Annotated in this window: 60 protein-coding genes (2 of these 60 running past the window's edge); 24 read left to right on the top strand and 36 right to left on the bottom strand. The window is 58.1% G+C overall.

The window, feature by feature from the left end; genetic code table 11:
* From ACR0KN_RS08340 to soxR, 3 genes are all read right to left on the bottom strand, one after another.
* A protein-coding gene (locus ACR0KN_RS08340) for a tetratricopeptide repeat protein (RefSeq protein WP_480652747.1) crosses the window boundary here: on the bottom strand, positions 1–659 show its 5' end (the start). Its footprint begins 1,054 nt before the window's first position; only the first 659 of its 1,713 coding nucleotides appear in the window; it begins with the start codon at positions 657–659; the stop codon falls past the left edge of the window.
* A gap of 104 nt (positions 660–763) precedes the next feature.
* On the bottom strand, positions 764–2,410 hold the full coding sequence (locus ACR0KN_RS08335; RefSeq protein WP_480652746.1) for an electron transfer flavoprotein-ubiquinone oxidoreductase: 1,647 nt from the start codon (positions 2,408–2,410) through the stop codon (positions 764–766).
* A 136-nt stretch (positions 2,411–2,546) separates the two neighbouring features.
* Entirely contained in the window at positions 2,547–3,002 is a 456-nt protein-coding gene (gene soxR / locus ACR0KN_RS08330) for a redox-sensitive transcriptional activator SoxR (RefSeq protein ID WP_010443641.1), read from the bottom strand.
* Positions 3,003–3,090: 88 nt separating this feature from the next.
* Between soxR and ACR0KN_RS08325 the strand changes: the two genes are divergently transcribed.
* The 3 genes from ACR0KN_RS08325 to ACR0KN_RS08315 all read left to right on the top strand — a co-directional run bounded on the left by ACR0KN_RS08325 (position 3,091) and on the right by ACR0KN_RS08315 (position 5,182).
* On the top strand, positions 3,091–3,471 hold the full coding sequence (locus ACR0KN_RS08325) for a VOC family protein (RefSeq protein WP_010443640.1): 381 nt from the start codon (positions 3,091–3,093) through the stop codon (positions 3,469–3,471).
* Between the two features lie 233 nt (positions 3,472–3,704).
* Complete coding sequence (gene greA / locus ACR0KN_RS08320) at positions 3,705–4,175, top strand: transcription elongation factor GreA (RefSeq protein ID WP_039540543.1); 471 nt, start codon at positions 3,705–3,707, stop codon at positions 4,173–4,175.
* Positions 4,176–4,189: 14 nt separating this feature from the next.
* A complete protein-coding gene (locus tag ACR0KN_RS08315; RefSeq protein ID WP_480652743.1) occupies positions 4,190–5,182 on the top strand; it encodes a hypothetical protein in 993 nt (330 codons plus the stop codon).
* Here the strand turns inward: ACR0KN_RS08315 and ACR0KN_RS08310 are convergent, their stop codons facing one another.
* The 4 genes from ACR0KN_RS08310 to ACR0KN_RS08295 are packed head-to-tail and all read right to left on the bottom strand — an operon-like array spanning position 5,183 to position 8,523.
* Entirely contained in the window at positions 5,183–6,448 is a 1,266-nt protein-coding gene (locus tag ACR0KN_RS08310) for a molybdopterin-binding protein (protein WP_480652741.1), read from the bottom strand.
* A complete protein-coding gene (mobB, locus tag ACR0KN_RS08305; protein ID WP_480652739.1) occupies positions 6,445–6,936 on the bottom strand; it encodes a molybdopterin-guanine dinucleotide biosynthesis protein B in 492 nt (163 codons plus the stop codon). The genes ACR0KN_RS08310 and mobB overlap by 4 nt, the downstream gene beginning before the upstream one ends.
* Entirely contained in the window at positions 6,933–7,589 is a 657-nt protein-coding gene (gene mobA / locus ACR0KN_RS08300) for a molybdenum cofactor guanylyltransferase MobA (RefSeq protein WP_480652737.1), read from the bottom strand. Before mobA ends, mobB begins: the two co-directional genes overlap by 4 nt.
* Positions 7,582–8,523 carry a formate dehydrogenase accessory sulfurtransferase FdhD gene (locus ACR0KN_RS08295; protein WP_480652735.1) on the bottom strand — a complete coding sequence of 314 codons (942 nt, stop codon included), beginning with the start codon at positions 8,521–8,523 and terminating at the stop codon, positions 7,582–7,584. Before ACR0KN_RS08295 ends, mobA begins: the two co-directional genes overlap by 8 nt.
* On the opposite strand from ACR0KN_RS08295, the gene ACR0KN_RS08290 reads away from it, so the two are divergent.
* The gene (locus tag ACR0KN_RS08290) at positions 8,522–9,232 is read left to right on the top strand and encodes an AzlC family ABC transporter permease (RefSeq protein WP_480652733.1); all 711 of its coding nucleotides are present in this window, start codon (positions 8,522–8,524) and stop codon (positions 9,230–9,232) included. The genes ACR0KN_RS08295 and ACR0KN_RS08290 overlap by 2 nt on opposite strands.
* Positions 9,229–9,561 (top strand): AzlD domain-containing protein, encoded by a 333-nt coding sequence (locus tag ACR0KN_RS08285; RefSeq protein ID WP_170772009.1) that lies wholly within the window; start codon positions 9,229–9,231, stop codon positions 9,559–9,561. Before ACR0KN_RS08290 ends, ACR0KN_RS08285 begins: the two co-directional genes overlap by 4 nt.
* Here ACR0KN_RS08285 and ACR0KN_RS08280 read toward each other — a convergent pair.
* The 7 genes from ACR0KN_RS08280 to ACR0KN_RS08250 form a co-directional block, all read right to left on the bottom strand.
* Positions 9,550–10,182 carry a hypothetical protein gene (locus ACR0KN_RS08280; RefSeq protein WP_010443631.1) on the bottom strand — a complete coding sequence of 211 codons (633 nt, stop codon included), beginning with the start codon at positions 10,180–10,182 and terminating at the stop codon, positions 9,550–9,552. The two genes, ACR0KN_RS08285 and ACR0KN_RS08280, sit on opposite strands and share 12 nt — an antisense overlap.
* Before the next feature lie 23 nt (positions 10,183–10,205).
* Positions 10,206–10,340: an aa3-type cytochrome c oxidase subunit IV gene (locus tag ACR0KN_RS08275; protein ID WP_010443630.1), complete on the bottom strand. Its 135-nt coding sequence runs from the start codon at positions 10,338–10,340 to the stop codon at positions 10,206–10,208.
* A gap of 68 nt (positions 10,341–10,408) precedes the next feature.
* On the bottom strand, positions 10,409–10,963 hold the full coding sequence (locus ACR0KN_RS08270) for a hypothetical protein (RefSeq protein WP_170772013.1): 555 nt from the start codon (positions 10,961–10,963) through the stop codon (positions 10,409–10,411).
* A complete protein-coding gene (locus ACR0KN_RS08265; RefSeq protein WP_480607429.1) occupies positions 10,950–12,788 on the bottom strand; it encodes a glycerophosphodiester phosphodiesterase in 1,839 nt (612 codons plus the stop codon). The genes ACR0KN_RS08270 and ACR0KN_RS08265 overlap by 14 nt, the downstream gene beginning before the upstream one ends.
* A 64-nt stretch (positions 12,789–12,852) precedes the next feature.
* Positions 12,853–13,302, bottom strand: a complete 450-nt coding sequence (locus tag ACR0KN_RS08260; RefSeq protein WP_170544721.1) for a DUF6173 family protein — start codon at positions 13,300–13,302, stop codon at positions 12,853–12,855.
* 4 nt (positions 13,303–13,306) lie between these two features.
* Positions 13,307–14,353 carry an MBL fold metallo-hydrolase gene (locus ACR0KN_RS08255; RefSeq protein ID WP_480652973.1) on the bottom strand — a complete coding sequence of 349 codons (1,047 nt, stop codon included), beginning with the start codon at positions 14,351–14,353 and terminating at the stop codon, positions 13,307–13,309.
* Complete coding sequence (locus ACR0KN_RS08250) at positions 14,353–16,056, bottom strand: acyl-CoA dehydrogenase family protein (protein ID WP_480652730.1); 1,704 nt, start codon at positions 16,054–16,056, stop codon at positions 14,353–14,355. Before ACR0KN_RS08250 ends, ACR0KN_RS08255 begins: the two co-directional genes overlap by 1 nt.
* Before the next feature lie 132 nt (positions 16,057–16,188).
* Between ACR0KN_RS08250 and ACR0KN_RS08245 the strand changes: the two genes are divergently transcribed.
* On the top strand, positions 16,189–17,136 hold the full coding sequence (locus ACR0KN_RS08245) for an L-threonylcarbamoyladenylate synthase (RefSeq protein ID WP_480652728.1): 948 nt from the start codon (positions 16,189–16,191) through the stop codon (positions 17,134–17,136).
* Here the strand turns inward: ACR0KN_RS08245 and ACR0KN_RS08240 are convergent.
* The gene (locus ACR0KN_RS08240; protein WP_170474645.1) at positions 17,133–17,687 is read right to left on the bottom strand and encodes a YqgE/AlgH family protein; all 555 of its coding nucleotides are present in this window, start codon (positions 17,685–17,687) and stop codon (positions 17,133–17,135) included. The genes ACR0KN_RS08245 and ACR0KN_RS08240 overlap by 4 nt on opposite strands.
* A gap of 148 nt (positions 17,688–17,835) precedes the next feature.
* On the opposite strand from ACR0KN_RS08240, the gene ACR0KN_RS08235 reads away from it, so the two are divergent.
* The gene (locus ACR0KN_RS08235) at positions 17,836–18,648 is read left to right on the top strand and encodes a protein-disulfide reductase DsbD domain-containing protein (RefSeq protein WP_170781271.1); all 813 of its coding nucleotides are present in this window, start codon (positions 17,836–17,838) and stop codon (positions 18,646–18,648) included.
* 4 nt (positions 18,649–18,652) lie between these two features.
* Positions 18,653–19,087, top strand: coding sequence for an NUDIX hydrolase (locus tag ACR0KN_RS08230; RefSeq protein WP_480652726.1), 435 nt, complete (start codon positions 18,653–18,655; stop codon positions 19,085–19,087).
* On the opposite strand, the gene ACR0KN_RS08225 is transcribed toward ACR0KN_RS08230, so the two are convergent.
* The 6 genes from ACR0KN_RS08225 to ACR0KN_RS08200 all read right to left on the bottom strand — a co-directional run bounded on the left by ACR0KN_RS08225 (position 19,067) and on the right by ACR0KN_RS08200 (position 26,563).
* On the bottom strand, positions 19,067–22,468 hold the full coding sequence (locus tag ACR0KN_RS08225) for an efflux RND transporter permease subunit (RefSeq protein WP_480652724.1): 3,402 nt from the start codon (positions 22,466–22,468) through the stop codon (positions 19,067–19,069). The genes ACR0KN_RS08230 and ACR0KN_RS08225 overlap by 21 nt on opposite strands.
* A 5-nt stretch (positions 22,469–22,473) precedes the next feature.
* Complete coding sequence (locus ACR0KN_RS08220; protein WP_480652722.1) at positions 22,474–23,931, bottom strand: efflux RND transporter periplasmic adaptor subunit; 1,458 nt, start codon at positions 23,929–23,931, stop codon at positions 22,474–22,476.
* Positions 23,932–24,036: 105 nt separating this feature from the next.
* Positions 24,037–24,579 carry a molybdenum cofactor biosynthesis protein B gene (moaB, locus tag ACR0KN_RS08215; RefSeq protein ID WP_010443618.1) on the bottom strand — a complete coding sequence of 181 codons (543 nt, stop codon included), beginning with the start codon at positions 24,577–24,579 and terminating at the stop codon, positions 24,037–24,039.
* Between the two features lie 6 nt (positions 24,580–24,585).
* Complete coding sequence (locus ACR0KN_RS08210; RefSeq protein ID WP_170781276.1) at positions 24,586–25,206, bottom strand: LysE family translocator; 621 nt, start codon at positions 25,204–25,206, stop codon at positions 24,586–24,588.
* A complete protein-coding gene (locus ACR0KN_RS08205) occupies positions 25,203–25,802 on the bottom strand; it encodes a metallophosphoesterase (RefSeq protein ID WP_170544743.1) in 600 nt (199 codons plus the stop codon). Before ACR0KN_RS08205 ends, ACR0KN_RS08210 begins: the two co-directional genes overlap by 4 nt.
* Positions 25,799–26,563 (bottom strand): uracil-DNA glycosylase, encoded by a 765-nt coding sequence (locus tag ACR0KN_RS08200; RefSeq protein WP_480652719.1) that lies wholly within the window; start codon positions 26,561–26,563, stop codon positions 25,799–25,801. The genes ACR0KN_RS08205 and ACR0KN_RS08200 overlap by 4 nt, the downstream gene beginning before the upstream one ends.
* A 160-nt stretch (positions 26,564–26,723) precedes the next feature.
* Here ACR0KN_RS08200 and ACR0KN_RS08195 point away from each other — a divergent pair, with 160 nt between their 5' ends.
* The 9 genes from ACR0KN_RS08195 (at position 26,724) to ACR0KN_RS08155 (ending at position 32,740) form a co-directional block, all read left to right on the top strand.
* A complete protein-coding gene (locus tag ACR0KN_RS08195) occupies positions 26,724–26,912 on the top strand; it encodes a hypothetical protein (RefSeq protein WP_480652717.1) in 189 nt (62 codons plus the stop codon).
* Positions 26,913–27,321: 409 nt separating this feature from the next.
* A complete protein-coding gene (locus ACR0KN_RS08190; RefSeq protein ID WP_480652715.1) occupies positions 27,322–28,257 on the top strand; it encodes an aspartate carbamoyltransferase catalytic subunit in 936 nt (311 codons plus the stop codon).
* The gene (locus ACR0KN_RS08185) at positions 28,254–28,772 is read left to right on the top strand and encodes a hypothetical protein (protein WP_480652713.1); all 519 of its coding nucleotides are present in this window, start codon (positions 28,254–28,256) and stop codon (positions 28,770–28,772) included. The genes ACR0KN_RS08190 and ACR0KN_RS08185 overlap by 4 nt, the downstream gene beginning before the upstream one ends.
* Positions 28,757–29,143, top strand: coding sequence for a hypothetical protein (locus ACR0KN_RS08180; RefSeq protein ID WP_480652711.1), 387 nt, complete (start codon positions 28,757–28,759; stop codon positions 29,141–29,143). Before ACR0KN_RS08185 ends, ACR0KN_RS08180 begins: the two co-directional genes overlap by 16 nt.
* Positions 29,140–30,420: a dihydroorotase gene (gene pyrC, locus ACR0KN_RS08175; protein WP_480652709.1), complete on the top strand. Its 1,281-nt coding sequence runs from the start codon at positions 29,140–29,142 to the stop codon at positions 30,418–30,420. Before ACR0KN_RS08180 ends, pyrC begins: the two co-directional genes overlap by 4 nt.
* A complete protein-coding gene (gene plsY, locus ACR0KN_RS08170) occupies positions 30,420–31,025 on the top strand; it encodes a glycerol-3-phosphate 1-O-acyltransferase PlsY (protein WP_480652707.1) in 606 nt (201 codons plus the stop codon). Before pyrC ends, plsY begins: the two co-directional genes overlap by 1 nt.
* Complete coding sequence (locus tag ACR0KN_RS08165; protein ID WP_170544754.1) at positions 31,022–31,297, top strand: hypothetical protein; 276 nt, start codon at positions 31,022–31,024, stop codon at positions 31,295–31,297. The genes plsY and ACR0KN_RS08165 overlap by 4 nt, the downstream gene beginning before the upstream one ends.
* Positions 31,298–31,469: 172 nt before the next feature.
* A complete protein-coding gene (locus ACR0KN_RS08160; protein ID WP_010443607.1) occupies positions 31,470–31,943 on the top strand; it encodes a YHS domain-containing (seleno)protein in 474 nt (157 codons plus the stop codon).
* A 263-nt stretch (positions 31,944–32,206) separates the two neighbouring features.
* The gene (locus tag ACR0KN_RS08155) at positions 32,207–32,740 is read left to right on the top strand and encodes an outer membrane protein (RefSeq protein WP_480652705.1); all 534 of its coding nucleotides are present in this window, start codon (positions 32,207–32,209) and stop codon (positions 32,738–32,740) included.
* Positions 32,741–32,781: 41 nt separating this feature from the next.
* Here the strand turns inward: ACR0KN_RS08155 and ACR0KN_RS08150 are convergent, their stop codons facing one another.
* Complete coding sequence (locus ACR0KN_RS08150) at positions 32,782–33,765, bottom strand: quinone oxidoreductase family protein (RefSeq protein WP_480652703.1); 984 nt, start codon at positions 33,763–33,765, stop codon at positions 32,782–32,784.
* A 215-nt stretch (positions 33,766–33,980) separates the two neighbouring features.
* On the opposite strand from ACR0KN_RS08150, the gene ACR0KN_RS08145 reads away from it, so the two are divergent.
* Positions 33,981–34,838 (top strand): DUF2189 domain-containing protein, encoded by an 858-nt coding sequence (locus ACR0KN_RS08145; protein WP_480652971.1) that lies wholly within the window; start codon positions 33,981–33,983, stop codon positions 34,836–34,838.
* 14 nt (positions 34,839–34,852) lie between these two features.
* Here ACR0KN_RS08145 and ACR0KN_RS08140 read toward each other — a convergent pair whose 3' ends face one another.
* Together ACR0KN_RS08140 and ACR0KN_RS08135 are read right to left on the bottom strand one after the other, a co-directional pair.
* Entirely contained in the window at positions 34,853–35,839 is a 987-nt protein-coding gene (locus tag ACR0KN_RS08140; protein WP_480652701.1) for an NAD(P)H-quinone oxidoreductase, read from the bottom strand.
* Positions 35,840–35,911: 72 nt separating this feature from the next.
* Entirely contained in the window at positions 35,912–36,604 is a 693-nt protein-coding gene (locus ACR0KN_RS08135; protein ID WP_480652699.1) for a COQ9 family protein, read from the bottom strand.
* Between the two features lie 112 nt (positions 36,605–36,716).
* Here ACR0KN_RS08135 and rpsU point away from each other — a divergent pair, with 112 nt between their 5' ends.
* On the top strand, positions 36,717–36,923 hold the full coding sequence (rpsU, locus tag ACR0KN_RS08130) for a 30S ribosomal protein S21 (protein WP_005614280.1): 207 nt from the start codon (positions 36,717–36,719) through the stop codon (positions 36,921–36,923).
* 297 nt (positions 36,924–37,220) lie between these two features.
* A complete protein-coding gene (locus ACR0KN_RS08125; protein WP_480652697.1) occupies positions 37,221–38,366 on the top strand; it encodes a CAP domain-containing protein in 1,146 nt (381 codons plus the stop codon).
* 52 nt (positions 38,367–38,418) lie between these two features.
* Here the strand turns inward: ACR0KN_RS08125 and ppk2 are convergent, their stop codons facing one another.
* Together ppk2 and ACR0KN_RS08115 are read right to left on the bottom strand one after the other, a co-directional pair.
* Entirely contained in the window at positions 38,419–39,336 is a 918-nt protein-coding gene (gene ppk2 / locus ACR0KN_RS08120) for a polyphosphate kinase 2 (protein ID WP_029622264.1), read from the bottom strand.
* A gap of 170 nt (positions 39,337–39,506) precedes the next feature.
* Complete coding sequence (locus ACR0KN_RS08115; RefSeq protein ID WP_010443599.1) at positions 39,507–39,965, bottom strand: Lrp/AsnC family transcriptional regulator; 459 nt, start codon at positions 39,963–39,965, stop codon at positions 39,507–39,509.
* A gap of 135 nt (positions 39,966–40,100) precedes the next feature.
* Here ACR0KN_RS08115 and ald point away from each other — a divergent pair, with 135 nt between their 5' ends.
* Positions 40,101–41,216, top strand: coding sequence for an alanine dehydrogenase (gene ald / locus ACR0KN_RS08110; RefSeq protein ID WP_480652695.1), 1,116 nt, complete (start codon positions 40,101–40,103; stop codon positions 41,214–41,216).
* Between the two features lie 189 nt (positions 41,217–41,405).
* Here ald and ACR0KN_RS08105 read toward each other — a convergent pair whose 3' ends face one another.
* On the bottom strand, positions 41,406–42,212 hold the full coding sequence (locus ACR0KN_RS08105) for a mechanosensitive ion channel domain-containing protein (protein ID WP_170589946.1): 807 nt from the start codon (positions 42,210–42,212) through the stop codon (positions 41,406–41,408).
* A 215-nt stretch (positions 42,213–42,427) separates the two neighbouring features.
* Here ACR0KN_RS08105 and ACR0KN_RS08100 point away from each other — a divergent pair, with 215 nt between their 5' ends.
* Positions 42,428–43,126 carry a glutathione S-transferase family protein gene (locus ACR0KN_RS08100; protein WP_480617816.1) on the top strand — a complete coding sequence of 233 codons (699 nt, stop codon included), beginning with the start codon at positions 42,428–42,430 and terminating at the stop codon, positions 43,124–43,126.
* Positions 43,127–43,175: 49 nt separating this feature from the next.
* Here ACR0KN_RS08100 and ACR0KN_RS08095 read toward each other — a convergent pair whose 3' ends face one another.
* The 9 genes from ACR0KN_RS08095 to ACR0KN_RS08055 form a co-directional block, all read right to left on the bottom strand.
* Complete coding sequence (locus ACR0KN_RS08095) at positions 43,176–43,622, bottom strand: YtoQ family protein (protein ID WP_170781289.1); 447 nt, start codon at positions 43,620–43,622, stop codon at positions 43,176–43,178.
* Between the two features lie 79 nt (positions 43,623–43,701).
* Positions 43,702–46,098 (bottom strand): phenylalanine--tRNA ligase subunit beta, encoded by a 2,397-nt coding sequence (gene pheT / locus ACR0KN_RS08090; protein ID WP_480652692.1) that lies wholly within the window; start codon positions 46,096–46,098, stop codon positions 43,702–43,704.
* 77 nt (positions 46,099–46,175) lie between these two features.
* Positions 46,176–46,583, bottom strand: coding sequence for a cupin domain-containing protein (locus ACR0KN_RS08085; RefSeq protein ID WP_480652690.1), 408 nt, complete (start codon positions 46,581–46,583; stop codon positions 46,176–46,178).
* A gap of 60 nt (positions 46,584–46,643) precedes the next feature.
* Positions 46,644–47,447: a CE1 family esterase gene (locus ACR0KN_RS08080; RefSeq protein ID WP_480652689.1), complete on the bottom strand. Its 804-nt coding sequence runs from the start codon at positions 47,445–47,447 to the stop codon at positions 46,644–46,646.
* Positions 47,448–48,356: 909 nt separating this feature from the next.
* Positions 48,357–49,430 carry a phenylalanine--tRNA ligase subunit alpha gene (gene pheS / locus ACR0KN_RS08075; protein WP_480652687.1) on the bottom strand — a complete coding sequence of 358 codons (1,074 nt, stop codon included), beginning with the start codon at positions 49,428–49,430 and terminating at the stop codon, positions 48,357–48,359.
* Positions 49,431–49,500: 70 nt separating this feature from the next.
* Positions 49,501–50,871 (bottom strand): glutamate--cysteine ligase, encoded by a 1,371-nt coding sequence (locus ACR0KN_RS08070; RefSeq protein ID WP_480652685.1) that lies wholly within the window; start codon positions 50,869–50,871, stop codon positions 49,501–49,503.
* A 67-nt stretch (positions 50,872–50,938) separates the two neighbouring features.
* A complete protein-coding gene (locus ACR0KN_RS08065) occupies positions 50,939–51,466 on the bottom strand; it encodes a hypothetical protein (protein ID WP_480652683.1) in 528 nt (175 codons plus the stop codon).
* A complete protein-coding gene (locus tag ACR0KN_RS08060; RefSeq protein ID WP_480652681.1) occupies positions 51,463–52,308 on the bottom strand; it encodes a GNAT family N-acetyltransferase in 846 nt (281 codons plus the stop codon). Before ACR0KN_RS08060 ends, ACR0KN_RS08065 begins: the two co-directional genes overlap by 4 nt.
* Positions 52,308–53,033 (bottom strand): 16S rRNA (uracil(1498)-N(3))-methyltransferase, encoded by a 726-nt coding sequence (locus ACR0KN_RS08055; protein ID WP_480652679.1) that lies wholly within the window; start codon positions 53,031–53,033, stop codon positions 52,308–52,310. Before ACR0KN_RS08055 ends, ACR0KN_RS08060 begins: the two co-directional genes overlap by 1 nt.
* A gap of 12 nt (positions 53,034–53,045) precedes the next feature.
* Between ACR0KN_RS08055 and ubiA the strand changes: the two genes are divergently transcribed.
* Together ubiA and ACR0KN_RS08045 are read left to right on the top strand one after the other, a co-directional pair.
* On the top strand, positions 53,046–54,008 hold the full coding sequence (gene ubiA, locus ACR0KN_RS08050; RefSeq protein WP_170474024.1) for a 4-hydroxybenzoate octaprenyltransferase: 963 nt from the start codon (positions 53,046–53,048) through the stop codon (positions 54,006–54,008).
* A 66-nt stretch (positions 54,009–54,074) separates the two neighbouring features.
* Positions 54,075–55,218, top strand: partial view of an OmpA family protein gene (locus ACR0KN_RS08045; RefSeq protein WP_480652969.1) — the 5' portion only. It continues 755 nt past the right edge of the window; the window shows 1,144 of its 1,899 coding nt (coding positions 1–1,144); its start codon is at positions 54,075–54,077; the stop codon falls past the right edge of the window.

The raw sequence follows: 55,218 nt of genomic DNA, 5'->3' as shown, positions 1-55,218 counted from the left end.
TCAAGGAATTGAAGCGCATCTTCGTTGCGGTCGAGTTGTGACAAAACTTCGGTTCGCGACAACGCCGCGCGGCGCGAGAAGCGGGCAACAGCACCATTATCGGCCTCAAAAATCGCTTCGGACCCTTCGAAATCCCCGACCGATGCCAAGGCCATAGCCTTATGGTAGAGCGCAAATTCTTTAAGCCCTTCCTGCGTGGAAACCGCATCAAATTCTTCCATCGCCTTGGACATGGCACCCTGCGCCATGTGTGTCCATGCGATCAACAGACCATCGACCAAAGGACCAACCCCCTGTGTCTCAGGGTCACGGGCCAGAAATTCATCCAGCTCTCCGCTTGCAAGCAAATTCGCCGAGATCACCATCCGGGCAGCCTGGCTGGGTAAATCTTGTTCTTCGATGGCATTCGCAACCGGCAAGGCACGCTCGATTTCACCCAGAGCCAACCGCGCTACAACAACGTTTTCTAACAGTTTTGCGTTTTTAGGATCTGCTTGAAGCGCCTGCGAATAATACCGCTCGGCGGCTGGATAGTCGCTTTGATAAATCGCCTGCCGCCCCGCCAGATACGACCCCGACCCGGTATCGGCTGCCGCCGGGAGCGTTATTGCTGAGCTGAGAATGACGGCCAATGCCGTACGTCTTACCAGGGAAACCACCGATTGCCTGCCTTACTGTCGTTGACTGAAGGATAAGCTAGGGCTTTGGTGGGCGAAGGGCAATGGCAGAGCCTTCACGACCCTGCCAACGCCCATGTTCTTGCCTACATATTGGGGTAGTTCGGTCCGTCGCCGCCTTGCGGCGTTGTCCACGTGATGTTCTGGCTGGGATCCTTGATGTCGCAGGTCTTACAATGAACACAGTTCTGGAAATTGATGACGAATCGCGGACCGTTTTCATCCTCGACCATTTCATAGACGCCTGCGGGGCAATAACGCTGCGCCGGTTCATCAAATTTAGGCAGGTTGACCTTCACCGGTATTTCCGGGTCGGCCAGTTTCAGATGGCAAGGCTGGCTTTCCTCGTGATTGGTGGCCGCAAACGATACATTCGTCAGGCGATCAAAGGAAAGTGTACCGTCTGGTTTCGGATAATCGATCGGTTGATGCTTGCTGGTATCTTCCGTCGATTCCGCGTCGTTCTTACCGTGGCCCAGTGTGCCCAGCAGCGAAAAGCCCAGCGTGTTGGTCCACATGTCCATGCCACCCAGCACCAGGCTGGCAGTCAGGCCATATTTCGACCACAGCGGCTTGACATTCCGCACCTTCTTCAGGTCGGCGCCAATTGCGCCTTCACGAACGTCAGCCTCATAGGCGGTCAACTCATCGCCCGAACGCTCGGCCTTGATGGCGTCATAAGCGGCCTCAGCCGCTGCTTTACCCGACAGCATGGCGTTGTGGTTGCCCTTGATGCGAGGCACGTTGACCATGCCCGCCGAACAGCCCAGCAGCGCCACACCCGGAGCCACCAGTTTCGGCATCGACTGATAGCCGCCTTCGGTGATCGCGCGCGCGCCGTAAGCAACGCGCTTGCCGCCTTTCAGCAGCTCGGCCACCATCGGGTGATGCTTGAAGCGCTGGAATTCCATGTAGGGGTACAGGTGTGGGTTCTTGTAGTTCAGGTGAACCACAAAACCGACATAGACCTGATTGTTTTCAAGGTGATAGATGAACGACCCGCCACCCGCGTTGCTGCCCAGTGGCCAGCCCATGGTGTGCGTGACGCTGCCTTCTTTGTGCTTGGCCGGGTCGATCTCCCAGATCTCTTTCATGCCGACGCCGTATTTCTGCGGCTCTTTACCGGCAGACAGGTCGTATTTGGCGATGACTTCCTTGGACAGTGAACCGCGCACGCCTTCCGACAGGAAGACGTATTTACCGTGCAGCTCCATACCCGGCTCAGTGTTAGGACCGTAAGAACCGTCGGCCTCTAGGCCAAAAACACCGGCCACGACGCCTTTGACTTCACCGTTTTCACCGTAGACCAGCTCGGAACAGGCCATGCCGGGGAATATTTCGACGCCCAGTTCCTCGGCCTGTTCGGCCAACCAGCGGCAGACATTGCCCATCGAGACGATGTAGTTGCCGTGGTTGTTCATCAGCGGCGGCATCGGGAAGTTGGGGATACGGATCTGACCCGCCTCACCCAGCATGTAGAAGTTGTCGTCATGCACAGGCACGTTCAACGGCGCGCCTTTTTCTTTCCAGTCCGGGATCAGCGCATCCAGACCACAAGGGTCCAGCACAGCACCCGAAAGGATATGTGCACCCACTTCCGAGCCCTTCTCCAGAACCACGACATTCAGGTCGGCGTCCAGCTGTTTCAGACGGATGGCCGCCGACAGGCCCGCGGGGCCTGCACCCACGATCACCACGTCGTATTCCATCGCTTCGCGTTCAATCTCGGCCATCGCGGGCTCCTTAGCTAACTTTCCGAATTGGCGCTTTCACCGCTTGGTCGGCGCAATATTGTTTCACGGCTGATTACATGGTCGGAAAGACTTTGGTCAATCGAAACACGGCGTAACAATGACGCTATTCGACACATCAAGCCTCTGGCGCATCGCCCATCAGGTATCTGGGACCGCTACCGTGGGATTTTGCCCTGTCATCGGGGTTGTAAAGCTTACATTTAGGCAAGCTGAGACAGCCGCAGCCGATACAGCCGTCCAGATTGTCGCGCAACCGCATCAGCGTATCGATTCGCTGATCCAGCCGGGTGCGCAGCCCTTCGCTGATGTTTTTCCAGTCCTGCGGCGTCGGTGTTCGATTACCGGGCAGTTCCAAAAGCACTTCTCGTATTTCTGGCAGGGTCAGGCCGAACTGCTGTGCGATCATCACAAAACTTAGCCGTCGAATATCGGCACGCTGATACCGTCGCTGACCACCCGCGTTTCGCCACGGAGATATCAAACCCTGCGCTTCATAGTACCGGATCGCCGACACAGCTAACCCCGTCCGTCGAGCCAAAGCACCAATCGCTAATCCTTCGGAAACAGCCATAACATTCTCCAATAAATTCCCTTGACCTAAAGTTAGGTTTAGAAATTACGGTGAGTCGGGACAAGCCTTAAATCAGGAAGGAGATCCTATGATGGCGACTCTGGAACATACCAACTTCACGGTCCGCGACCCAAAGGCATCTGCGGCGTGGATGCAGAAAGTCTTTGACTGGAAAACACGCTGGGAAGGCCCGGCCATTGCCGGTGGCTACACAGTGCATGTGGGCAGCGCTCACACCTATCTGGCACTCTACGCCCCCGATGATCCTAAGCCATTAAGTGAAAGCAGCTATGATATCGTGGGTGGATTGAACCATGTGGGCGTGCTGGTCGAAGATATCGACGCCACCGAAGAAAAGGTTCGCAAAGCAGGGTTCAAACCTCACAACCACGCTGATTATGAGCCCGGGCGGCGCTTCTATTTCCGCGACGACAACGGCATCGAATTCGAGGTGGTTCAGTATGATTGAGATGTTGTGGCTTGGGCACGATGCCAGCCGTTGGCGACGCGGGGAGCTGTTGGGGCAGCGCCACCGGCGCAATCAACCTCCTAAACGGCGGCGCTAAGTTGCGAGTTTACTGACAACCCGCGCCTCCCCTCTTGCAATTCACGCTCCATTTGGGTCAGGTAATTGCCAACCCATCCTTCGCCCCGACGCTTTTGTGCGGCGGGGCGTAACATTTATGCGTGGACGACAAGACTATGGAAAAGATCCCCATGACGCCTTCGGGCAATGCCGCGCTCGAGGCAGAGCTGAAAAACCTGAAGTCCGTCGAGCGCCCGGCGATCATCGAGGCGATTGCCTCAGCCCGCGAACTCGGTGACCTGAAAGAGAACGCGGAATATCATTCCGCTCGTGAAAAGCAGGGCTTTATCGAGGGCCGCATCAAAGAGCTTGAGGGCATCCTTTCGCTTGCCGACGTCATCGATCCCGCCAAGCTGTCGGGTGCGATCAAGTTTGGTGCCAAGGTGACATTGGTTGATGAAGATACCGATGAAGAAAAGACCTGGCAGATCGTCGGTGAGTATGAAGCCAATATTGAAAATGGCCTCCTGAACATCAAATCCCCGATCGCCCGCGCCCTGATCGGCAAAGAAGAAGGCGACAGTGTCGAGGTTCGCACCCCCGGCGGTGTACGCTCCTACGAAGTTCTGAGTATCGAATACGCCTGACCGGAGCATTTATCATGTCAGGGTCTGAGCCCGAGCAAGAACCCGAGAAACCGACCTCGCTGGGAATCTACGATCGGCCCGCGCATCCCTCGATTACCGAGATCGAGATCGCGGCTGTTGTGCTCAGCCTGATCTGGCTGGTGGTGTCAGTAGTATTTCTGGTGCTACCCGGGGCACAGGAAGGCGGATTTATCGTCACATTTCTGGCGGTGTTTATGCCGGTAGCGATGATCTGGGTTGCAGCGTTGGCGATGCGCGCCAGTCGCGTTATGCGCGAAGAAAGTGCGCGTCTGCAAACCGCTATCGACGCAATCCGCAACAGCTATGTGGTGCAACAACAGCGCGCGACCAGCACCTATGAACCGATGGTCGGCAAGAAACTGGATGAAATCGCCGAAAGTGCCAAAAAGACCGAGAGCGCATTAGCGACATTCTCAACCAATCGCAGCGAACCTGCGCGCGCCAGCAAGCCTGCATCCGAAACTGCAAATCAAACCACCTTGGAACTTGGCACGCCTGCGGAAGAGATTGCGGCCCCGTTGCCAACCAACATCTTCATCCGCGCCCTGAACTTCCCCGAAACGCAGAGCGATGAGGCGGGTTTCGACGCGCTGCGTCTTGCGTTGAAGGATCGCAAGGCATCGCAACTTGTTCAGGCCTCACAGGATGTTCTGACCCTGCTTAGTCAGGAAGGCATCTATATGGATGACCTGCGCCCCGATATGGCCCGGCCCGAGATCTGGCGGCAGTTTGCGCAAGGCGCCCGCGGGCGTTCGGTGGCTGCGTTGGGCGGTATCCGGGACCGGTCTTCGCTGGCGCTGACGGCGGCGCGGATGAAACAGGATCCGATCTTTCGCGATGCGGCACACCATTTCCTGCGGCGCTTCGATCACATGATCGTTGAGTTCGAACCCGACGCCAGCGACGCCGAACTGAACGCATTGGGTGAGACGCGTACCGCGCGCGCTTTTATGCTGCTGGGACGGGTTGCAGGGACGTTCGACTGATTAGAGCCCAAAGCTTCCGTAGGGGATAAATCGTACTGGATCACCCGGCTGAATATCACGCGCACCGTCCTCGATTTCAACCAGCCCTTCGGCCCAGCTCAGCCCGCTTATCCGGCCGGACCCTTCTGAATGAAACACCTCGGCCCGTCCTTCACGGATGCGGGCGCGCAGATATTCGCGGCGACCCGGTTTCTTGCGCTTTTCAAATGCGGCAGGCACGTCGAACCCTTGCGGTTCCTGCCAACCTGCTCCGGCCATCAAGCTCAGCGCGGGGCGGGCGAATACCAACGTGCAGACCATTGCGGCCACCGGATTGCCGGGCAGGCCGAACACCGGCGTTTGATCCCACATGCCCAACGCCAAAGGCCGTCCGGGTTTCAGCGCGATGCGCCATTCCTGCATCGCCCCGGCCTCTTGCAACAGGGCTGAGACGTGATCTTCATCCCCGGCAGAGGCCCCACCGCTGGTCAGGATCACATCCACCCGCCGAGCGGCTTGATCCAGATGATCCTCCAACGCCTCCCGGCTGTCCTCGGCGCTGCCAAGATCAACCGGTTCAAACCCCATTCGTTCGACCAGCGATAACAGCATCGGACGGTTGGCGTCGTAGATTTGCCCTGGTGCGGCAATGTCACCGGGCTCGACCAATTCGTCCCCGGTCGACAGCACCCCGACGCGCAGCACTTTGTACACCGACACTTCGGCCAACCCTATTGCCGACAAAAGTGCCAAATCAGCGGGTGTCAGCCGTCGCCCTGCAGGCAAGGCCAGCGCACCTTCGACCACGTCTTCGCCAGCCTTTCGTGCGTTTGCACCTTTTTTCAATGGACCTCGGAACGCAATGTGACCCTGATCGAGGGTCACATCCTCTTCCAGAATAACCGTATCAACACCCTCCGGAAGCGCAGCCCCGGTCAACACGCGTACGGCATGGCCCGAGGGAACCTTACCGCCAAACGGAACACCGGCCGCTGCGCGACCTTCAACCAAAGGCAAGACACAAGGGCCATCCGCCACTGGTCCGGCAAATCCGTATCCATCAACAGCGGTGTTGGGCTGTGGTGGGTTTGACCGTTTGGCCTGCACATCTTCTGCCAGAATGCGACCGGCGGCCTGCATCAGCGGTGCGCTTTCGACCCCGGTTACGACGGTCAATCTGTCCCGTAGCAATGCCAGTGCGTCGTCGACCGGCGTCCAATTCACCCCGGCGGGCAAGGCAAAGCAATCATTGCGCAGGGGTGGAGGCGATATGTCCGGCTTGCTCATAGTCCGACCTCCCCAAGAATGAAATCAGCAATTGCCGCCGTATCGTTCAAATCAAAAACAGGGCGATCCAGCTTCAATGGCGTATCACTGGCAACCGCACGGATCGATTCATCTTCCGTCGCGATCAGTGGGTTTCCAGGCGCTGTACGAAATGCCTCCACTTTGGGGTGGTGTTCACGCTTGAACCCTTCAATCAGCACCAGATCAACCGGAGACAAGCGTGCCAACAAGATATCCAGTTTTGGCTCTGGTGCTCCGCGCAATTCCTGCATCAGAGCAACACGCTGACCCGATGCCAAAAGCACTTCGGACGCCCCAGCCACGCGATGCCGGTAACTGTCTGTTCCCGGCTGGTCGACATCGACACTGTGGTGGGCATGTTTAATAGTAGAGACGGTAAACCCACGTCCAGTGATTTCGGCCACCAGTCGCTCCACAAGCCCGGTTTTGCCCGCGTTTTTCCAACCGATGACGCCGTAGAGTCTCATGCCAGCTCCAACAGGGTTTCAGCGCGTACCAGATCATCGGGTGTGTTGACGTTGAAGAAGGGATCAAACGGCTGGGCCGAAAACAGCGCTTCTCGCCCGTCATGCTGGTCAGTCCAAAGGACAACCTTGCGCAAACCACCCTCAAGTGCCGCCCGCAGATCATCGCGCAATGCAACAGGCCAGAGACCAAATGTCGGGTGCCTGTTCACTCGCCTGGACCCGCCCGATTTCAAGGCCTCTTCGCCAGTTCGCGGAGTGGTTGCCAGAACAAGAGGGTACTTTTGCCCTTCGGAAGCCCGCACCAGTTGCGCCACCAGATCTCGCGGAAAGAACGGTGTATCAGCGGCGACTGTCACAATGGACTGGGCACCCTGTTCTGCAGCCCAATCAAGTCCAGCGAGAACACCGGCAAGTGGTCCCGCAAAGCCATCGATCGAATCCGCAATCACAGGCAATCCCAGTTCATTGAATCGCAATGCATCCCCGTTGGCATTCAGAGCCAGAGCCTCGACCTGAGGCGAGAACCTATTGATCACACGATCCAGCAGGCTAACCCCACCGATCTGCAACAACCCCTTGTCGCCTCCCCCCATGCGGGTCGCCAGGCCACCTGCCAAAATAACGCCCAATAGTTTTGGTGTCCGTTCAGCCATTGGCACTTTTCCTGCGATGCTTCGTGTCCTCGGCAGCCACGGATGCGGGATCAACGTCACGTACCAAACGGTCTTCGCCAGACAAACATACAAACCGCTGCCCGCGCATGCGACCGATCAGCGTCAGGCCGACCTCTCGCGCGATTTCAACGCCCCAGGCGGTGAAGCCCGACCGCGAAGCGAGTACCGGGATCCCCATCATTGCCGTTTTGATCACCATCTCCGAAGTCAGGCGACCGGTTGTATAGAGGATCTTGTCTGCGGCGCCCTCTCCCTCGGACAACATCCAGCCCGCGATCTTGTCGACGGCGTTGTGACGGCCCACATCCTCCATATAGACTAGCGGGCGGCTCTCACGGCACAGCACGGTGCCATGGATCGCCCCGGCCTCAAGATACAGCGACGGCGTGCGATTGATCTTGGCGGCCAGCTCATAGAGCCACGAGGTGCGCACCGAGACCTGCGGCAAAAGCACGTCCTCCAACCCCTCCATCATGTCGCCAAAAACGGTACCTACTGCGCAGCCACTTGTCCGCGTCTTCTTCTTTAGTTTGTCCTCATACGAAGTCTCACGCGCTGTGCGCACGACAACGGTTTCCAGATCATCGTCGTAATCGACCCGCGTGATCTGATCATCGGCCAGCAGCATGCCCTGATTACGCAGAAACCCCAGTGCGAGATATTCAGGGTAGTCACCGATGGTCATCGCGGTCACGATTTCCTGCGAATTTAAGAAGATCGTCAACGGGCGCTCCTCGACTACCGAGATCTGGCTGACCTCTCCATTCTGATCTACGCCTTCCACCGCACGGGTCAGTCGCGCCGCGCCCGGATCAGGGGCAATAAGGTAGTCTGACAGGTCGAATTCCTTGGCCAATTGCAACCCCTTCCCAAGACGGCTACTGCTGCTCGCAACACCATAGGATTTAGCCATGGCCTCTGCCACACCCAAGTCATACTTCTGGAAAGGTTTTCGCGACGGGGCACCATTCGTCTTCGTTGCCATGCCGTTCGGCCTGCTGTTCGGAGTCTTTGCAACCGAGGCGGGGTTGAACATCATTCAGACCATGGCCTTTTCCGCCACCGTGTTTGCGGGTGCTGCGCAATTCACCGCGTTGCAATTGCTGCAGGATAATACGCCCACCGTGATCGTCCTGATTTCTGCACTGGCGGTGAATTTGAGGGTTGCAATGTATTCGGCCTCGCTAACGCCCTATCTGGGCGCAGCACCACTGTGGCAGCGCGCCTGCGCGGCCTATCTGATCGTCGATCAATCCTATGCCTGCTCGATGATCCGGTTTGAAAAAGAACCCGATATGACCGTGCCCCAGCGCATGATCTATTTCTTTGGCTCGGTCACACCGATTACGCCGTTTTGGGTCTTGGGCACATATCTGGGCGCGGTTCTGGGAACGCAGATACCAGATAGTTGGGCCTTGGATTTCGCTTTGCCAATCACCTTTCTGGCCATGATCGGACCAATGATGCGCACGCTGGCCCATGTGGTTGCGGCATTGGTTGCGATCGTGGTGGCCTTGCTGACGGTTGCTGTGCCATTCAATCTAGGCCTTCTAATCGCAGGTGCCGCAGGAATGGTCGCCGGTGCACAGGTCGAACTAATCCTGGAACGGAATAAGTCATGACGCAGATCGATAGCACCACCATCTGGATCATAATCATCGGCCTTGCGATTGGCAGCTACCTTCTAAGGTTCACATTTATCGGTCTGGTTGGGGATCGCCCGATGCCGCCCTGGCTGCTGCGCCACCTGCGCTATACGGCGGTGGCGATTATTCCTGCCCTGATCGCGCCACTTGTAGTCTGGCCATCCGCCACCGACGGCCAGCCTGATTTGCCGCGCATGTCAGCTGCTGCTATTGCGTTAACAGTTGGCTACGTCACAAAGAACGTTCTGGCGGCGATTTTTACGGGCGCCGCCACGCTTTATGGTTTGCTCTACCTAGTTGCTTGAGGCTGCTTCAATCTGGTTCAGGCGCGCGTTATTTTCGGCTAGACCCTGCTGCAGATCGGCCGAGTCATTTTCGCGATACTCCGTCGTGACAACACCCGGTATCTGGCCAAACTGGTCGGACAGTTTCACCGGGTAGAATGTGGTGCTTATCTGCTCGAACCCTGGAACCTGCTGCAAAAGCTGTGCCGTTGAATTCGCGCAGAATGCCCCGGCAACTGGGCCCATCTGTTTGGCCAGTTGAAGCGCGATTTCCGCCTGTTGTGGCGTCACTTGGATAGTTTGGATACGGGCATAATGCGTCTCGCGCGCGTGACTGCTGCGATATGCACGCTCGACATTTGGCGTAATGCCGTAAAGCACATCATTCTTAATCGGTACTACGTCGGCACGGAAGGATCCCGCAGGATCAAAAATCACCCTCTCGCTACCACTGATCATCAGCGACGTATGCGCCCCCGACCCGGTGCGCGTGCTGATCATTGTATAGAGCGTCAGTGTCGACGGCCCCGGATCACGATAAGACCGGGATACGATTTCAAAGGACTCAGCCTGCGGGCGCTGTGAACCAGCGCACCCAGCTACTGTCACCGCAAGCAGACAGGCTATCAAGATCCTGAACATGGGTGGTACGCCGCAGAAAATGATCAGGCCGCAAATACCGCCAGGAAAATGCAGAGGAAGATACATGCCACCACAAACCAGGTGGTGAATTTGATGAACCCGTCGAAGGTTTTGGTTTGAACGGTGATGTCCATCTCGCCGTGCTTATGTTCAGCCATGTTTCAAAGAATCCCAATTCGCGTGTTTGGAATGCTGAATAATGCAAAAATCGGGGCCTGTCACGACGTCATTCGCGCGCAGTTGGACCAAAGATCGTGCAGCCGGGATAACCAAATCCCCAGCGCCAGGGCAGACCGCTGCACGGACCACCACCAAAGCGTACTGCAAGGAACATTGCCTCGGACGTAATCGAATGGACCGAGCGAATCTGATCCGGCGTCATATCATAGCGCTCAGCATAGTCCTCGGCATAGGTATCACCGTGGGCTTCGACGCAAAGGCGCAGTCCTTCATCAGCAGCAAGACGCGCATCAAAACTGACTTCGGCCTGTGATGCACCACCCGCGTTGTGATAGGCGCGATCATGTGTGACGCAGCAATACTCCCACGGAGGATGCTCTTCGTACAGCAAGCTGAACTTGGGGAAGGTCTCAGCGACTAGTCGCCAACTTGATGATAATCCACCCGAGCAGCCATCGGTTTCAAACGGGGTCAACTCAGCGCCTTCCATCGACTCGACTAACGCCCTGTGCGCGGGCATTTCAACGCTGCGCATCAAGTCCTGCGCATTGGCGGGAAGTACGCAGCAGGCCAAAAGGGCGGCGAGTCTATGGGTTTGCATCGCGCATCTCAGAGGTTTCGATCGACAGGCCAAAGGCCGTTGCCAGCCACAACATCAACCGCTCCCCCGGCCCCATTTCAGCGCGGACGCGCAACACTTCGCGGGCCATCGCGGGACGGTCGGTAATCAGCCCGTCGACCCCCATCGAGGCCATGGCCGACATTTGCAATGGGTCGTTCACCGTCCAGACATAGATATCCTTGCCCGCATCGTGGACCGATCGGATCAGACCCGGCGAAACCGTTGCTGCGTTCACAGCTACAAAATCGCCCTCAAGCCCCGACAAATTGCCAATCGCGGTGGCGGCCAATACTCCTGCGCGCCAATCCGGGCGCAGCGCTTTCATTTTCTGCACCGCAGGATACTTCAGGGACATGGTGGCGATATCGTCCTGCATCTCAAGTTCTTCGACAATCGCAGCGACGCGGTTTTCCAGATCGACGTCATGGCCGTAGTATTTCAGCTCGATAATGACTTTGGACTTACCTTTGGCAGCCTCAAGCACATCATACAGCGTCGGCGTCCGTTCCGAGGCGTATTCCGGGCCGAACCAACTGCCGATATCGATCTCGGCCACATCCTCCATCGTCGCATCCCAGACCTTGAGCGGCACACCGGCCAATTTCATGAAATCACTGTCATGCGCGATGATAACCACACCGTCTGCTGTTTCCTGAACATCGATCTCGACCCAGTCGGCGCCATCTTCGATCGCCTTCAACACCGCAGCCATGGTGTTTTCCGGCCGTATCGCCGCCGCGCCCCGATGCCCGATGACATCGGCATGGTCGGGCGCTTGAATACGCTCGAGCAATTCCTGCCCGGACCATAGGCCGATCAGCAAAGCAATAGTTGCGCCACCCACAACCGCATAGAGCGGCGCGCGTAGGTTGCCCGGCTCCGGGTGGGGAACCTCGTTGGCTTGCGTTTCGAAGAACCCATCCAACAATACCGCCAGTGCACCCAGCGCAATTGCAGCGAGCACAAGCCCTGCTAATGACCACAAGCCCGCGACAATGAAGCTGAAAATCAGCGCAAAACGCAGGTTCGCGCTTTCTTGCAACGGCACGAGATCGAACAGCACCCCGGCGGCACCCGCGATGAGCGCGGCAATGACCAGACGGATCGCAAGCCAAAGGGCCAGTTCGATCTTAAGGCGGCCGCGTTTGCCCTCCATCCGATCGGTACTAGTAGCGAAGGCTTCGGCAGGTTTGCAATCTTCAAACAACACCAGATGCAGAGCCAGCGCCCAAGCAGAAAGCCTGCGGATCAGAACCCAGGCCAGGCAGAGCACCACAAAGCCGATCAGCACCACTGCAACCCAGAATGAGGGCGGATGGAAGGTGAGGTAATAGTTGATGTCGTATTCCGTCAGCGTCCACCACGCGATCACGCCTGCCACAGCGACGAAAGGCAGCGCCAGAACCAGCACACGCAGAATGAACCGCGCAGCAAATCCGAAAAGCGCAGGTACGCGCGTCAAAATCAGGCGAATCGAAGCGCTGCCCGCGCGCCACGGGTCGTTCTCACCCATTCGCAGCGATCCTGCCATGACAGAGAAAACAAAGACTTCAGCAAGCAGGAACAGGCTGAGCACCGCAACCGCCGCGATGAACCCTGCAGGCGACAGCAAGAACATAGCAATGTCCTGGTCTGTCAATGCGGATTGATCCGACAGTGAAACGGCCAGATTGACGGCAATGGCAACGCCGGGGGCGATCAATGCAACCAGCAACAACCGCACGGCAACATAGACAGGCACAAAAACACGCCGCTGGGCCCAAGCGCCGCGATAGGCGGTTGTTACGGCTGAGAAATTGGTCACGCGGCGCCCTCCTGAATGGTGAACTCATTCAAGGCTGCGAAAGCGTGAATTGCAAGGGTGCGCGTTAGCTGTCTTCCAGATCAGCCGCCAGCCGGAATCCGATGCGATTGGCCGGTTTGTCTTCGACCGTCTTGGGCAATGCGCGCAGCATCACATTCAACTGGCTGACATGCTGAACCAGCTGGGTTTTGGCCCCGCCGCCGTCCGAGCCATAAAAGGTGATGATATCGGGATCAAAGTAGCCCATGCCCTCGATCCGCATGACACCCGCGTCGCCCCCGGTAAAGCCCATGGCAACCTCGTGATCGCCATCCAACGTCTTTTCGAAATTCTGGATATACATGATCAGCCGCTCATAGGCCCATTGAGCAGGGCTCTTGGTTTCGACCGGCTTTTGCAACGGCTTTGGCAAATCTTTGTTACCCGATGCCGCATCGGGGTTGGCGTGTACCTCATAGCAACGGGGTAATGCTGCGGATTCGGCGGCTTCCGCCGATGTTTCGATCTTGTCCATTGCTTTACCCTTTGCGCTGATACTCCCACGCCCCGTCCGCGCGGCGCGTCCGGGTGACCGCTCCAATGTGGTAGAGATGGTTTACATGTGCAACCGCCTCGACCAGCGCGAGGCCGTATTCGCCGCCTTTAATCTGACGTTTGAACAGCGGGGCAAAGCACTCGGCTGCGGTCTTGGGCTGATCTAGATCGCTTAGCAAACGTTCGAGCGCGCCGTGATGGTTGTCGATAAGTTGACGCATCCGAATAGGCAGTCCAGTGAAGGGCAGCTTGTGCCCGCCCAGAACCAGATGATCGGGTCGGGCCAGAGGCTTCAGGCGTTCGCAGGCTTCCAGCCAATCAGCAACCGGGTCTGCCATCGGCTCAGTCGCATAGACACCCAGATTCGAGCTAATCGAGCTGAGAATCTGATCTCCGGTCAACACCAGATTGTCGTCGCGGCTCCAAAAGGTACAGTGTTCAGGTGCGTGGCCGTTGCCCATGTGGACGTCCCAGTCGCGCCCGCCCATGCGGATCACGTCGCCTTGTTTGACACGGGTAAAGCCCAGCGGCATGGGGTAGACGGTGTCGGCAAAGTTGAAGGGACGTTCAGCCATCCGGCCCGCCAGCACATCCGCATCCATCCCGGCGCTGCGGTAGTAATCGAGCGTTTCCTTCGGCCAGTTCTCCTGCACATCCAGCGTCAGCATGCGGGCGAACAACCAAGCGGTGCGGCTGGTCACAAGCTCGGCGCCATGTTCGGACTGGAACCAGCCTGCATTGCCGACGTGGTCGGGGTGATGATGGGTGACCACAACCCGGTGTACTGGCTTTCCGGCCAGAGGCCCTTCCATCAGGGTCTGCCAGATGGCACGTGTTTTCTTCGACGAAAGCCCGGTGTCGACAATCGTCCAGCCATCGCCATCATCCAGCGCATATACATTCACATGATCCAGCGCCATGGGCAAAGGCAGCCTGATCCACAGAACACCTTCTGCAACCTCGACCCATTCGCCAGGTGTAGGCGGTTCAACCCACGGATAACGCATCACCTGAGGCCCCTCGCCATCCATCAAACCGCCAACTCCTCAGCGCTGAGCGCATAAAGGTCATCAGCCCCGTTCTGCGCCTGTGCCAGCAAGCCTGTATGCTCGGGCAACAGCGCGTTGATGTAGTAGCGCGCCAGTTTTGCGCGCGGTCCATCGGGATCGGCCAGAGCCGCCGACAGGTGGTAATGCCCGCCGAGCACCCGCGCAAAGGCCTTGAGATAGGCTGACGCCCCGGCAAAGCGGTTATTCATGTCTGATTGCGCAACGATCCACTCTGTGGCTTCACGCAGTGACTCAGATGCCTCCCACACTGGGCCGGCAAGCTCGGGCATTGTGGCGCGGGCTTTTTCGGCCTGATCCTCGATCTCATCCAGCAGGTTCGAAGCCGCCTCACCCCCATCCATCATCTTGCGCGCCACAAGATCCATGGCCTGAATGCCGTTGGTGCCCTCATAAATCGCAGTCACACGGACATCGCGGTAATATTGCGCAGCGCCGGTTTCTTCGATGAAGCCCATGCCGCCATGCACCTGCACCCCGGTCTCAGACACGCGCATCCCGGTTTCCGTCCCGAAGGCCTTGCAGATTGGCGTCAGCAAAGCGGCCCGTGCAGCCCAATCGGCCTCACCCGTGGCCTGCGCCATGTCGATCGCAGCGGCATTGGCCAGCATGATCGCCCGCGCGGCAAATACATCCGCACGCATCGACATCAGCATCCGCCGTACATCCGCGTGGTCGATGATCGTGCCCGAGGGCGTCCTGCCTTGCTTGCGTTCCAACGCATAGGCAAGCGCGTGCTGATAGGCCCCTTCGGCCACACCGACGCCCTCACCACCAACGCCCAGACGTGCGTTGTTCATCATGGTGAACATCGCGGCCATCCCGCCATTTTCTTTGCCGACCAGCCAGCCTCTGGCACCGTCATACTGCATCACGCAGGTTGGGGACCCGTGCAGGCCCATCTTGTGTTCCAGCGAGACGACTTTCAAATCGTTGGCAACGCCAGGATTGCCATTTTCATCGGGGATGTATTTCGGCACCAGAAACAGCGAAATCCCCTTGGTCCCCGGCACACCATCGGGCAGACGCGCCAGTACCAGATGGCAGACATTCTCGGCAAAGTCGTTGTCGCCCCATGAGATATAGATCTTCTGGCCCGTCACCGAATATGTGCCATCGCCATTATCTTCGGCCTTCGAAGTCAGCGCTCCGACATCCGAGCCAGCCTGTGGCTCGGTCAGGTTCATGGTGCCCGACCATTCACCCACCATCATCTTCGGCAGATAGAGCGCCTTCAACGCATCGCTTGCGTGATGCTCCAGCGCCTCGATCTGGCCTTGGGTCATCAGCGGGGCCAGTTGCAGCGACAGGCAGGCGGCGCTCATCATCTCATTCACGGCGGTGGTCATGGTCATGGGCAGGCCCATGCCACCATATTCGGGATCGCCGCTCATCCCGATCCATCCGCCTTCGGCAATCGCTTTCCACCCTTCTCCGTAACCCGGAGGCGTACGCAAAACGCCGTTCTCCAACCGCGCGGGTTCCAGATCGCCCGGACGTTGAAGCGGGGCCATGATCTCTTCGCACATTCTCCCGGCCTCGGTCAGAATGGCGCTGACAACGTCATCGCTGGCCTCCGAGAATTTCTCGGTAGCGGCGATCTGGTCAAAACCGATCACGTTGCGAAACAGGAATTCATAGTCTGAGATCGGGGCACGATAGGGCATGGTTTCCCTCTGAGTCTGGCAGTTTGTCAGCGTGGGGTTGGAATCCCGGCCCCACGCCGGTATTCATCTGGGCTGGCACGATTACCTACCGTGACCTGAACTGCAAGCAACCAAAACGCGGCGTCACGACCTATGACCATTCTCGGCACTCAAGACTTATCAGCAGATGCCGACGGCATCGCTAAGGCCGCCGACCTGTTGCGGCAAGGGCTGCTGGTCGCCTTCCCGACCGAGACTGTCTATGGTCTGGGCGGCGATGCGCGGAATGGCGAGGCTGTGGCTGCGATCTATGAGGCCAAGGGGCGGCCCAGCTTCAACCCCCTGATCGCCCATGTAGCCTCAACCGAAACAGCAAAAAGGTTTGTTGAATGGACCGATCAGGCCGAGCAATTGGCACAAGCCTTCTGGCCCGGTCCACTTACAATGGTTCTCCCCTTGCAGGATGATCACGGGATTTCATCACTCGTCACGGCGGGGCTGGATACTTTGGCTGTTCGGGTGCCCACCCATCCCACCGCACGCGCCTTGTTGGCCTCATTTGATGGCCCAGTGGCGGCCCCCTCGGCTAACCCGTCTGGGCAGATCAGCCCAACCACAGCGGCCCATGTCCGAACCGGGCTGGAGGGGCGCATCGCTGCCATTCTGGACGATGGGCCCTGCGGGGTTGGGCTTGAATCCACCATTGTCGGTCTGGCCGAAGCCCCTGCTCTGCTGCGGCCAGGTGGTGTGGCGCTGGAACGAATCGAAGAGGTTTTGCAAACGGAGTTGCATCATCACCAGCCGGGTGATCTGCTGACTGCGCCGGGGCAATTGCAATCCCACTACGCGCCGGATGCGCCCGTTCGCCTGAACGCACAAGCCTCACAAGGCGCCGAAGTATTGCTGGGATTCGGAGATGTCACCTGTGATCTGAACCTTTCAGATAGCAGCGATCTTGCCGAAGCCGCCGCCAACCTGTTCGCGGCGCTACACAAGCTGAATGCAACAGGCCGACCGATTGCTGTTTCACCGATCCCAGATCATGGGTTGGGTGTAGCCATCAACGACCGCCTTCGCCGCGCGGCGGCCCCCCGCGATTAGGCGCGGCCTGCGCTGGCAGAGAGCGTCAGAGGATCAACCCCCAGCGTGGCCAAAGCGGCCTCCCATTTCTCGTCATCCGGAACATCGAAAACAAGTTTCGAGGACGCTTCGGTCGTCAACCAGCCATTCATGGCGATCTCATCCTCAAGCTGATCCGGTCCCCAACCAGAATAGCCCAGAGTCAGCATCGAATTCAGCGGTCCCTTGCCTGATGCCAGATCTTCAAGCACATCGAGCGTTGCGGTCATGCTGAAATCTTCCGCAATTTGCATCGAATGCAGATTCGCATCGTAGTCCGCGCTGTGCAGCACAAAGCCACGCGACATCTCGACCGGACCGCCGAATTGAACCAGACGCTCCCCAACAACCGGAATGCGGCACGGGATGTTGAGCTGTTCCAGCAAGGTCTTGATCCGCAGATCTGAAGGCTTGTTGACAATCAAACCCATCGCGCCATCTTCGCCGTGGCTGCAGATATAGACGACCGAATGTTCGAATCGTGGATCGCCCATGCCGGGCATAGCAATCAACAGTTTTCCCGTAAGGTCCATCAGCAAACTTCTCTTGCGCCATCGGATGACACCAGAATGAACCTGCATGCCGGGGAATGGCAAGGGACCAGCTGGGATTTCTGGGCATTTCACCTAAGTGACCGGATCGTGACTTGGCATTTACGCTCAGAATGCGCATGTTCTGCACATGAAACTGCTTTCGAAATCCGCCGCAGCCGGTCTGACGGCCACTCTTTGCTTTGGCTTGCCTGCGATTGCGCAAGGGGTTGGCAACCTGGTGCAGCTTGAGGTTCTGGACGGTGGCCGGACTGCCAAGGGCACCTATCAAGGCGCTTTGCATCTGACGCTGAAGGAAGGCTGGAAAACCTATTGGCGTGCGCCGGGTGATGCGGGCATTCCGCCGCAGTTCAATTGGACAGGCTCTGGCAACATAGCGGATATCGCGATCACGTGGCCCGCACCGCATGTGTTCGATCAAAATGGGCTGCGCTCAGTCGGGTATGAGGATCAACTGGTACTTCCCGTTGAGATCACACCCAAGAACCCTGCAAAACCCGTTCGTTTGCGCGGTGAGATGGATTTGGGCGTCTGCAAAGATGTCTGTGTACCGGGTAAGCTGGATTTTGACCACACACTGGACGCAAAAGCCGGTCGCCATCCGGCTATAGCAGCAGCCCTTGCCCAGCGCCCGTTTTCCGAGCGTGAGGCTGGCGTGGCGAACGCAACCTGCCACCTGACGCCCACTTCGGACGGGATGCGGATCGAAGCGCATATCACCATGCCCTCTGCAGGCGGGTCCGAATTCGCCATAATCGAACCGGGCAACCCGACGCTCTGGGCTTCGCAACCCGAAACACATCGTCAGGGCAAAACCTTAATCACAAGTTCAGAGGTCGTCAGCGCCTCGGGTGGGCCGTTTGCGCTGGATCGGTCTGAGGTGAGGATCACTGTGCTTGGGGCGAACCACGCTGTAGACATACAGGGATGCAGCGCAGGCTGATCGGATGAGTCAAACTCCTAAGATTGGCGCGTTGGCCGTAGTTGTTCATGAAAATCAGGTGCTGTTGGTTCAGCGCAACAAGCAACCCGACGCAGGGTTGTGGGGTTTTCCCGGTGGCCATGTGGAATGGGGTGAAACCGTTTTGGCCGCCGCCGCCCGTGAGCTGCGGGAAGAGACGAGTGTGATTGCCGAACCGATGGAGTATCTCGATAATCTGGATTTGCTTCTGCCGGACGGCGAAGGGCTGATCCGGGCGCATTATCTGTTGGTTGGTGTCGCGTGTCGCTACACTTCGGGTACGCCGGTTGCTGCAGATGACGCGCGGGACGCGCAGTGGTTCCCCGTCGATCAGATCAAAGCCCGTGACCTTCCCATGAGTAGCCGCGTACCCGACCTGCTGCAGCTTGCGATCTTGCGATCAAGCCTCGGCGCGACCTGACAATCGTGCGTATAACAAGCTCGACAGCAGCACTCCCAACAACAGGATCACCGTCGCTCCGGCGGCAAAGACGCCAAAGCCCAATTGCAACACAATTGGCCCATCCGGGGTTGGGTAGAAGTCTGAAAGCAGCACCATCGGTTCACCCGTAACGGCAGGCCAGATCATTGATACCCCTAACCAAACCGCCAGCGCTGCGCCTGTTGCGCGAACGGCTATGCGTACCACTCGATCCGGCGCTCGTAGGGCGCGCCGCATCGCAGTCATCGGACGCGAGACATCGTTCAAGATCGCCAGCAGCGCGGGAACCAGCAACAGGATCAGCACCATCCCGAAGCCCAGCCCGTAGACCAGCGTGATCACGGTTGGCTTCAAAAACTGCGCCTGTTGTGAACTTTCGTACATCAAAGGCGTCAGGCCCAGCACAGTGGTCAAAGTGGTCAGCATCACCGGTCGCAGCCGATCTGCGGTGCCTTCGACAATCGACGGTACCAACCCACGTTCCTGTTGATACCCATCGATCGTGGTCACCAACACAATCGAGTCGTTGATGATGATCCCGGTCATACCCAGCAGACCGACAACGGTGAACATGCTCAGCGGCACATCCCAAAGGTAATGCCCCCAAATCGCGCCCACGAGGCCAAAGGGAATGATCGCCATGACCACCAATGGCCGCGTCCAGCTGGCAAAGACCCATGCCAGAACCAGATAAATCCCGGTCAGACACAGGATTAGCCCGGTGCGCGCCTCCGAGAGGAACTCATCCTCCTGTTCGCTCAGACCTGCCATGCGCCATTCAACCTGACGTTCGGAGGCAATATTGGGCAGGATTTCCTCCTGCATCGCCCGAGCAATCTCGGCGGCTTGCGCCGGATCATCCTCGGAAATGTCGCCGTTCACCGAGATCACGCGCAGGCCATTTTCGCGCCGGACCGTCGAGAACCCCGACTTTCGCTCGACCGAGACAATATCGGCCAGCGGAACGTAGACACCATCGGGCGTCCGCATCAGCGTGCGTTCCAAAAAATCAGCTGTCAGTTCGCCCTCGGGCAGTTCGATCCGAATCTCGGTGCTGCGCGGTCCATCCGGGAAAGTAGCGGCCTCGATCCCGTTCAGTCGGTTTCGCAATACGCGGCCAAGTGTTTCGATGCGGAAACCCAGCGCCTGGCCCTGTGCCGTCAGATCCAGAATGAACTCTTCCTTGTCATACGCCAGATTATCCTCAAGCGCCGAAACTTCAGTGTATTTCGACAGCGCGGCCTGCAAATCTTCGGACGCGGATTTCAACGTGTTCACATCGGCGCCGTAGAATTGCACGTCAATTGCATCGCCACCGGGGCCCGAGCGCCAGCCGCGGAAACTGAGCAATTCGACCTTCGGATGGCGGGGGACAAAGTCCTGTAGCTCACCCACAAACTCAAAACTGGAATAAGGGCGCAGGTCGGCATCAATCAATTCAATCGAGATACCGCCCAGCAGATCGCTGTCCTTCCCATCCGCCGCACGCAGCCCCCATCCGGCCGATCCGCCTACTTCTGCCAGAATATAATCGATGGGATTGCGGCCATGACGCTCTTCGTAGATCTGGCCCAGTTCTTCGGTGGCCCGCTGGACCATGTGCATCATTTCAAGCGTCTCGGCGCGTGTGGCACCTTCAACCATGATGAAATTGCCGGTGACCGAACCGCGTTCCGGCGCATTGAAGAAACGCCAGTTCACATCCCCCCGGATAAACAGAGCGATCTGGCTGGCCAGAACGACAACCATCAACGCAACCACAACGTAGCGCGCCCAGATCACCCACGCGACCAGCGGGCGGAACAGATGATCGCGCACCCAGCGGAAACCTCTATTAACGACCCGGTTTGGCCAGTCATACCAATGTTCCTTTGCCGAATGTGCGATGGCATGCGCCATGTGGTTCGGCAGGATCAAAAAACACTCGATCAATGAGGCAATCAGGACCGCAATAACGGTGAACGGAATGTCGCGGATCAACTCTCCGAACCGGCCACCGATCGCGGTTAGTCCAAAGAATGCGATGACGGTTGTGACGGTTGCGGCAAACACCGGCATCGCCATGCGCCGGGCTGCGCGTTCAGCAGCGACCATCGGCGCTTCGCCCAGCCGGCGAGCACGAAAATCGGCATGTTCGCCCACCACAATGGCGTCATCGACCACAATGCCCAGCGTGATGATGAGACCAAACAGAGACACCATGTTCAATGACAGCCCGCCCAGATACATCAGAGCAATAGCCGCTGACATCGCAACCGGAATGCCGGCGGCCACCCAAAAAGCGATCCTCGCGTTGAGGAACAGGAAGAGCAGGCACACCACCAGTCCCAGGCCCAACAGACCGTTGTCCACCAGAATATCCAGACGGTCGGTGATGGCTTGCGCCCGTGTGCGGATCAGCTCAATCGTGATGCCTTCGGGCAGGCTCGCCTGCATCTGGGCCACTACATCCTCAACATCGCGTTGGATGCCAATGGCGTCGCCAAGATTGGAACGATCTACGCGGATCGACATTGCAGGATTTTCACCCACGAAATAGCTGCGATTGCGCGTAACGCCCTCGACCCTGATTTCAGCCACATCCCCTACAACAAGCTTTGAGCCGTCTGCGAAATTGCGTAGGGCGATGCCCTCAATTTCTTCCGGGGTGCGTTTTTCTACCCCCGTTCGGATGCGCGCGTTGGCGCCCGAGACATCGCCTGCAGGGTTAGCCGTGACCTCGGCAGCGATGGCCGCCGCGATATCCGAGAGTGAAATGTCATTGGCGATCAGCTGTACTGTGGGCACCTCGACCACCACGCGCGGTGCGGCCAAGCCGCGGATCGTAGTGCGCGTGACCCCGGCGGCAAAGAGGCGGCTGATCAGTTCATCGGTGAACTTAGCCAATTGCTCGGCCTCGATGGGGCCAGTGATGACCACATCTGTGACACGATCACGCCAGGCCCCGCGCCGAATTGTCGGCTCCTCGGCGTCTTCGGGCAGGTTGGTGACACTGTCAACGGCCGTCCGAACCTCTTCGACTGCGCGGGACATATCCCAGTTTGGTTCAAATTCCAGCCGGACCTGTGCCGATCCTTCGCGCGAAGTTGATTCGGTACTGGCCACACCCTCGACAGCCAAAAGCGCAGGTTCGAGCAGTTGGATTATGCCATTGTCGACATCCTCGGGGCCGGCGCCCTCCCATTCGACATTCACATCGACGCGTTCAAGGATCACATCAGGAAAGAACTGCGCGCGCATGTTGGGGATCGCCGCGATGCCCAACACCAACATGACCAGCAGCAACAGATTGGCCGCTGTCCGATGCCTGGTGAAATAACTCAGGATACCGCCTGCCGCGTTGGGAATTTCGCGGATCATGGCTCCTAACCCCCGGCCCGATTGTGATCAAGACGGCGTACTAGAGCGGCAGGTACTTTTACCTCGCTCAGTTGACCCAATACCTGGTCCTTATCCGCTTGTGACATCCCATCGCTGGCCTCGACCTGCGCGACAAGTTGAGCCCGCTTTTCGTCGGAGAGTTCGACCATGCCGGGATCAACTTCGGTGCTGGCTTCAACCCGCAGAGGCCGGACGCGGACGCCCGAACCCAACAGAGGCGTCCGTCCGATCACTACTTCTCGACCCTCCAGACCTTCACCGCGCAGCAATACTTCATCTCCTTGACGACGGATCAGTTGTACGGCCAAAGGCTCCAACCGATCGTCCGGACCAAGCACCAGCACGTTGCCCGCTGCATCCAGAACAGAGGACGGCAGACGCACAACATTCTCCAGCGGTTGCTCCTCAACCGAAACGGTGACGAAATCCCCTGGTTTGAAACCTGGCGCATCATCGAGGCGGGCATAGATCAGACGCCCGGTCTGCCCTTCACCCGCAGCACCGCTGTCGCGGCTGATTTGGCCCTTCGCGATCAGATCGGTCCCAGTGACCTCTAGCGACACGGTGACTGGTGCGGAAATCAAGCCGCCTTGCGCGTCCAACAATCGCACATATTGCGCGGTCGAGACCCGGAACGCGACCTCAAGCGCGTTGGGGTCCACAAGTTCAGCCAGCTTTTCATTGGCCGCGACCAACCGGCCTTCAACCAAACTGACCTCAGTCAACGTCCCGTCAAAGCCGGCGTGGATCGTCATGTCTTCCAAATCACGCTCGGCCCCTTCCAGCGCGATGCGGGCGCGGGCAAACAGTGTGGTGGCCTGATCAACCCGAGACTCAGCCTGCGCCAACGCAATCCTGCGCGCCAGAACTGCCTGATGAGCAGATGTTGCAGCCAGTTCCGCCTCTTCAACACTGGCAGCCGCGCCAACGCCTCGTGTCTGTAGGTCTTGTTGACGCTGAAGAGCCCGGTCGCGTAGCTCGGCCTGCGCTTCGGCTGATTTCAATTCATCCTGCGCCAGCAGCAGCGAGCGTTCTGCGTCTCGTTCTTCAAATTGGGCATCCAGAAGATCGGATTTGGCGCGGTCCAAGGCTGACTGCATATCAGCTGGATCCAACTCAACCAGCAACTCACCAGCCGTCACGGTGCCACCGTCTTCAAAGTCATCCGCCAGCGACACAACGCGCCCGCCCAAGGCTGCGCGCAGCTCTAGCCGACGGCGACTTTGGATCTGACCAAATGCCTCCAGATAGGGCGTAACGGTTTCTGGTTCGGCGGCGCGGACACTGACGGCGAAAATGCGTTCCCGCGCCTCGGGGGTCTGATTGTCCCGCGTCAGCACATCCTGCACCGCACCCGAGATCATCTGTACAGCCACGATCAACAGGCCCAGCGTCAGAAACGCCAGGAACACACCTACAAGGCTTTGCCGCAGAAATCGCATCGGTCACTCACCTTTGGTCGCACATGCTGTCTTCCGCAAAGGTAGCCGGGTCGCAAAAAATGCCAAGCCACAAAGCGGTTATGATGCGTTAAACGCAGGACCATTCTACTTCCGTCGCAGATGTTCGTCCAATCTGGGCATTATTTCCACGAAATTGCAGGGGCGGTGGCGATAATCGAACTGTTTCTCCAAAATCGCATCCCACGCGTCTTTACACGCGCCCGGGCTGCCCGGCAGCGCAAACAGATAGGTTCCGCCCGCCACACCGCCTGTGGCGCGGGACTGCACGGCAGAAGTACCTATCTTTTCCATAGACACGATGGTGAACACGGTGCCAAACGCCTCGATCTCTTTTTCATAAACATCCCGATGTGCCTCGACTGTAACATCGCGACCCGTCAGACCTGTGCCGCCGGTCGAGATCACAACGTCGATCTCAGGATCAGCGATCCAAGCACGCAATTGTTTTGCTATCTCAGCGCGCTCATCTTGTATAATCCTGCGATCCGCCACTGAGTGGCCCGCTTTTTCGATCCGATCCACCAACGTCTGGCCCGAGCGATCCTCGTCCAGAGACCGCGTGTCAGAAACAGTCAGGACAGCGATCCGGACGGGAATGAACTTCTTGCTTTCGTCAATGCGGGACATGCGGTGTCAGGCCCTTTCCATAATAGCAAGCCGGAGGGCCAAAGCGGTGAAGATCCCCCCTGACACCCAACCTAGAATACGCGAGGCACGCGGGTTGCCGATTAGCATCCGACCTGCGCCGCCAGCGAAAATGCCGACCAGCCCATTCACAACAAACCCGCCGACACCAAGAATTGCGCCATAGATCAGGAACTGCGCCAATACCGAACCCTTCCCTGGATCGATAAATTGCGGGATGAAAGCGAGCACGAACAGAATGACTTTGGGGTTGGTCAGGTTGACTAGCATCCCGTCCCGAAACGCGTAACGGGTGGGTCTGTTCGGTGCGTCAGCGGCGACTGCACCATTCCTGATCGCACCCCATGCGAGATAAAGCAGATAACCCACCCCGACCCAGCGGATCACATCGAACAGCCACGGCAGGGTAGCGACCGCCGCTCCAAGGCCGAGACCGGCAATCAGAACGTGCACCATACCGCCTGCAGAGACCCCGGCACTTGCGGCAATCGCAGGGCGCGGACCTGCGCGCAAGCCTTGACCAAAACAGAACATCATATCCGCGCCGGGTGTGAAATTCAGCGCCAGCGCTGCCGGGATAAAAGCCAGCAGCGTTACCGTGTCGATCATAAACTCACCTCGAACCAATGCACTTTGGGCCCCAGATTGGCTATCTGTGTACGGCCGATGGTGCCTCGGTAACCCCAGCTGTCATGGATATGCCCGCAAAAGACGAATTTGGGCTGAAGCCGTTCGACTGCGTCTCGAACGGCGACTGAGCCAACCGATTGGCCTTGCGAGGTAGTATCGCCATGCCCTTTGGGTGGAGAATGCACGATCAGGATATCTGTGGCCTCGCACCGATCCAGCAGTTCTGCGGCCTCAGGCTCGGTCAGGTCGCAGGACCAATCGCCAAAAGGCGTGACCGGCACGCCATAGCCCAGCCCAAACAGGCGCAGACCATCAAGTGTCATGCCTGTCCCGTGCAGAACATGCACACCATCAGGCGCGGCTTCTGTCAGTTCCTCGGCGCTTTCCGCATTGCCCGGCACCAGAACCAGCGGAGCCGCAATGCCCGAAAGCATCTGCATCGCTTCATTCAATCCCCGTCGCGCATTGCAAAAGTCTCCGGCCCCAATGACCAGATCAGCCTCGGCACTGGCGGCCACCAAGTCGGAGGCGCGGTTGCGCGCCATGTGCAGGTCAGAGAACGCCAGCACCCTCATGCCCCGCCCCTCAGCCGCGCTTGCAGGTCCAGCAGATCGGCCCAGGCCTGTCGCTTCATCTGCGGTTGACGCAGCAGGTAGGCCGGGTGAAACATCGGGATGACGGGCAGGTTCAGCGCCTGATCCCATTTCCCTCGCAGCCGCGTGATACCGCGTTTGCCCAGCACGGCCTGACAGCTGATATTGCCCATCACCACCAGCACCTCGGGTTTGGCCAAGGTCACATGCTGTTCCAGAAACGGCTTCATCATGCCTATTTCTTCTGGCTTGGGATCGCGGTTTTGCGGAGGGCGCCACGGCAGCACGTTGGTAATGTAGACATTCTCGCGTCGATCCAGACCAATCGCGGCCAGCATCCGGTCCAGCAATTGCCCAGCGCGCCCGACAAAGGGCTTGCCTTCGCGATCCTCATCACGGCCTGGCGCTTCGCCGATGATCATTACCCGTGCGCCGGGGGTGCCGTCGGCAAACACTAACTGCCGCGCGCCGCGTTTGAGGTCGCAAAGATCAAACGCCTCCATCGCCGCACGCAAATCGACGAGCGATCCGGCGGTCTTTGCCGCCTGTTTCGCAACAGCTGCGGCATCGACGGGTTCAGGCTTTTTCGCAGGTTCAGCCGCAGAGGGTTTCTTCGCCTTGGACGCTTTGTCCGGCAACGCATAGCGATCCACCGGCGCATCGCCGATCGCCTCGGTTGCGCCCAGCTCGATCTGCCATTCCAGCAGCGCCCGCGCGGTATGATGGTCCAAGCCCGATTCCATAACCCTCAATCTAACCAGCTTTTGACCGAGGGAAAGCGAATAGACCTTGCCAAGGCACAGGGTCGCACTGACCATGGCGGGGTCATGCTGTCATTTCTACGGTTCCTTCTGATTGCTCTATTGCTGGCAACCTCTGGCAGTTTGGCGAGTGCGCAGCTGTTTGACCGGAATACTCAATGCCGCCCCGGACATTTGCAATGCGGGCGCGGTTGCTGCCCCGCAGGCCAGCGCTGCAGCTTTGATGGCCGCTGCATCCCGCCGGGGCACACCTATTGTGGAGGCGGACGCACCTGCGGCCCGTTCGAGCGCTGCGTGGCAGGAGGAACGCGTTGCGCCCCTGCGGGGGTGAACAAGTGCACCTCGCGTCTGGATTGCCCAGGTGGCAGCTTCTGCAACGGGCGCGGGGAATGCGAGCGCAGCAGACCAGATTTGGTCCCAGCTCCATCCACAACCTGCGCGGATGGCCGGTCCTGCGGAGCGGGCTCTTCCTGCTTGCCGGGCGGCGGATGCTCACGCCCCGGCTGGTTTCTGTGTGAGGAAACCGGTTCGCAATGCCGGCCCGGCTTTAAATGCTCGGCTCATCAGGGCTGCGTGCCGATCAAGGCTATCGATTGCGGCTATGGCAAGTGGTGCAAACCTGGCGAACAATGCCTGCCCGAAGGTGGATGCGAGAAACTGCCCGAAGGGTCGGAACCTTAGGTTGCCTTGGTCTGCATGGCTTCCTATAAGCGGTCCGATTGTCAGACAGGAGCCCGCCCATGCGTTTCGCCCATCGTCACCTTCTTGGCATCGAGCATCTGTCGCAATCCGATATCACTGCTATCCTTGATCTGGCCGAAACCTATGTCGATCTGAACCGGCAATCGACTAAGCACTCGGACGTGCTGTCGGGCCTGACACAGATCAACATGTTCTTTGAAAACTCAACCCGCACGCAGGCCAGTTTTGAACTGGCGGGCAAGCGGTTGGGGGCCGATGTGATGAACATGGCGATGCAGGCCAGTTCGATCAAAAAGGGCGAGACACTGATCGATACGGCGATGACGTTGAACGCGATGCATCCCGATCTGCTTGTAGTACGGCATCCTCATTCCGGCGCGGTTGACCTGCTGGCGCAGAAGGTAAACTGCGCCGTGCTGAACGCGGGCGACGGGCGGCATGAGCACCCGACGCAAGCCTTGCTGGACGCGCTGACCATCCGCCGGGCCAAGGGCCGTCTGCACCGGCTCAACATCGCGATCTGCGGAGACGTGGCGCATTCACGCGTCGCGCGCTCGAACCTGATCCTGCTGGGCAAGATGGAAAACCGCATCCGCCTGATCGGCCCGCCGACGCTTGTGCCATCTCAGTTCGCCGAATTCGGGGCCGAGGTCTATGACGATATGAATGAGGGTCTGAAAGACGTCGACGTTGTGATGATGCTGCGTCTTCAGAAGGAACGGATGGACGGCGGTTTCATCCCCTCGGAACGCGAATATTATCACCGCTACGGTTTGAATGCTGAAAAGCTGGCGCTGGCCAAGCCGGACGCCATCGTGATGCACCCCGGTCCAATGAACCGCGGGGTCGAGATCGACGGCACTCTGGCCGATGACATCAACCGGTCCGTCATTCAGGAACAGGTCGAGATGGGCGTTGCCGTCCGCATGGCCGCCATGGACCTGCTGTCGCGCAACGTGCGAGAAGCCGCATGAACGATCTGATCATCGCCCCCCATGAGCGCGGCGTGATCCGCCTGTTCTCGCTGGATATGCGCCCGGAAGAGGTGAAATTCCTGCGCGAACCGGGGGCTGTTGATCAGGTACTTGGTGTCGAAGGGCTGGACCGCGCACAGATCGACATTTTTCCGGTATCCGACCTCGAAGACCTTGGGCTTTATGGCTATCTCAGCGAAGGCTGCGGTGTCTCGGTAGACCAGTTAGACCGCACGAAATTGGAGGCCATCGAAGGCTGGGTGATGGTCCTGCGCAGCGCGGCTTTCGGCGATCGATCAGTAACCCTTTCACCCGATCCACGCCTGCATCTGATTGGCCTGTTCACGGAAGAGGCCACGAACTGGACCGGCGACGTGTTCGAGACGGAAAGCGCAAAGCCATACTCGGCCCCGCAAAGCCCGCCAGCGGATACCAAACCAAGCCGCATCGGATCGGCGGTCATTGCCTTGCTGATTCTGATCGCCATCGGAGGTACCTTGTGGCTGATCCTGTGACATTCTCCTCGGACAAGGGCGTTTATGTCCGCACCAATGCATGGCTCGCCGCCTTTGCAATGGCGGCCGCGATGGTCGTGCTATGGTTGATCGGCAATCCCTACGTCTGGACCGGCGCGCCCGCCGGGTTGGCTGCCATCGGGATCCGCGCGTGGTATTTGGCCTCGGAAGAACTGGTCGCCACGTGGGAAATGACAGACTCCACACTCACCGGGCCCGGTTCGCGCAAGGTGGCGCTGAACCAGATTCAGGCGGTCAACACGATTGGCAGCTTTGTCCAGATCGTCACCAAAGGCGGCGACAAACACCTTATCAAATACCAGGCGGACCCCGCCGCCACCAAAGCCGCAATCGAAAGGGCCATGGCATGAGCAATCTGATTTTCACCAATGCCCGCCTGATCAACCCCGAAGCGGACACAGATAGCATCGGCTGGCTGAAGGTTGCCGACGGTAGGATCGCGGCGCTTGGTGAAGGCGCGGCCCCAGACGCTGACACGCAGGTGGTCGATTGCGGTGGGCAATGCCTTGCCCCCGGCATTGTCGACATTGGCGTCAAGGTGTGCGAGCCCGGTGAACGGCACAAGGAAAGCTATAAATCTGCAGGTCTTGCAGCAGCCGCAGGGGGTGTGACAACCATCGTCACGCGCCCTGATACCCTACCTGCCGTCGACACACCCGAGACGCTGGAGTTTGCCACCCGCCGCGCGCAAGCGGACGCTCCGGTCAACGTCCTGCCGATGGCCGCCCTGACCAAAGGACGCGAAGGGCGTGAGATGACCGAGATCGGGTTCCTGCAGGACGCAGGCGCCGTGGCGTTTACCGATTGCGATCATGTCGTGACCAACACCAAGGTGTTTTCTCGTGCTCTGACTTACACTAAATCCTGCGGCGCACTGGTCCTTGCGCATCCGCAGGAGCCGGGGCTCAGCGCTGGGGCTGCAGCCACCAGCGGCATGTTCGCCGCTCTGCGAGGCTTGCCCGCCGTATCGCCTATGGCTGAGCGGATGGGACTGGATCGTGACATCGCCTTGCTTGAAATGACCGGAGCCGCCTATCACGCCGATCAGATCACCACGGCCCGCGCCCTGCCCGCACTGAAACGCGCCAAGCGCAACGGGCTGGACATCACGGCAGGCACTTCGATCCACCATTTGACACTGAACGAATTGGACGTGTCCGATTATCGCACCTTCTTCAAAATCAAGCCCCCACTGCGATCCGAAGATGACCGGCAAGCCGTGATCGAAGCAGTGCGAACCGGTCTGATAGACACGATCAGCTCCATGCACACCCCGCAGGATGAGGAAAGCAAGCGCCTGCCGTTTGAAGAGGCGGCCTCGGGCGCGGTGGCGCTGGAAACGCTGCTGCCTGCAGCGCTGCGCCTATACCATTCCGAACAGCTGGACTTGCCGACCCTGTTCCGCGCCATGGCCCTGAACCCGGCCAAACGGCTGAGCTTGGAGAGTGGTCGCCTGTCCCAAGGCGCGCCCGCTGATCTGGTCCTGTTCGACCCGGATGTTCCCTTTGTTCTGGACCGCTTTACGCTGAAATCGAAATCGCAGAACACACCGTTTGACGGCCAGCGGATGCAGGGTAAGGTCACCGCAACCTATGTCGCTGGACAAGAAGTGTACCGGAGAGCCTGATGCCCTTGATCGATAGCACAATAACTCAGCTCATCCTGTGGGCCGCGTTAGGATACCTGCTTGGGTCAATCCCGTTTGGCATGATCGTCGCGCGCGTGATGGGTCTGGGAAACCTGCGGCAAATCGGGTCGGGCAATATCGGGGCAACCAACGTCCTGCGCACCGGGAACAAGGCGGCGGCGGCGCTGACGTTGCTGTTTGATGCAGCCAAAGGTGCCGTTGCCGTTCTGCTTGCACGGGCATTGGCCGGAGAAGACGCCGCGCAAATCGCAGCGCTTGCCGCATTTCTTGGTCATTGCTTCCCGGTCTGGCTGGGCTTCAAAGGCGGCAAAGGCGTAGCAACCTTTCTGGGCCTTTGGCTCGCGCTTGACTGGCGCGTGGGTGTCGCCTGTTGTTTGACATGGCTGGTTGCAGTGCTGATCTGGCGTATTTCATCTGTTGGGGCGCTGGCCGCCGCCGCTCTGTCCACAACTTGGATTATGGTTTTGACAGATGGCAGTACGTTTTTCCTCGGGATTGCTTTGACCTTACTGGTCTACTGGCGGCACAGCGCCAACCTCGCGCGTATCAAGGCAGGAACCGAGCCAAAAATCGGAAAATCGTGACGGCGTCCAGCGCTTTCCTGAAGGCGATCGATGATCTGCCCATCGGCACATTCACGGGGGCCGCTGGCCCGCGCAGATATTTGGTTTCGCATCAGATCATGGCAGGTGGGAAATCACACAAGCTCGTGGCCTATCAACTGGGCGGACCGGACTATATCAGCTTAAACCTTTATCTCACCCGCAAGAGCGGTGCGCTGCTGCGCCCCTGTGAGATGCCCGCTGAGAAAGTGGTTGCCTTTGTTCTGGCGCTCGTGCCTGACGTGCAGGAATGAACAACAGGTCTTTGTGACCGCACAATCACAATTGATTGCTTTGAACGTGAACAGGCCATTCCCCAACTGGGATTTTGTGACGACCAATTACCGGCGTCGCGACAATCAAATCCGGTTCGCCCGGGCAAAATTACCGTGCTCTTAAGCGAGCCTATTCACGAAAGGTGAAGTCATGAACAAGTTCAAATCCATAATCAGCGGTGTCGCGCTGTCTGTTGCCATTGCAAGCTCGGCCATGGCCGCAGGTGTTGAAATCAACGCAAGCTCAACCGGATTGGCAATGCAGGGCTATGACCCGGTTGCCTACTTCACCGTTGGTGAAGCCACCAAAGGCGACTACCGCATTTCCACCCTGCACAACGACGCGCTGTACCGTTTCGCGTCGGAAGAAAACAAAGCCGCCTTTGAAGCCAACCCTGAGGCATACCTGCCCGCTTACGGTGGCTACTGCGCGTTTGGCACCGCAATGGGCTTCAAATTCGATGGTGACCCGAACTACTGGAAAATCGTCGACAACAAGCTGTACCTGAACCTGTCTCAGGACATTCAGGAGCGTTGGGAAGGCGACATTCCGGGCTTTGTTGAGCAAGCCAGCGCAAACTGGGAAGACATCGCCGACAAAGACCCGGCTGAACTGCAGCAATAATTCGCTGACAAGACCTTTGTATATCGGCGGCAGATCGTATCTGCCGCCGATCTTCGTTTGAAGGCGCCGTGCCGCGACCTATTTAGAATCAAGGACAAGCGCCCAGATCAAATGGGCCCGCGCCGGGGACACCGGCTAGCCACCAGGATGGTTCGGAATAGACAAAGCATCACTGATCCGGCTTTTGGGCTGGTTCGTAGTGCTAGGCAAAAGGCTGCCAGCCGATTACCGGTCAGCAGATTTCGAGCGAAAGGAAACAGAAGATGACGGGTAAACTTGCACTTTTCACCTCTGTCATGACGCTAGCGGCGGGTTCAGCGATGGCACAATCCTCGGGCAGCTGGACCGGCTTTTACGGCGGTGCACAGATCGGCTATGCGGATATCGACACCAACATCTCGGGCGTAGACGGGGATGGTGCGATTGGCGGTATCATCCTTGGATATGACTATGATCTGGGCGACTGGGTAGTTGGCGGTGGCTTTGACTATGACTGGAGCGACATCGACCTGAGCAGCGCCGCCACAGTCGAGAAGGTCTGGCGCATCAAAGCACGCGCTGGCTACAAGGTGAACCCACAGGGTCTGCTGTATGGTACCGCTGGTTATGCCGACGCGGACACAAACAATCTAGGCAGCGACAATGGCTGGTTTATTGGTGCTGGCTATGAACAGATCGTCGCCCCCAACATCAGCGTAGGCGGCGAACTTTTGTATCATGAGTTTGATGATTTCAATTCCTCGGGCGTCGATGTTGATGCCACGACGCTCCAGTTGCGTGTCGCGTACCGGTTCTAGACAAATGTACGGGTCCGGCAGTCATTGCCGGGCCTCTCCTGTTAGGGCACCAAGATTGTACTGCCGGTGGTCTGACGCGCTTCCAACGCGCGATGTGCATCGGCAACCTGATCCAGCGGAAACTGCTGATCGACGTGGATCTTAACCTCGCGCCCGTCCACTTTGCCAAACAGACGCCGCGCCATTGCCTGACAAGTAGCGTGATCCGAGATATGGGTGAACAGGGTTGGGCGGGTGATCTTCAAAGATCCCCGCTGCGCCAACATTCCCAGATCGACAGGTGGCACTGGCCCCGACGCGTTTCCGAATGAAATCATCATGCCCAAGGGTTTCAGGCAATCCAGCGATCCCTCAAACGTGTCCGCGCCGATGGAGTCCATCACCACATCGACCCCTTTGCCGCCGGTGATCTCAGCGACACGTTCGACAAAGTTCTCGGTTCGGTAGTTGATGCAATGCGACGCGCCGTTGAACTGCGCCAGGCTGCATTTTTCATCCGTTCCCGCTGTTCCGATCAGTTTGATGCCTTCGGATTTGGCCCATTGGCAGGCGATCAGACCAACCCCGCCTGCAGCGGCGTGAAACAAAACGGTGTCCCCGCGCCGCAAAGGCGTTGTGCGGTGAAACAGGTATTCGACCGTCATGCCCTTCAGCATCATCGCCGCTGCGGTGCGGAATGAGATACTCTCGGGCAGCGGACATACCTGTGCGGCAGGCATCACGCGCGCTTCGCAATAAGCCCCGGACGGGCCAGCGGCATAGGCCGCGCGTTGGCCATTGGAAAGGTGCGTGACACCTTCGCCCACAGCCTCAATCACACCGGCTGCCTCCATCCCTAATGCGTGAGGCAATTCAAGCGGATAGAGACCGGTGCGCTGATAAACATCAATGAAATTCAATCCGCAGGCATGGTGGCGAATGCGTATTTCTCCCGGCCCCGGATCCCCGAGCGGACGATCCTCTATCCGCAGGGCCTCCGGCCCGCCGTGTTCGTGAATGACGACAGTGCGCGCTGTTTGCTGCATGATACCCTCCGTTGCCTGTTGAAACAAAGCTAACATGCCTGTTCGACAGGGCAATCTTTGTTATCCCTCAAGCATGTTCGGGCAAGATTTTGCAATATGTGCTATAATGCGGATGGACGTTGTAAATGGGCAGACGTTGCCGGCTGATCCGGTCACACGAATTTGCCGTACCGGATGCATCCCGCGGCGCCCCCACGCCAGAGAAGGGGATGAACATGGACAAGACAATCGGTAACCCAATTACCTGGGTCGCCCGTAATCTGCGGGCGACCAGCGATCATGTGTGGGAATCAGTATCCGAAATCGGCAGCGCGGATGTCCGCACCCTGCCAACAGTGCACACGCTGACACTGCAGGATCTGCGCGAATGCCTCAAAGCCGGATATAACGATTTTCTCGAAACTCGGGCCGATGCGATCTTTATCGTTCTGATCTACCCGATCGCAGGCCTTCTGATGTTCGGTATTGGGCTCAACAAAGTCATGGTGCCTTTGCTGGCCCCGCTCGTCATGGGCTTTGCCCTGATCGGGCCTGTCGCCGCGGTTGGGCTTTATGAGATCAGTCGCAAGCGGGAACAGGGCGGAGACGTACATTGGCTGGATGCGTTTGGCGTGTTCCGCTCGCCTTCCTTCGGCGCGATATTGGCACTGGGCTTTTATCTGGTCATGCTGTTGTTGATCTGGCTGATGGTAGCGCAAGGAATCTACGCGCAGACACTTGGGCCAGAGGCCCCAGCCTCGGCAACAGCCTTTATCACCGAGGTATTCACCACCGGAGCTGGCTGGAGCATGATCATCATCGGCACCGCCATCGGCTTCCTGTTCGCACTGGTCGCGTTGGCGCTGAGCGTGGTCAGCTTTCCATTATTGCTTGATCGCAAAGTGGGCGTTCCAGTGGCCGTGGTGACCTCGGTTCGGGTCTTGCGTCAAAACCCGGGCGTGATCCTGACTTGGGGTGCGATAGTGGCGACGCTTCTGATATTGGGCGCCATGCCGATTCTGCTGGGCTTGATCGTAGTGATGCCCATTCTGGGTCACGCCACTTGGCATCTGTATCGCCGGGCGGTCGCCTGACCGTACTGTGCAGCTTAACCAGCGACCTTGAGTACGATCTTGCCGATGTGGCCCGATCCTTCCATCCGCGCATGCGCGGCGGCGGCATCAGCCAGATCGAATTCGGAATCCATCACAGGCGCAATCTTCCCGGCCTCAAGCAAAGGCCAGACGGCTTCACGCAAGTCTTGCGCAATGCGCGCCTTCGCCAGATCGCTTTGCGGACGCAGAGTACTGCCGGTCAGGGTCAGACGCTTCACCATCATCAGTGCAAAGTTCAGTTCGACCACCGGACCTTGCAGGAATGCGATTTGAACCAAACGACCATCTTCGGCCAACGCTTTGACGTTGCGCGGGATGTAATCGCCGCCGACCATGTCGAGGATCAGGTTCGCCCCGCCTTCGGCGCGCATCGCAGCCACGAAGTCTTCGTCGCGATAATTGATCGCCTTCTCAGCCCCCAATTCGACACAAGCCGCACATTTCTCAGCCGATCCGGCCGTGGCAAAAACCCGAGCGCCAAATGCATTGGCCAACTGAATCGCGGTCGTGCCAATCCCGCTTGAACCACCATGGACCAGAAAACGTTCCCCCGCTTTCAGGCCACCCCGCGTAAATACATTGGACCAGACGGTAAAGAAGGTCTCGGGCAGGCAGGCGGCCTCTTTCATTCCCATGCCTGCAGGTAAAGGCAAGCAATGCGCGGCGGGTGTGGCGACATATTCGGCATAGCCGCCGCCGGGCAACAAGGCGCAAACCTGATCGCCCACGGCCAGACCTTCGACACCTGAACCGATGGCGACGACCTCGCCCGAGGTTTCCAGCCCTGGCAGATCGCTCGCGCCGGGAGGTGGATCATACGCCCCCGCCCGTTGCAGCGCATCAGGACGGTTCACCCCGGCATAGGCTACTTTCAGAACCACCTGACCCTCCGCCGGTTCCGGTATCGGGCGTTCGGTCAATTGCAGAACGTCCGGGCCACCCGCTTCGGTAATCTCAACAGCGCGCATCGTCTGGGTCATGGGCATATCTCCTTTGCCTCTTGCCTAGCAGTCAGTAGCGCAGAGGCCCAGCAACAAGTGGAAACGTTGCGACTATTTCCCAGATGACAGCGAACCGGGCAAGTTGTCTGACATCTTCACCGGAGCCTTCACCTGACCCGCAAGCCAGTTGGGCACAGCCAGAAACGGCTTCAGCAGCGGATTGTCATTCACCTGCGCCTTGAGCTTTTCGAACTGCATCACGCCCTCGATCCGGCGATCGAGGAATTCCCATGTCGCCTGATAATCCGGACTGTCATCGCCCAGCCAATACAACAGTGTTGAAGAATAGACGCCCGACAGAGTGGCACGTTTAGTATACCAGTTCACGTCATCCGAAGTATCGCCAAGCACTGTCCAGATCTGGTCACAGGTGCCCCAAACCGCCTTGGCCCCATCTGCGGCATAGATCGGCAACGCGAACAGAGTCACACCCCGGCGCACGGCCTCTTTGTCTTCGACTGCCTGTAAACGAAAGCGGACAGCAGCGGCGATCTTATCACGAAACTTCAGCCCGCTTAGATCCTCAGTATTGATACGATCCAGCATTGCCGCATCACCGCGCGCATGGAAGGCCAGTGCCAGATCGACAGCGCCGCGCGGGCAGATGGCGCGGGCCAGTCCGGCATCCAGACCGCAATCGGAAATCGCTGCGCGAAAGCTTGTTTCCGACCAACCGTCAAAAGGCACATGGTCGAGAATCGCGTTCAGAAGCTGTTCTTTGGTATCTTCATAGGTAGCGGTCATTTCGGCTCTCCGAGGCTGCGGGTCCAGTACTAGACAAGTTAGGCGCGCTTTGCTATACGGCCACCTCCTGCAATTTCCTTGCAACTCTATCTAGAAAGGTGGTGACAACCACATGCAGGTTAGTGTTCGCGACAATAACGTCGATCAGGCGCTTCGTGCCCTGAAGAAAAAGCTGCAGCGCGAAGGCGTGTTCCGTGAAATGAAGCTGAAGCAACATTTCGAGAAACCGTCCGAGAAAAAAGCGCGCGAGAAAGCTGAAGCGATCCGCCGTGCCCGTAAACTGGCACGTAAGAAAGCACAGCGCGAAGGTTTGCTCTAAGAGCCTACCGCGACTCGTCCAGCTTTGGATGACACTATTTGACGACCCCCGAGGCCCCGCCCGGGGGTTTGTCGTTTTTTAGGGCGGATATTCTCGCCCATTCCCGGCTTTACCCTCGCGGCAACCTGCCGATTTTGATGCAATCGCCTATGTCGGCATTTTACAGCGCAGCGAATCGCCGCTCGGTTGCATTCTGCCGCCGAAAATCGCCCGCCCCCGTACCTACCCTGTTCAGCGTTCTTTGATCGTCTGTAAGTGAGGCCGTCCACTCAGACATAACCAATAACGGAGGCACTGATGTCGACAGCAAGTACGGTTGAGCGCGAAATGCTGGCGCTGATCAACCAAGAGCGCACATCCCGCGGTCTTGATCCCCTGGAACCTGAACGCAACTTGAATGAATCATCCGAGGACCACAGCACCTGGATGCTGGACACCGACCGGTTCAGCCACACCGGGCAGGGCGGCTCATCTGCAACTCAACGGATGCAAGCCGCAGGATTTGACCTGTCCGGCAACTGGCGCACCGGAGAAAACATCGCCTGGCAATCCGAGCGCGGCGCACCAGGCATCAGCGATGATGTCGCGCAATTGCACCAGAACCTTATGAACAGCCCCGGCCACCGAGCCAACATTCTGAACCCCGAATTTAAGTATATCGGCATCGGGATCGAAGAAGGCGACATGCAGGGGTTCGATGCAGTCATGGTGACGCAGAACTTTGCTGCGACACAAGGCGAGGTCGATCTTGATAACGGCGGCACCACCCCACCAGTGGCCCCACCGGCCGAAGAGGTTGTTGAGCCGGAGGAAGAAGAGGTTACCACTCCTACCGAACCTGAAGTGCCGGATACCGACGTCACCGAGACTGACGAACCGGTTGACGAAACACCGGTTGCGGAAGTTCCGGAAACCGAGGAACCGGCTGAGGAGACCCCGGACGAGGACGTTACTGAAACCGAAGAACCAACGGACGAAACTCCGGACACTGACGTCACTGAGACCGACGACCCAGTCGAGGAGACACCGGAAACTGATGTCACCGAAACTGAAGAGCCGGAAACGCCTGATACCGATGTGACTGAAGTTGAAGACCCGGAACCTGAAGTGCCGGATACCGACGTCACCGAGGTCGAAGAGCCAGAATTACCTGAGGTTGTCGTTGACAATGGTGCACCGGGCGCGGACTGCTTTGACGTTCAGGCCTTCCTTGCCGGGATCGAAGCGTTTGTTAACGCGCTGCAGGCCCATTTTGACCAGTTCGATTGGTCTCCGGTGCAGCAGGCCGATACGACACCGGAAGTGGATGATTTCGATCTTGTGTTCGACACCGACGTCGCTGACGACATGATTGAAACCGTAGAAACCACAGTCGAAGACATGAATGACGATATGTGCGGCATGTTTGTATTTGAAATGAACTGCGGATTTGATTGGGGCTAATCAAACCTTTCAGGTGCGGGGGATCACTCTCCCGCACCACATGCCAGCCAAATCAGTAAATCTTTGGCACGTGTAGCTCATCCGGCAGAATACGCCGCTCGTATTCGGGATTATAGCGCCGATCCGGCAAATTGACTTTTTCTTGCGGCACATCCTCGTAGGGGATCTTGGTCAGCAGGTGCTCGATACAATTGAGCCGTTCGCGCTTTTTGTCATTGCCTTCAACGATATACCATGGCGCCTCAGAAATGTTGGTGCGAAAGAACATATCCTCTTTGGCCTTGGTGTATGCCTCCCACCGGATGCGGGATTCAAGATCCATGGGCGACAGCTTCCACTGCTTCATTGGATCGTGAATGCGCATTAGGAATCGCAGTTGCTGTTCTTCGTCTGTGATCGAGAACCAGTACTTAAGCAGAATAATTCCCGACCGCACCAGCATCCGCTCGAATTCGGGAACGTCCTGAAAAAACTGTTCAACCTGATCTTCGTTGGCAAACCCCATCACGCGTTCAACACCTGCTCGGTTGTACCAGGACCGGTCAAAGAACACGATTTCACCCGCTGCGGGCAGATGCGGCACATAACGCTGAAAATACCACTGGCTTTGCTCGCGGCGGCTGGGTGCTGGCAGCGCCACCACGCGTGCAACCCGCGGGTTCAAGCGCTGTGTTATGCGTTTGATCACCCCACCCTTGCCGGCACTGTCGCGGCCTTCGAACAGGATGCAAACCTTGGCCCCGGTATGAACCACCCAATCCTGTACCCTGATAAGTTCGGCCTGAAGACGCAAAAGGTTACGAAAATAGACCTTGCGATCCAGCATATCGGGATGCTGATCCTTGTAGATCTTACGCACCTCGACCGAAAGCATTGGTTCGCTGAATTCGATCTCGAAATCTTCATCCAGCGAATCTTCCAGTTCGGCTTCCAGCCAATCTTTAGGGGTGCTGTCATGTTCGTAAACCAAGGTCTGCTCCTTATCGTCTTCGGGTTCGGACCATACAGGGCCAGTGTAACCATCGGATGTCAGCGCGCATTGCCAATGTTTCACTTATGGTCAGAACTATAGATTTTGAACCGGTCTGACGGCAGATACAAGCGTTCAGGATGAAACGCGGCCATCGGGTGCGGAAGAGTTCAAACTGGCAGGGCCGTCGTTTTGAAAACAGTGCGCAAAGCAAAAGAGCTTTGCATCTGTGCCACGCCCGGCAAGCGAGACAGGTACTGCCGATGTATGCGCGCGAAATCTTCGGTATTTTCAGCAACCACCTTCAGAATATAATCCGCTGTTCCGGCCATCAGATGACATTCTAGTACATCGGGAATTCGGGCTACTGCCTTTTCGAAGGATTCAAGCACCTCTTCCGCTTGTCCCTGCAAAGTAATCTCGACAAACACAGTTGTTGGCACATTCATTTTACGTGCATCGAGCAATGCGACGTAATCTTTGATATAACCTTCTGCCTCAAGCCGTTGAACACGGCGGTGGCACGCCGAGGGTGACAGGTTGGCCTGTTCGGATAGCTCTGAATTAGACATCCGGCCTTTGCGCTGAAGGGCTGCCAGAATCTTTCGATCAGTCGCATCTATCATCATCGGCGCACATCCATTGCGTAGTATTTAACTATCTTCGGATAATTTCCTACAATTCTACCATTTGGCAAGCAGGGTTTCACAAAAATTGCACAGCATAATGCCCATAATTTAGGCAGTTTATGAATGGAGTCTCACATGAAAATCGGCTGCCCCAAGGAAATCAAACCCCAGGAGTTCCGCGTCGGGATGACCCCGAACGCGGCTGGCGAGGCTGTGGCCCGTGGTCACGAAGTCATCATCGAAACCGGTGCCGGGATGGGCTCGGGCTTTGACAATGATGCCTACGTCGCGGCAGGAGCTCGCATCGTCGACACTGCAGAAGAGGTGTTCGCCACCGCCGACATGATCGTCAAGGTCAAGGAACCTCAGGCAGTAGAGCGTAAAATGCTGCGCGAAGGTCAGTTGCTGTTCACCTATCTGCACCTGGCACCCGACCCAGACCAGACCCATGACCTGTTGGCATCCGGTTGTACCGCGATTGCGTATGAAACTGTCACCGACGCGAACGGCGGCCTGCCTCTGCTGGCCCCGATGTCGGAAGTTGCCGGTCGTTTGGCACCGCAAGTCGGGTCCTGGACTTTGCAGAAGGCCAACGGTGGCCGCGGCGTTCTGATGGGCGGCGTTCCGGGTGTTGGCCCTGCAAAGGTAATCGTCATTGGTGGCGGTGTTGTCGGCACTCACGCCGCCAAAATCGCGGCGGGTATGGGCGCAGATGTAACCGTGCTGGACCGCTCGCTGCCGCGCCTGCGTTATCTGGACGATGTGTTCGGCGGAACGTTCAAGAACCAATATTCGACAGCTGGTGCGACAGCCGAGCTGATTCAGGATGCCGATCTGGTTATCGGTGCGGTTTTGATCCCGGGCGCAGCAGCTCCGAAGCTGATCTCGCGCGCACAACTGTCGACCATGAAGCCCGGCGCGGCTCTGGTAGACGTTGCGATTGACCAGGGCGGCTGTTTTGAGACCTCGAAAGCCACTACCCACGCCGATCCGGTTTACGAAGTTGACGGCATCATGCACTACTGCGTCGCCAACATGCCCGGCGCGGTTGCCCGGACCTCTACCATCGCACTGGGCAACGCGACCATGCCGTTCATGCTTTCGCTGGCAAGCAAGGGCTGGAAGCAGGCCTGTAAGGACGACGCACACCTGCTGGCAGGTCTGAACGTCCACGCCGGCAAGCTGACTTACGAAGCGGTAGGTACTGCCCTCAACATCGACTCTGTCGATCCGGCAACTCTGCTGAACTAAGAGTACTCCCGCCTCTGAAAGCGTCCTTTTCCAAAGGACGCTTTACAGACTTGGGCCTGGCGCCGCGCCAAAAGCGCGGCGCTGTTGTTTTCTTGACCAACGGTCGCGCAAAAAAGGCACCGCACTTTGGCGCGGTGCCCGGCCCAACCGGAGGAGGGCAATTCAATGCCCGAGCGACGGGCGGGAGGCTTACGCCTCTTTGTGAATCTCCACTGAATGCGGATACGGGATGGATACGCCCTTGGCGTCAAACGCTTCTTTGATCGCTTTGGTAAGTTCGAACTTCACATCCCAATAGTCAGCCGCCGCACACCACAGGCGCGCTGTCAGATCAACTGAGCTGTCTCCAAGGTTTGTCACGCGCACCCAAGGCTCAGGATCAGCCATGATACGACTGTCGGCCTTGGCCACATCCAGAATGATGTTCATCGCCTCATCCGCGCTGTCGCCATAGTCGATGCCGAACACCAGATCGACTCGGCGCGTGTCATGGGCGGAGTAGTTTGTGATCACCGAACCCCAAGCCTGACCGTTTGGCACGATGATCTGTACGTTATCAGGCGTCACCAGCTCAGTCGTGAACAGGTTCAGGTCTTTCACCGTACCTGCAGTGCCACCAATATCGACATACTGGCCCAACTTATAAGGCCGGAACACGACCAGCATCACGCCTGCGGCTAAATCACTGAGTGTTCCCTGCAGCGCCAAACCGATGGCCAAGGATGCGGCACCCAGAATGGCCACGATGCTGGTCGCCTCGATACCGAAGATGCCCAGCACGGCGACAAAGACTATCGCCAGCAGCACCCATTTCACCAAGCTCGCAACAAAATTCCCCAAAGTCGGGTCGATATGCGGTGTCGCGTTGATCCGCCGCCGCACCAGACCACTTATGGCTCCGGCGACGATCCAACCCAATACCAGAACGATCAGCGCTTTGATCGCGCTCATGATCAGCGGACCAAATGCGCCCACCTGTGTTACGACGTCTTCCACGTGCTTCTCCTTTGCACCAACAGCAAACCCGCGCTGTTGGCGCGGGATCACTGAAAGTTTGGGACATATTTACGCTCAGGTCTAGGTGCAGGATTTCCGAGTTTTCCCCCTGCTGTTCCCCAGCAAACAGTCACTGTCCGGTCCTGCACACTCAAACACCTGACAATCTGCGCTCATGCCACCACATTGAGACCTATAACTCGCAGGAGCATATCATGCTGGACACCACCTCATTCCCGATCATGGCCAAATGGCCACCGCAATTTCCTGATCGCATCCAACTTTATTCCTTTGCAACGCCCAACGGGGTCAAAGCGTCGATCATGCTGGAGGAAACCGGACTGCCCTACGAGGCACATCTGGTTACGCTGGCAGATGCGGATGTCAAAAGTCCCGAATTTCTGTCGCTAAATCCCAATAACAAGATCCCGGCTCTCATTGATCCGAACGGGCCCGATGGGGTCCCGATGGGGCTTTTCGAAAGCGGAGCGATCCTGCTGTATCTGGGCGAGAAAAGCGGCATGCTGCTGGGGCAGAGCAAGGCGGACAAACATTTAGTCACCCAATGGCTGATGTTCCAGATGGGCGGCGTTGGGCCGATGTTCGGTCAGTTGGGGTATTTCCACAAGTTCGCTGGCAGCGAGATCGAAGACCCCCGTCCCCGCGAACGCTATGTGAACGAGGGCAAACGCTTGTTGAACGTCCTGGAAACACAGCTGAACGGCCAGGATTGGATCGCCGGAGACTATTCGATCGCGGACATAGCCATCGCACCCTGGCTACGTGGTCTCGACTATTATGGCGTCAAAGAGGTCCTCGGTTGGGACAACTACAGCAATGTAGTGGCCTATCTCGACCGTTTTCTGGAAAGGCCTGCAGTTCAGAAGGGCCTGACCATCCCGCCCCGAGATTAACTTGAACCACAGGGCGGCGGCACCAAAGTGCCGCACGCCCTTAGGCCCTTCAGCCTGGCAATCGGCCTGTCTCCACGTAACGCAAAATCTCGACAACCTGCGCGGGCTCTTCCGCCACCGCCAGCGCGGCCGCGTCCACCTCTTTCAAAGCGTGTTGATGATCGGGTCCGTGTAACACGATGATCGATTTGCCCAAGGCCGCCGCATAACCGGCATCAAAGGCTGCATTCCACTGCTTGTATTTGTCCCCGAAGCGTACAACGACCACATCAGCGTCTGAAATCCCCTTGCGGGTTCGGATCGCGTTCACCATCGCACCCTTGTGGTCATGCCAATACTTATTTGGCTCTGCCCCCAAAATCGCGACGCCACAATCATCCGACGCATCATGATCTGTCACTGGGCTACTAAACTCTATGTCCAGCCCCTCGGCACCTGCGATAATCTGTTCCCGCCAATCCGTGTGAATCTCACCCGAAAGATAAACTTTTAACATGACCTATTCCTCCCACAAAAAAGGGGCGCGCCCGCCCCTTCGTGATATCATATATGTCCCACCCTGGGTGGAAACATCCTCAGCCGCGCAGCACGCCACCAGTCGCTTTCGCCACTTTCTCAACGATCTTTGCACTGACCGCTTCGATGTCCTTTTCCTTGAGGGTCGAGTCAGATGGCTGCAGCCGTACGGTAATGGCCAGAGATTTCTTCCCTTCACCAAGGCTACCCCCGATGAATTCGTCAAATACCCGAACGCCTTCAATCAGTGCCTTGTCAGCCCCTGCAGCTGCATTAACCAGCGTTAACGCCTCGATATTGGCATCAACGACAAACGCAAAATCACGCTCAACCGCCTGCAGGTCACGCAGTTCCAAGGCGGAACGGGTTGCTCCGGATTTACGCGGCATCGGAACCTGATCCGGCCAAATGGTGAACGCCATTGCCGGACCCTTGATGTCCATGGCCTGCAAGACGCGAGGGTGCAACTCACCAAAGACACCCAGAACCTTTTTCGGGCCAAGGCAAATCTTGCCGTGACGACCCGGGTGCCACCAGGCATCGCCACCACGCAGAATTTGTACCTTAGCTGGCGCGCCAATTGCGGCCAGCACCGCCTCGGCGTCAGCCTTCGCATCAAACAGGTCAACCGGGCGGGACGCACCGTGCACATCCTTGGGGCCGCTGCGCCCAACCAACAGACCGGTGATTTGCGTCTGCTGATCCCCCGGCTCGCCATCGTGGAACACCGGACCGACCTCGAACAGAGCCAGATCTGCGTAACCCCGCGCCTGATTACGCGCCGCCGCCTGCAGCAGACCAGGCAGCAGATCAGGGCGCATATGGCTCATCTCGGACGAGATTGGGTTTTCCAGCATGGTTGCAGCGTCGCCACCGCCAAACAGCGCAGCCGAGGCCTGATCTATGAAGGTGTAGGATACACATTCATTATACCCCAGTGCGGCACAAGTCCGTCGCGCCATCGACTGGCGGCGCTGCGTCGGCGTCATGACCGGTTTGGGGATACCCGCCGTGGTGCGTGGCAGAGGAATACCCTGCAGCTTGGTCAGTGAAGCAATCCGCGCGACCTCTTCCACCAGATCAGCTTCCCCCATGATGTCTGGTCGCCAGCTGGGCACGTGCGCCATCTCTCCATCCAGACGGAAGCCCAAACGGGTCAGGGTTTGCCGCTGCTCGCTTTCCGGGATTTCCATCCCGACCAGAGACTGCACTCGCGCCGCATCCAGCTTGTAGGCCCGCGCGTGGTTCGGCGCATTGCCCGCCTCAACCACGTTCGAGGCTTCACCGCCGCAGATATCCAGGATCATCTGCGTCGCGTGCTCCAACCCTTCGCGGGTGTATTCCGGGTCGACCCCACGTTCGAAGCGATAGCGCGCATCCGAATTGATTTTCAGCGCACGGCCCGTCAGGGCGATCTGCACATGATCCCAGAACGCGCTTTCAAGGAAGACGTTCACCGTCTCCTCGGTGCAGCCGGTTTCCTCACCGCCCATGATACCGGCGATTGATTCCGGGCCTTTGTCGTCCGAAATCACCATCATGCCGGGCTGTAGTGTGTATTCCTTCTCATCCAGAGCAACCAACTTCTCGCCACCGTTGGCACGGTGAACGCGTAGGTTACCCTGCACCTTGTCGGCATCGAATACGTGCAGCGGGCGGTTGTGATCGAAGGTCATATAGTTGGTGATATCCACCAGAGCCGAGATCGGACGCAGACCAATCGCCTTTAGCTGATCCTGCAGCCATTGCGGGCTAGGACCGTTCTTAACACCCTTGATAAGCCGACCGGTGAAATGCGGTGCGCCGTCCAGCGTATCCTCGTCGATCGACACCTTGATCGGGCTTTCGAAATCACCCGGCACCGGCACATAGTCGCGCACCTTCAGCGTGCCCAAGCCACGCGCAGCCAGATCGCGCGCAATCCCCTCAACACCCAGCGCATCCGGGCGGTTTGGCGTGATCGCAATCTCGATCATCGGGTCAACCTTCGACGGCTCGTTCTCGGCCAGCCAGTCGATAAACTTGTCACCGACCTCGCCCGAAGGCAGCTCGATAATTCCCTCATGCTCGTCCGACAGCTCCAGCTCGCGTTCGGACGCCATCATGCCAAAGCTCTCAACACCTCGAATCTTGCCAACGCTGATGGTGATATCCAGACCGGGGATATACATGCCCGGCTTACACACGACGACGGTGATGCCTTCGCGCGCGTTGGGTGCGCCACAGATGATCTGCAGGTCGCCCTCGTCGGTCTCAACCGTACAAACTCGAAGCTTGTCGGCGTCGGGGTGTTTCTCTGCATGTTTCACATGGCCCAGCGTAAAGCCCGCAAGGCGGTCCGCCGGGTTGACGATCTCTTCGACCTCAAGCCCGAGGTCGGTCAGCGCCTCGGCAATCTCATCCACCGAAGCGTCAGTATCGAGGTGGTCTTTCAACCAGGAAAGAGTGAATTTCATCGGTCGTCATCCGCCAGTAAATCTCGGGTCAGACCGCATGTAGCGGATATTGTACACAGGGGAAAGAGGCCGTTGGCCTAGTCTTCGGCAACCGTGTTCGAAACAGCGTCCGACCCGGCAAATACAGCCAGAATACGCGCGATCCCGCTACCCGTATTCACCCCGGCATGGGTCGAACGGAAGGCTTCGACAAAGGCATCCCCGGTTCTGTAGACACGCGTACCAGCGTCGCCATAGTCAACGGTGATCTCGCCCTCAAGAACATAGGCCGCCAACGGTGCATCATGACGGTGATCGCCTGTCTGCTGTCCCGGTTGCATGGTGACGATCGCCATAGTGATTTTAGCCTGCCCTGCCGGATATTCCAGTGGCTCGCCGATGATCGAGGTATCGGTCTGCAACAGCAATTCAACCGGCGGGTATGTGTCCTTTGCCTGAACGGAAGTGGCGGCAAGGATCAGTGCGCCCAGCAGAAGCGGTTTCACGGGTCATCTCCTGTTTAGTTGTGCGGGCAAGTGATCGCGCTGCGGCAGCGAAGTCAACGGTTATGGATAAGTTGGCGTTCGGCCCAAAAGCTCGTCCAACTGCCAGCCGATCCAGCCGTGAGGAATGAAATGCCCGCCCGGATGCGTATCCAGCGTGACCTGCCCCTGCGCGCAATCGGTCCACTCTATCCGGCTGAGCGTCAGAAACGGCTTCACGCTCCAATCCCCGCGCGGAGTGGCGCCGTTGCAGTCGAACTTGGCCTTCCACAGCGCCACCGGATAGGTCGTATCCCCGTCTGGCCCAAGCGGGAAATCCATCACGGTGTCATCAAGCCCATGCACATGGCGCACCTCGCGCGGGGCTTCCGGGCAGTCCTCGGTCTGGCGAATTGATCCCGCAACGGCCAGCAGTGCCGCGATGTCATTGCCCGACTGGCACACAAAGCGCCACGCCATTGCACCGCCATAGGAATAACCCGAGACATAGATGCGTTCAGGATCAATGGGATAGTGCTTGGCAACATCCTCTAACACCCGATCAGCGAACGGCACGTCTGCGGTATCAGCGGTCCAGAAATTCCAGCTTTTGCCCAGCCCGTTCGGAGCCACCAGCAGCACATCGCGCAGCTTGGTTGCCCCGGCGATGCGTTCATGGTTCACCACCACATCGCCCTGCCGCGCCCAGCCATGGAAATGCAACAGCACTGGCAGAGGCGTTTCGCCATCCCAGCCATCGGGTTCCAGCACATGGTATGAGCGGTCGCCGATCTCACAGGCGGTATCGCCGTGGCAGTCAGATTTCCACGGGCCCATCGCAAAGGCCGGAGTCGCGGTCAGCAGAAGAAAAAGCAGTCGATAGATCATAAGCCGGAGCCTAGCGACGTCTGCCGCACTGTCACATAACATATTGGTGTAGGGTGGGGTTTCACCCCACCAACCGGCCCACGGTGGGGTGAAACCCCACCCTACAACGGATCAAATCACAAAGCCGCACTATCGCCAGACCGCGGGATGGCGATCAAAGGGTTGTGGTGGGCACTTTATGCCAGCCAAATCCGCGAAACACTCAAACGGAGCGCTAACGGAGACAAATCGCCAGTCCGTGCGGGCGGTCTGGCGGTAGCGCGGCGGCCTATCGGCCTTTGCTCCGCACTTACTTCTTGAATCGATCAATGAGTTTCTTGGTTTTCCACAACTGAGATTGTTGATCGCGCGCGCTTTCATCTCTTTTTTTCCAGACGCGATGATGCGCAATCATGAACAGGCCCGAGAATGGCGCGGATATGAGTAAAGCTAAGCCAGCAACCCAACCCGGAAGTAAGCTAACAATTCCAACAAATACCCAATACCACGCGAAGAGTATCGCAAGTCCAACCCACCGACGGTGACGGCTGGAAAACGAATAGGACCAGTCATAATACTTAGCGAGATATATGCTGAACAGGTACAAGTCTTACCACCGATTCCAAAAACTGGAATTCCGTTTCTGGATTAGGTCTAAGGTTTTGTCTCTTTGCAGCCTATCTCGCACTTGAAAAGCACCGGGCCGCAAAAATTCGAGCCCAGCAACGAGTAGTCCCGGCAGAAACAAAATTGCTGAGACTACAAAAGCAATCAAGACTGCTGTCGATGAACTTTCCCACACCCAAGATACAAGTGTTGGTGGAATAAACACCGCGAAAAACAAACATATGAACCAAAGAAGCGGCTATTTGGAAACCCTAAGCTTCCACCAATCACGATATAACGTCAGCCAGTCGTCCAATGATCTCTCTACCGCGACAAACCACCATGCAAGTTCGGCATATCCAATGCCGCAAACCCATAATGACGCAGCCACCGCAAATCTGAATCAAAGAACGCCCGCAGGTCGGGAATGCCGTATTTCAGCATCGCCAGACGGTCGATACCAATACCAAACGCAAAGCCCTGATAGACCTCGGGGTCGATCCCACCGGCGGCGATCACCTTGGGGTGGACCATGCCGGAACCCAGAATTTCCATCCAGTCGTCGCCCTCGCCGATCTTCAACTGACCGTTATCCCAGGAACAGCGGATATCGACCTCGGCCGACGGTTCGGTGAAGGGGAAGTGCGAGGCGCGGAAGCGGAGCTCGACGTCGTCGACCTCAAAAAACGCTTTCACAAACTCTTCCAGAACCCATTTCAGGTTTGCCATCGAGATGTCCTTGTCGATGGCCAGCCCTTCGACCTGATGGAACATCGGCGTGTGGGTCTGGTCATAATCGGCGCGGTAGACGCCGCCCGGACAGATCACGCGGATCGGCGCGCCCTGCAGTTCCATCGAGCGGATCTGGACCGGTGAGGTATGCGTGCGCAGCACATGCGGCGGGCGGTTATCGCCCTCGGCACGGTGCATGTAGAACGTGTCCATCTCGGCCCGTGCAGGGTGGTGGCCGGGGATGTTCAGGGCGTCAAAGTTGTGCCAGTCGGTCTCGATCCGCGGCCCTTCGGCCACCGAGAAACCCAGTTCGGCAAATATCGCGGTCAATTCCTCGGTCGCCTGGCTGACCGGGTGGATCGAACCATGGCGGCGCGCGCGAGTCGGCAGGGTGACGTCCAGCCATTCAGTGCGCAGACGCTCATCCAGCGCAGCATCGGCAAGCGCAGCCTTCTTGGTGGAAAGCGCCGAGTTGATTTCATCCTTCAGGGCGTTCAGTGCTGGGCCTGCGACCTGACGCTCTTCGGGGGTCATCTTGCCCAACTCGCGCATCTTCAGCGCGACTTCGCCTTTTTTGCCCACGGCAGCGACTCGGATCGCCTCAAGTGCGTTTTCATCGCCCGCATCGGCGATTTGGCCCAGATATTTTGCCTTAAGATCGTCCATGACGCCCTCTGAATTTAGTCGCCAACCTGCTATCGGCCCCGCCCCGCGAATGCAAGCGGGACGGTGGGGATCAATAGCTGTATTCGGGATAAATCCGGGTCAGATCGCCATTCCAGTCGCCATTGTAGTGATCCAGCAACTCATCTGCGGGGACCTTGCCCGTATCGATGCTGTCCTTGAGCGCGTTGAGGAAATGCGTCTCGTCCTGTACCAGACCACCCGCACCAGGGCGTGCGCGGGACGCAAGTCCGGCTTCGGCAATCGAGACCACTTCGCGCGCCAAATCATGCATGTTGATGTTGCTAACCTGCGCTTGCAGACCATCCTTGGCAGCCTCGACCCGCAGGGCTTCGCGCGTCTCGGCATCCCATCCTTTGACCAGATCCCACGCGGCATCCAGTGCGGTTTGGTCATAGGTCAGACCGACCCAGAAGGCAGGCAGAGCGCATAGGCGACGCCATGGGCCGCCATCGGCTCCGCGCATCTCCATGAATTTCTTGATCCGCGCTTCGGGGAAGGCCGTGGTCAGGTGATCTGCCCAATCGGACAGAGTCGGCGTCTCACCGGGCAGTGCAGGCAGTTTGCCCTGCAGGAAGTCGCGGAAGGACATGCCCAGCGCGTTGATATATTGCCCGTCGCGATAGACGAAATACATCGGTACATCGAGCGCATATTGTACATAGCGTTCGAACCCGAAGCCCTCTTCGAACACAAAGGGCAGCATGCCCGTCCGTGCATCATCCAGATGTCGCCAAATATAGCTGCGCCAACTTTTCTGGCCGTTCACCTTGCCCTCAAAAAACGGAGAGTTCGCGAACAGCGCAGTGGCTACCGGCTGCAATGCCAGCGCGACACGCAGTTTCTGCACCATGTCTGCCTCGGACCCAAAGTCGATATTGACCTGAACCGTGCAAGTGCGCCGCATCATCGCGCGGCCCATGGTGCCGACTTTTTCCATGTAGTCGTTCATCAGCCGGTAACGGCCCTTGGGCATCAACGGCATTTCGTCATGGGTCCAGATCGGGGCGGCACCCAAACCGATAAATCCTACGCCGATCTCATCAGCTATATCCTTCACCTCACGCAGGTGGATATTCACCTCATCGCAGGTCTCATGGATCGTCTCAAGCGGGGCACCCGACAGCTCCAACGCGCCACCCGGCTCCAAGCTGACGTTCGCACCATCCTTCTCAAGCCCTATCAGATGCCCGGCTTCGCGCACCTCGGCCCAACCATGACGGTCGCGCAGGCCTTCCAGCACAGCCACGATGGACCGTTTGCCTTCAAACGGCAGCGGTTTCAGCGTGTCTTTGCAATAGCCGAACTTCTCATGCTCGGTGCCAATGCGCCAATCATCCTTGGGCTTGCAGCCCGATTCCAGATATTCGGCCAGTTGCTCATGGCGTTCGATCGGTCCGCCGCCGGACTGGGGGATGGACATGTTACCCGTGCTCCGATCCTGATATGTCTGTCTTGAAGGTCAGTCCTGAGCGCAAACCGCGCCAGTGTCAATGCAGCCTGAGATGAGCCGGGCGCGAGGGCGTCCGTTCCCAAATCACGACAGGATGCGCTGATCCACCGTTGAGTTCCGACAGCATTTGTTCAGTTTTCAACCCTGGCAGGCTCGAAAACACATCAAACAGAGCCTCAGCCCCTTCGGCGTTCACCGGAATGTGAAGAGTCGGTTGCCCCGGCTGATCCAGAACCCAAAGAGCTGGGCGCGCGGTTGGATCCAGCGCAAGTCGTTCGATTTCGCGCGCAGCAACGATCCCGCCATCTAAAGGGCCAAGATAAGTGATCTGACCTTCATCGATGGTCACAACGCCCGGACCACCTGCACCGGTGCGAAAGCGCGCACGCTGTAATCCGATTACGGCAAGAGCAATCGAAACGACCACCAGAATCCAACCCAACCAGCCCAGCAATCCACCCGGTCCGTTGATCCAACTCAGGCCCAGCAGCAGGACAAATCCAGCAACCAGCACTTCGCGCCAGCGCCACATGGCCAGTTTGGCTTCTGGTCGGATGAAACTCATGCTGTGTCCTCCGGGTTTGTGAACAAGATCAGCGAGAAATAACCCGCTGGTTGGAACCCAATAGCCATATAAGCACGCGCGGCGGAATCGGAAGCGGCAAACAGAACTGAACGGGAAACTCCAGCGCCCCGCGCCTGGGTCAAATGCAATGCGATAGCGAGACGCGCATAACCTCGGCCACGCAATTCGGGGGGCGTGTAGACCCCTCCGATCTGTACGATCTCGGGCAGGCGCGCATTGAAGCCTGTCATGGCGACGGGCCGATCGTTGATCAGAAGAACCCGGTGGGAATCGCGCGTGCAATAAGCTTCGAAATCTTCGCCTGCCTGTGTTTTCGCCCTGTCAGGAGCAAAATCCATAGCCTCGATCAGATAGTCGCGCCGCCAGTTCTCGGTGATTGCCCTGTCGACTTCATCCAGAGGAACCAGACGGGCGCCCGAAACGTCTGGCATGCGAAGCTGATCCAGCTCCAGCGAAAACCCCGGCTCATCACTGTTAAGCGTCGCGGGTCGGTCTTCCCAGCCGCCAAGTTTCATGAGCCGCCGCGCCTGCGTGGCTTCCGAGGCTATGCCAAACAGAGCGTGCCCTCGGATCAGGCTTATGGCCTCAGCAAGCTCATCATCCGAACAGTTCGGGCATTGTGACAGGATCATACCTTCGTTTGTGATGGCAAAGACAGCGCGAAACGGATCGCCAAGCACCCAGGCTTTCAACGACCGGGGATGCAATTTACGCAGACCGAAATCTCGTAGATTAGCCAACGGAAACATGGATGTCTGGATGTGCTGGGACAGAAATGCGTGAATATCCGGCAGGTCCGTTTCCTGTGCCGGCCGCCACATCAAGACCAATCCCCCAGTGCCTGCTGCCACATGGTCATCGCAGCAACAGCGGCCGTATCGGCACGCAGGATACGGGGGCCGAGGCTGACCACATGAGCATGGGGCAACGCCTTCAGTCGCTTGCGTTCTTGGTCGGAAAAACCACCCTCTGGGCCAATGAGGATGGCCCATGGCTGACCTGGTTCGTTTTCGGCCAATCGCAGGGCCGAGCCAACCTCGGCCTCGTCACAGAACATCAACTGACGACCTTCAGGCCATGCATCAAGCACGCGATCCAGTCGCTGCAATTCAGTGACCTCTGGCACGAAGGTCCCGCCACATTGTTCCGCTGCTTCCACCGCATGCGCTTGCAGCCGATCCTGCCGAATACGCTCGGAATTGGTGAACCCTGTCTGTACCGGTATAATCCGCGCAGCGCCCATTTCAGCTGCTTTTTCAACGATGAAATCGGTCCGCGCCTTTTTAATCGGCGCAAAAAGCAGCCACAGATCGGGCGGCAGTTGCAGCGGCTTCGTTTGCTCTGCACAGGTCAGTAGGCCGCCGCGTTTGCCCGCCTCGGCGACATCGGACAGCCACTCTCCATCCTGCCCGTTGAACAGGGCAACCTGCCCGCCAACCGACAAGCGCATGACACCGAACAGGTAATGGGCCTGTTCGCGCGTCAAAGGAACCGATTGCCCCGGACCTAAAGGGTGCTCTACATACAGTCTGATCTTCGCAGTCATGAGACCCTACATATGCAAGGCAATGCCCCAACACCAGACGGTCAGGTCGCTGATGCCGCGACCGGCAACTGGGTCGACACGTACGCACCCACCTTTGCGCGCCCTTACCTGCGGCTCAGCCGGGCTGATCGGCCTATTGGCACATGGTTGTTGCTGATTCCCTGCTGGTGGGGTCTGGCACTGGCCATCCTTAGCGACGGGCAACCACGATGGGAGGATCTTTGGATCGCCATCGGTTGCGCCATCGGAGCTTTCCTGATGCGCGGCGCGGGCTGTACGTGGAATGACATCACCGATCGGGAGTTCGACGGAAAGGTCGAGCGCACCCGCTCGCGCCCAATACCATCGGGTCAGGTCAGTGTGCGTCAGGCGGTGTTCTGGATGGTGTTGCAATGCTTGTTGGCACTGGCGATTCTTCTGACTTTCAACCAAGCCGCCATAGCCATGGGTGTTTTATCGTTGCTTCCCGTCACGATCTATCCATTTGCGAAACGGTTTACTTGGTGGCCACAGATTTTTCTGGGGTTGGCCTTTAACTGGGGCGCATTGCTGGCATGGGCAGCGCATACTGGCACCGTGGGCTGGCCCGCCATCATGCTCTATCTGTCAGGCATTGCCTGGACCCTGTTTTATGACACGATCTATGCCCATCAGGATGCCGAGGACGACGAACTGATCGGAATCAAATCCACTGCGCGGCTGTTCGGAACCGATACCGCGCGTTGGCTCAAATATTTTCTGATAGGAACGGTCAGTCTGATGGGACTTGCGATTATCGATGCGGCATTGCCGGTGGCGTCGGTCCTTGCATTGGTCGTTGCGCTTGGCGGGCCTTGGGCGATGGGATGGCACCTTGCCTGGCAATTGAGGGGGTTGGACACGGAAGACAACGCCAAATTGCTGCAACTGTTTCGGGCCAATCGCGACACCGGCTTGATTCCGCTGATCTTCCTCTGCGTCGCCCTTTTGCTCTGATTGCACCTCCGTGATGGGCTCTGTATGAGTCCGGAACAAACCGCCCGAGGAGTTTCGATCCCACCTATGCGCATGCCTTACGCTCTTGCTGTTGCGTTGATCTTTGCGGTGACCGCCGTGCTGTCTCTGGTGGCGGCGAGCTATGCAGTGACAAAGATAGAAGACGCATCGGAGTTTGCAGTACGCCGGGCTTTGAATCTCAAGGGCCATGACTGGGCCGAGGTCCAGTCCGATGGGTTGCGTGTTGTATTGACTGGTACTGCCCCGGATGAAGCTACCCGGTTCAACGCACTGACCGCCGCCGGGACAGAAGTTGATACCTCGCGAGTAATCGATGAGATGGAGGTCGCGCCCACCGCCGACCTGACCCCGCCCCGTTTTTCGGCCGAGATATTGCGCAATGACAGCGGCATAACAATCATCGGCCTCGTGCCCGCGAGCTTGGATCGCGACGACCTGATCGACAGATTGCAGCGACTTGATCAGAACTCATCCGTTTCTGATCTGATGGAAAGCGCGGACTACGCCGAACCCAAGGGATGGGATCAAGCCATAGATTATGCGATCGAGGCACTTTCTGGCCTGCCCCGTGCCAAGATTTCCGCCAGCCCTGGATTGGTACGTATCACCGCCATCGCCGATAGCCAGCAGGAGAAAGACAGGCTGGAACAAGACCTGAGCCGTGCCGCACCGCCCGGACTGCGAATCGGCCTTTCCATCTCGGCGCCCCGCCCCGTTATCACGCCGTTTACGCTCCGCTATCTGATAGATGAAAACGGCGGACAGTTTGATGCCTGCTCTGCCCAGAGTGAAGACGCGCGGGAGCTGATCGTCGCCACTGCGCGCGAGGCTGGTTTGACCGGGCCATATTCCTGTACAATCGGGCTGGGGGTTCCTTCGCCTCGCTGGTCTAATGCTGCACAGCTAAGCATCTTGGCACTGGCCGAGATTGGACAGGGGTCGGTCACCATGTCGGATGCCGACATCACGTTGGTAGCAGCCCAAGATACCAGCCCCATCTTGTTTGATCGTGTTGTGGGGGAATTGGAAAACGCGCTTCCCGACGTATTCGCCCTTCATGCAGTACTGCCCGAACCCGAGCCCGACGATCCCGCTGGACCGATTGAATTCAACGCCACCCTCAGCCCTGAAGGTCTGGTGCAGTTGCGTGGCCGTGTCAGTGACGAGACCTTACGCGACATGACCGACA

Source organism: Ruegeria sp. AP7 (assembly GCF_056539905.1).
Note: the sequence above shows the minus strand (reverse complement) of the source record. Positions and strands in the feature narration are given on the sequence as shown.

What these genes read in the sequence shown, in the direction of transcription:
- ACR0KN_RS08335 (WP_480652746.1), bottom strand. Translation starts at nt 2,410, where the DNA reads ATGGCCGAGATTGAACGCGAAGCGATGGAATACGACGTGGTGATCGTG.
- soxR (WP_010443641.1), bottom strand. Translation starts at nt 3,002, where the DNA reads ATGGCTGTTTCCGAAGGATTAGCGATTGGTGCTTTGGCTCGACGGACG.
- ACR0KN_RS08325 (WP_010443640.1), top strand. Translation starts at nt 3,091, where the DNA reads ATGATGGCGACTCTGGAACATACCAACTTCACGGTCCGCGACCCAAAG.
- greA (WP_039540543.1), top strand. Translation starts at nt 3,705, where the DNA reads ATGGAAAAGATCCCCATGACGCCTTCGGGCAATGCCGCGCTCGAGGCA.
- ACR0KN_RS08315 (WP_480652743.1), top strand. Translation starts at nt 4,190, where the DNA reads ATGTCAGGGTCTGAGCCCGAGCAAGAACCCGAGAAACCGACCTCGCTG.
- ACR0KN_RS08310 (WP_480652741.1), bottom strand. Translation starts at nt 6,448, where the DNA reads ATGAGCAAGCCGGACATATCGCCTCCACCCCTGCGCAATGATTGCTTT.
- mobB (WP_480652739.1), bottom strand. Translation starts at nt 6,936, where the DNA reads ATGAGACTCTACGGCGTCATCGGTTGGAAAAACGCGGGCAAAACCGGG.
- mobA (WP_480652737.1), bottom strand. Translation starts at nt 7,589, where the DNA reads ATGGCTGAACGGACACCAAAACTATTGGGCGTTATTTTGGCAGGTGGC.
- ACR0KN_RS08290 (WP_480652733.1), top strand. Translation starts at nt 8,522, where the DNA reads ATGGCCTCTGCCACACCCAAGTCATACTTCTGGAAAGGTTTTCGCGAC.
- ACR0KN_RS08295 (WP_480652735.1), bottom strand. Translation starts at nt 8,523, where the DNA reads ATGGCTAAATCCTATGGTGTTGCGAGCAGCAGTAGCCGTCTTGGGAAG.
- ACR0KN_RS08285 (WP_170772009.1), top strand. Translation starts at nt 9,229, where the DNA reads ATGACGCAGATCGATAGCACCACCATCTGGATCATAATCATCGGCCTT.
- ACR0KN_RS08280 (WP_010443631.1), bottom strand. Translation starts at nt 10,182, where the DNA reads ATGTTCAGGATCTTGATAGCCTGTCTGCTTGCGGTGACAGTAGCTGGG.
- ACR0KN_RS08275 (WP_010443630.1), bottom strand. Translation starts at nt 10,340, where the DNA reads ATGGCTGAACATAAGCACGGCGAGATGGACATCACCGTTCAAACCAAA.
- ACR0KN_RS08270 (WP_170772013.1), bottom strand. Translation starts at nt 10,963, where the DNA reads ATGCAAACCCATAGACTCGCCGCCCTTTTGGCCTGCTGCGTACTTCCC.
- ACR0KN_RS08260 (WP_170544721.1), bottom strand. Translation starts at nt 13,302, where the DNA reads ATGGACAAGATCGAAACATCGGCGGAAGCCGCCGAATCCGCAGCATTA.
- ACR0KN_RS08255 (WP_480652973.1), bottom strand. Translation starts at nt 14,353, where the DNA reads ATGGATGGCGAGGGGCCTCAGGTGATGCGTTATCCGTGGGTTGAACCG.
- ACR0KN_RS08250 (WP_480652730.1), bottom strand. Translation starts at nt 16,056, where the DNA reads ATGCCCTATCGTGCCCCGATCTCAGACTATGAATTCCTGTTTCGCAAC.
- ACR0KN_RS08245 (WP_480652728.1), top strand. Translation starts at nt 16,189, where the DNA reads ATGACCATTCTCGGCACTCAAGACTTATCAGCAGATGCCGACGGCATC.
- ACR0KN_RS08240 (WP_170474645.1), bottom strand. Translation starts at nt 17,687, where the DNA reads ATGGACCTTACGGGAAAACTGTTGATTGCTATGCCCGGCATGGGCGAT.
- ACR0KN_RS08235 (WP_170781271.1), top strand. Translation starts at nt 17,836, where the DNA reads ATGAAACTGCTTTCGAAATCCGCCGCAGCCGGTCTGACGGCCACTCTT.
- ACR0KN_RS08230 (WP_480652726.1), top strand. Translation starts at nt 18,653, where the DNA reads ATGAGTCAAACTCCTAAGATTGGCGCGTTGGCCGTAGTTGTTCATGAA.
- ACR0KN_RS08225 (WP_480652724.1), bottom strand. Translation starts at nt 22,468, where the DNA reads ATGATCCGCGAAATTCCCAACGCGGCAGGCGGTATCCTGAGTTATTTC.
- ACR0KN_RS08220 (WP_480652722.1), bottom strand. Translation starts at nt 23,931, where the DNA reads ATGCGATTTCTGCGGCAAAGCCTTGTAGGTGTGTTCCTGGCGTTTCTG.
- moaB (WP_010443618.1), bottom strand. Translation starts at nt 24,579, where the DNA reads ATGTCCCGCATTGACGAAAGCAAGAAGTTCATTCCCGTCCGGATCGCT.
- ACR0KN_RS08210 (WP_170781276.1), bottom strand. Translation starts at nt 25,206, where the DNA reads ATGATCGACACGGTAACGCTGCTGGCTTTTATCCCGGCAGCGCTGGCG.
- ACR0KN_RS08205 (WP_170544743.1), bottom strand. Translation starts at nt 25,802, where the DNA reads ATGAGGGTGCTGGCGTTCTCTGACCTGCACATGGCGCGCAACCGCGCC.
- ACR0KN_RS08200 (WP_480652719.1), bottom strand. Translation starts at nt 26,563, where the DNA reads ATGGAATCGGGCTTGGACCATCATACCGCGCGGGCGCTGCTGGAATGG.
- ACR0KN_RS08190 (WP_480652715.1), top strand. Translation starts at nt 27,322, where the DNA reads ATGCGTTTCGCCCATCGTCACCTTCTTGGCATCGAGCATCTGTCGCAA.
- ACR0KN_RS08185 (WP_480652713.1), top strand. Translation starts at nt 28,254, where the DNA reads ATGAACGATCTGATCATCGCCCCCCATGAGCGCGGCGTGATCCGCCTG.
- pyrC (WP_480652709.1), top strand. Translation starts at nt 29,140, where the DNA reads ATGAGCAATCTGATTTTCACCAATGCCCGCCTGATCAACCCCGAAGCG.
- plsY (WP_480652707.1), top strand. Translation starts at nt 30,420, where the DNA reads ATGCCCTTGATCGATAGCACAATAACTCAGCTCATCCTGTGGGCCGCG.
- ACR0KN_RS08160 (WP_010443607.1), top strand. Translation starts at nt 31,470, where the DNA reads ATGAACAAGTTCAAATCCATAATCAGCGGTGTCGCGCTGTCTGTTGCC.
- ACR0KN_RS08155 (WP_480652705.1), top strand. Translation starts at nt 32,207, where the DNA reads ATGACGGGTAAACTTGCACTTTTCACCTCTGTCATGACGCTAGCGGCG.
- ACR0KN_RS08150 (WP_480652703.1), bottom strand. Translation starts at nt 33,765, where the DNA reads ATGCAGCAAACAGCGCGCACTGTCGTCATTCACGAACACGGCGGGCCG.
- ACR0KN_RS08145 (WP_480652971.1), top strand. Translation starts at nt 33,981, where the DNA reads ATGGACAAGACAATCGGTAACCCAATTACCTGGGTCGCCCGTAATCTG.
- ACR0KN_RS08140 (WP_480652701.1), bottom strand. Translation starts at nt 35,839, where the DNA reads ATGACCCAGACGATGCGCGCTGTTGAGATTACCGAAGCGGGTGGCCCG.
- ACR0KN_RS08135 (WP_480652699.1), bottom strand. Translation starts at nt 36,604, where the DNA reads ATGACCGCTACCTATGAAGATACCAAAGAACAGCTTCTGAACGCGATT.
- rpsU (WP_005614280.1), top strand. Translation starts at nt 36,717, where the DNA reads ATGCAGGTTAGTGTTCGCGACAATAACGTCGATCAGGCGCTTCGTGCC.
- ACR0KN_RS08125 (WP_480652697.1), top strand. Translation starts at nt 37,221, where the DNA reads ATGTCGACAGCAAGTACGGTTGAGCGCGAAATGCTGGCGCTGATCAAC.
- ACR0KN_RS08115 (WP_010443599.1), bottom strand. Translation starts at nt 39,965, where the DNA reads ATGATGATAGATGCGACTGATCGAAAGATTCTGGCAGCCCTTCAGCGC.
- ald (WP_480652695.1), top strand. Translation starts at nt 40,101, where the DNA reads ATGAAAATCGGCTGCCCCAAGGAAATCAAACCCCAGGAGTTCCGCGTC.
- ACR0KN_RS08100 (WP_480617816.1), top strand. Translation starts at nt 42,428, where the DNA reads ATGCTGGACACCACCTCATTCCCGATCATGGCCAAATGGCCACCGCAA.
- ACR0KN_RS08095 (WP_170781289.1), bottom strand. Translation starts at nt 43,622, where the DNA reads ATGTTAAAAGTTTATCTTTCGGGTGAGATTCACACGGATTGGCGGGAA.
- pheT (WP_480652692.1), bottom strand. Translation starts at nt 46,098, where the DNA reads ATGAAATTCACTCTTTCCTGGTTGAAAGACCACCTCGATACTGACGCT.
- ACR0KN_RS08080 (WP_480652689.1), bottom strand. Translation starts at nt 47,447, where the DNA reads ATGATCTATCGACTGCTTTTTCTTCTGCTGACCGCGACTCCGGCCTTT.
- pheS (WP_480652687.1), bottom strand. Translation starts at nt 49,430, where the DNA reads ATGGACGATCTTAAGGCAAAATATCTGGGCCAAATCGCCGATGCGGGC.
- ACR0KN_RS08070 (WP_480652685.1), bottom strand. Translation starts at nt 50,871, where the DNA reads ATGTCCATCCCCCAGTCCGGCGGCGGACCGATCGAACGCCATGAGCAA.
- ACR0KN_RS08065 (WP_480652683.1), bottom strand. Translation starts at nt 51,466, where the DNA reads ATGAGTTTCATCCGACCAGAAGCCAAACTGGCCATGTGGCGCTGGCGC.
- ACR0KN_RS08060 (WP_480652681.1), bottom strand. Translation starts at nt 52,308, where the DNA reads ATGTGGCGGCCGGCACAGGAAACGGACCTGCCGGATATTCACGCATTT.
- ACR0KN_RS08055 (WP_480652679.1), bottom strand. Translation starts at nt 53,033, where the DNA reads ATGACTGCGAAGATCAGACTGTATGTAGAGCACCCTTTAGGTCCGGGG.
- ubiA (WP_170474024.1), top strand. Translation starts at nt 53,046, where the DNA reads ATGCAAGGCAATGCCCCAACACCAGACGGTCAGGTCGCTGATGCCGCG.